The following is a 57,671-nucleotide window of genomic DNA, read 5'->3' as shown; positions in this document are numbered from 1 at the left end:
CTGCTTGCTCCACGGTGGGCAAATATAAGTGTCATTTACCGACGTTCCCTTCTTAACAGCAGTCAAATTTAACGAAGCTGAAACTGTAGGTTTTCCGTTGTTAAGAACTAATTATTTTTTGTGCTCGGCTTGTATAGCTCTTCCAGTTCGCGTGATCGATGAACGGCTGCGCTAATGCATTCGTGTATGGCTCTTTTTAAGTGATGGTCTTCGAGAGCTTGAATGCCGGCTTCCGTTGTCCCTTTCGGGCTTGTCACTTGCTGTCTAAGTTTTCGAGGCGATTCTTCCGTTCGGTTCATCATCTCTGCAGCACCTAGGAATGTTTGGATGATGAGGTGTCTAGCAGTCCCTTGAGGAAGGCCAAACTCAATTGCTTTTTCTTCCATGGCTTCTGCTAAATAATATAAATATGCAGGCCCGCTTCCAGAAATGCCGGTAACTGTGTGTAATTCATCTTCTTCGACTGTCGTTACCGTTCCAATAGCAGAAAATAGCTCTTTCGCCTTTATCAAATGTTCATCGGTTGTGTAGCTGCCTTTCGCAATAGCGGTGGCTGAATATCCAACAGCTGCTGAAGTATTTGGCATCGTACGAATAATGGGCATTTTGTCTGGCAGGTGTTCAGCGAAGAAATCAATGGATACACCTGCAATGATTGAAATGATGAGCTGATCGTTTGTGATATAACTTCTAATTGCGTCAATGCTTTCTCGCACGTCTTTCGGTTTAACGGCTAAAATGATCATTGTCGCATTTTCAAAAAGCTCGTTATAATCTCTTGTTGCCTCGATCGAATAGTCCGTTTTTAACTTGTTTAATTTTATGTCATCAGAGTGGTTTGTTGCCCAGATTTGTCCAGGTGGCAGAATTTCGTTTTTAAGTAAACCTTTAATAATGGATTCAGCCATGGACCCTGCACCAATGAAAACTATTTTTTCTTTTTCAAACAATGTCATTTCGCCTCTCAATTCTCTTAATTGATGAAAACATTATAGCAGTAAAGTATGAGGATATGTCAAACGATCAAGCATCAGAAGAACAAATAAAATGTGACTTTTCCGAAAAAAGAGCTTACAATTAGGGGGAGAAATTCGTGATAAAAAAATAAAATGAAGGAGAGGACATGCAAAATCGTCAATTGAGAGGCAAGGTGGTTCTAATCACTGGTGCTTCAACAGGAATAGGCGCTTCGATCGCCATTGAAATAGGCAAATACGGAGCCGTACCGATATTAATTGCAAGAAATCGGGAAAAGCTGAAACATGTACAATTGGAGTTTTTTCACCGGTACGGTGTGAAACCCCCGTTCTACTCGGTTGATGTTGGAAATCGGCTTGAGGTAGAGAAGGCATTTGAAAAAATCCAAGCTGAAAATAAAAACATTGATATCCTGATAAATAATGCGGGATTTGGGGTATTTGAAGCTTTTGCCGATACCGATTTGGGTGAAATTGAAGAAATGTTTGCGGTAAATGTGTTTGGCCTTATGCATTTTACAAAATTGATATTGCCTCAAATGCTTGAGCGCAACAGCGGCCACATTATTAATATTGCTTCACAGGCTGGGAAAATAGCCACTCCGAAGTCGAGTGGGTACTCGGCTTCGAAATGGGCTGTCATTGGTTTTTCCAACAGTTTAAGAATGGAACTTAAAAAATCAAATATACATGTTTCAACGGTCAACCCGGGTCCAATTAAAACCGAATTTTTTACGATTGCCGACCGTTCAGGAGATTATGTGAGAAACGTAAGGAAATTTATGCTTGATCCGGATGTGGTGGCGAAAAAAATCGTGAAACTTATTTTTCATCCGAAAAGGGAATTAAATATGCCCGGATGGATGAATATAAGCAGCAAACTTTATCTGCTGTTTCCTGCCTTTATTGAAAAAGTTGCAGGCAGGCTTTTTGACAAGAAATAAAAGGGTTCAGCTTTCTTTTTGATCTTCTTCGCTTGCCTCCAAATCAAATTTTTCCCCTCCAAGCGATACATAGGAGTAGACTTCAAGATCAGCTTTGTTTTTTGACATTCCGTTGACATAAGGTTTAATAAGGTCTTTGAAGTCTTCCTTAACGCCAACTTCCTGAAGATTACCGAAAATGTACATTTTTTTGTCGTCAAATTGGAGTGATAGGAAGCCTACGGCCTGTTGATTTTGATCAACAATATTCAATATTTGTTTGTCTTGATCGATTAATTCTGGCGAGATATAAATTTCCAAATGAAATCGCTCCTTTTTTTATTTTTACTCCGTATGAAGCTGTAAACGGGAAAATAATGAATCTTTTGCATCTTCTTTTTCGGATTGATCGCTGACTCTTATAAGCAGCATGGCAAGAAATGCAACAACTAATGTTAATCCAGCAGTTACCAAAAACATGCCAGTTCTTGACCAATCCATCATCCACCCATATAACGGTGGCCCAGCAGCTACCCCTAAGAAACGGACAGAACCGTACAATGATGTAACAAAACCTCGCCTTTCTTTTCCGACAGACCCAGTAATAAAGCTGTTAATACATGGCAATGCCAACCCTGTTCCAATGCTGCTTATAGTTAATATTGCTATAAATGGGACAAGTTTTTTAAAGAAAACGAGTGTTACAAAAGAAATTGTCATAAAAATGAGCCCTAGAACGATTAAATTTTTCATTAATTTCATTTTCTTTTTAATTTTGCTTCCGGTAATATAAGAAGTTGTTGTCATGAACAAAAGGGGGATCGCAAGGATTAATCCTTTCATGACTCCTTGAATATCATAAGTCTTTTCAAGAATATCCGATAAATAAAACAAAATGCCGAATAAGGTAAAAAGGCAAGTAGCTCCTGCCAAATAGGCAGTAAGGAGCCATCTTCCTTCACTTTTAAAAACAGATAGCAGCCCTTTCATATAGGATCCCAACGGAATAGGTTTTGCATTCTTCTTTTTTTCTTTAACAAAAAAAGCCGTTAATAATATTGAAATGACGCAAAAAATCGGGAACGCGAAAAAGACAGAGTACCATATTAATAATGCAAGCAGCGAACCGATAATTGGAGAAACAACTTTTCCAAGCCCATTCGATGCTTCTACAATTCCAAGTACTTTACTCTCTTTTCCTCCTTTGAAGAGGTCACCGGTTAAAGCCATTGCAATTGGGGCTGTTCCGGCTGCACCGATCCCTTGCATAATTCTCCCTGCCATAATCCATAAGTAAGCATTTGAAAACCATGCGGATGCAAATCCTGCAAGCAGCCCACCGCCTCCATATAAAATAAGCGCTGGAATGATAATTGCTTTTCTCGAGAATCGATCAGATAAATAACCAAGTACCGGAATCGATATCGCAGCTGCGATCGAAAATAAGGAAATTGTCAAGCTTACTTGAAATTGCGAGATGTCCAATTCCGATTTCATTTTTGGGAGGATAGGGATAAGCATTGAATTTCCCAACACTAAAATCATCGGAATGGAACCGATTGCAATAACGGTCATTATTGAATTGTTTTCTTTGGCCATTGGACGGCAACTCCTTTAAGGAAATAAAGACGATCTTATTTTGTCTCCTATAGGTGGAACTATTCATAAAAAAAATAGGAAAGTAACATCGCTTAGATAAACTGAATAAGATACGGATGTGAAAAGAAGGAGGCGTTTACCTAGATGGCTATGCTGAAACTTCCTAATCGAACAAAAGAAAAACGCACGTTTGGCATCACTTCAATTGCGGATTTTGGAATTTCTATTGGTGAATTAAAATCAATTTTAGATGATTATAGCGAGTTTATTGATTTTGCAAAAATGGGAATTGGAACGGCCTATGTCACCCCAAAAATTAAAGAAAAAATCCAGTTGTACAAGGAATATAATATTGAGCCTTATTGTGGGGGAACTTTATTTGAAAAAGCATTTTTTCAAGATAAAATAGATGATTATTTAGTTTATTTGAAACAATTAGGGATCGAATGGATTGAGATCTCAACTGGAGTGCTTGATATTCCTCTTGAAACACGGATTGGCTTAGTTGAGAAATGCAAACAAAATTTTCGGGTGATTGGAGAAGTTGGTTCAAAGGATGGAACAAAAGAAATGTCAGCCTCCGAGTGGCAAATAGAGATGATCGAACTTATTCATGCGGGCTGCGAATATGTTATTGCCGAAGGACGAGACTCAGGAACCGCCGGCATTTATGAGGCAAACGGAAAAATAAAAGAAAATCTCGTGTCAGACGTGACTGAAAAAGTGGACTTTAAAAAAATTATATTTGAGGCGCCGACAACAAAAAGCCAAATGTTCTTTATTAATCAGTTTGGCCCAAATGTGAACTTAGGAAATGTGAAGTTACAGGATGTTTTATTATTGGAAGCCCAGAGGTGCGGGCTAAGGGCAGAAACGTTTTTCTTGGAGGAAATAAAGTGGAAATTAATCTTATAAGGCATTTGCCTACAGAGTGGAACAATCACGGTTACTTACAAGGGAAAAGAGATATTTCGGTCTCTTTTCCCTTAAATAACGAAACACTAAAAGAAATACAAAAAAATAAAAATACATTAGATAAACTCGCACCATTTGATTGCGTATTTGCAAGCAGTTTAAAGCGAACAAAAGAAACAGCAAAAGTTTATGGTTTTGATTGTCTGACTATTGACCCTTTATTAGATGAATTGGACTTCGGTGATTTTGAAGGAAAGACAAAAGACGTTCTTTTAAAAGCTTACGGAAATAAATGGTTAAAAACACCGTTAGATTTAGTATTGGGCGAATCTCTCGTTGGATTTCAAAGAAGGATCATTACTTTTTTAACAAAGTACAGAAAGCTTGATTCCATCCTGATTTTTGGTCACGGATCATGGGCAAGAGCGCTGTTATCTTTCATAGAGAATGGAAATATTCAGCATATGAACCAATTGACAGTAGAAAACAATAAACTCATCCAACTCGAAATTCATCATTCGAAATTGTTTAGTTTGAGCGGAGAAGGTTGATGATCGAACGAATATCGAACCGATACACATAGTCAATGAAGAGTGTTGATAGCCATTGGCAAAAAATCGCGTAAAAAGCAATTTTCCATTCGATAACAGAAGCGGTAATCACAAAGATTGACATATTTAACCAGAACATCACTTTTCCGGGTCGGGTTTTTCGAATGGAAGCGATAATAAGTGCCGGGATGACCATGCCTCCACTTGAGGCCCCGCTTCTGATTAAAATCCCTACTCCAATTCCAAAAAAAAGACCGCCCAGCAGTAAATCAACCAAAATATGAATATGAGGCATGTACACATTCAAATCAAAAAAAGAAACAGTGTATGAGGTGACGGTTACCGAAAACATCGTCCGGATTGTCCATTTAAATCCGAACCAGTAAATCGCCATCGTTAAAAGCGAGAAGTTTGCCAGCCATAGTGAAACGGCTAATGAAAGCGGAAGCCAATGGTTTAGCAAGATTGCAATGCCGGCAGCGCCTCCTGAAGGAATGCCATGGGGGAAGAGAAAAAGGGCCATGGAAGCCCCCTGTATTATTGCGCCAAATGTTACGCACGAATATCTTATCATCTCTTTTTTCATATGCCTGTTCCCCCTCAAAACTCAATTCATTGTATGTCCAAACTTTCTCATTTATGTTGAAATCATATAAAAACTAGACGCTTTGTAAGTCCTTCCTTATAATAGATTGAAGATAGTTATTTATTTTAAAATTGAAGACAATAAAGATGGGGGAAGAGATCGATGAAAGAAGTATATCTTTTAGATGGAGCAAGGACAGCTTTTGGAAGTTTTGGACAAGCCTTTCGTGATGTTTCGGCAACTGAACTTGGAAAGGTAACTGCAATTGAAGCGTTAAAAAGAGCAAACGTTGAGCCAAGCCAAATTAATCAAGTTGTATACGGGAACGTCATTCACTCAAGTACAAGCGCTGCGTATGTACCAAGGCATATCGCACTTCAAGCAGGCGTTCCAATTGAAACACCTGTACTAGGTGTAAACCGCCTATGCGGGTCAGGATTGCAGGCGGTAGTCTCCGCAGCCCAAAGCATACTGCTTGGTGAAGCAGAGTTTGCACTGGCCGGCGGAACGGAAAACATGTCACAGGCACCTCATTCAGATTTTAAAAGCCGTTTTGGCGGAGTGAAGTTAGGCGATTTAAAATTAGTTGATATGCTCCAAAGCGCTTTAACGGATGAGTATGCGGGCTGCGGCATGGGCGTTACTGCAGAAAATCTTGCAAAAAAATATGAAATTTCGCGAGAAGAACAAGATGAATATGCAAAACTTAGCCATGAGCGGGCGGAAGCTGCAAGAGAAAAATTTGCTGAAGAAATCGTTCCTGTTGAAGTAAAAACAAGAAAAGGCTCAATTACAGTAGACAGAGATGAGCATATTAAACCGGATACAACAATGGAAACTCTTGCTAAGCTTAGGCCGGCTTTCCTTAAGGACGGCTCTGTAACCGCTGGAAACGCTTCAGGAATTAATGATGGGGCAGCTTCAGTAGTATTGGCAAGTGGAGAACAAATTGGCGACAGAAAGCCGCTTGCGAAAATTGTTTCTTGGGGCATCGCAGGTGTTGACCCTACAATTATGGGAATTGGCCCAGCTCCGGCTTCGCGTATGGCTCTTGAACGCGCAGGGCTTACCTTGAGCGATATTGACTTCGTTGAAGTGAATGAGGCATTTGCGGCACAATATATTGCTGTCGAAAAAGAACTGGGCCTTGATCGAAGCAAAACAAATGTCAACGGAGGAGCAATTGCGCTCGGACATCCGGTTGGCGCAAGTGGTGCGAGAGTCCTCCTAACAGTGGCTTATGAATTAAGAAGACAAGGAAAGCGCTATGGCCTTGCAAGCCTTTGCATCGGCGGAGGTCAAGGGATTGCAATGATTATTGAGAATGTGAATCTTTAATTCAATGGTAAAAAGCTAAGGGAAAGTCCCCTTAGCTTTTTTAAAAGATAAGAAAGTATAAATTTGCTCTTTCGCAAATTTATACCAATCCGGCTTCTGACCCCTGACTTCCTAAGAAAGACGCGTCAGCGTTTTTCTTATGGTTAGATCCGATGTTTTTCAAATTTCTCCTCTTTCGTCCATTCACGCAATAATTGCAATTCCTGTGGGGAAAGGGGGGTTGATGAGGCTGCTTCTATATTCGTTTTTAGCTGTGAAAGTTTGCTCGCTCCAGGGATAACTGTGGCTACAGTAGGACTTGCTAACGGAAAGCGGAGTGCGACTTCTGTGATTGAACGGTTTTCGAGTGTGCCTAGCTTTTTAATAAGATTCTGGGTTTCAGATCCATCGTTTAGAAAGCCGTCACTCGGGATTTTTTTTGCAGCATGTCCAGTTAACGCTCCTTTTGCGAGCGGGCCTCTTCCAATGACACTTACATTGTTTTCCTGTAAAAGAGGAAATAGTTCTTCGCATCTTCTATCTAACAAGCTATAAGGCATCATGACGCTTTCAATATTCGATAATGATATGTATTTTTTTATCACATTCGGCCGAATGGAGGAGATGCCGTAATATCTGATCAATCCTTCTTCTTTTAATTCCTCAAATGCTTCGATTGTTTCTTCAATCGGATCTTCGATTGTTCCGCCGTGCAGCTGATACAGGTCAATATAGTCAGTCTTTAATCGCATTAAACTTTTTTTCACCGCTTTTTTAATATAGTCCTTCGACGGATCCCACTTCCATCCATCTTTTCCTTCTTCCCAACGGTTGCCAACTTTTGTCGCTAAAATGACTTTATCCCGTTGCCCTTTAACCGCTTCACCGATCCATTCTTCATTTTTCCCGAATAAATACAAGTCAGCAGTATCAATAAAATTTACACCTTGTTCCATAGCATAATGAATCATCTCAATTGCATTATCTTTTGTTTGAAATGACATCGCGCCTAGCCCGATTTCGCTGACAAACAATTCGGATGAGCCCAATTGTCTTTTGTTAAACATGTAATGATTACCCCCTTCCTTCTTAACTATAACAAAAAGGTTACTTTGGCTTCGACTGGGACGTAATCCATTCTTCAACGGTTTGGAATTGTTTCATATATTTTTTTAATACATATTTTATTTGCCACGCTTTTCCGACTAACGTTACCCCATTTGTTTTGATATAAACTTTCACGCACATAACCTCCAAGATTTAATGTTAACGTTACGTTTTCCAGCTATGTTAAACTTTATGTAAAACGTATAGGAATAGTACAAGGAGTGGGAGTTTTGGATCATCTATATGAAAAAACGGTTAGCTCGGAAAAGATATACAAAGGTCGAATCATTGATGTTTCCGTAGAAAAAGTGGCGCTTCCTAATGGCGCGGAAGGGATGCGGGAAATTGTCCGGCATCCGGGAGCAGTTGCTGTCATTGCAAAAACTAAGGAAGGAAAGTATGTATTCGTAAGGCAATTTCGTAAAGCGTTAAACCGCACAATTGTTGAGATTCCTGCTGGAAAATTAGAAAAAAATGAAATTCCTGCAGACACCGCGAAACGGGAATTGTATGAAGAAACAGGCTATCAATGCGATGAACTGGAGCATCTCATCTCCTTTTACACTTCACCCGGCTTTGCCGATGAGCTTATCCACATTTATTTGGCTTCTGAACTGACGCTCGGCGACCAGCATACGGACGAAGACGAATTTCTCGACGTACTTGAGCTAACAATAGAAGAAGCACAGCAAATGGTTTTGACCCAAGAAATCTATGATGCGAAAACCGCATATGCTGTTTTATATTTACAAAAAATGAGTGATAAATAGATGAATCATTATTTTGCTGATTTGCACATCCATATCGGCCGGACTTCTACTGGAAGGCCGGTAAAAATTACAGGTGCCAAGTCATTGACACTCGAAAACATCATCCATGCATCCGCTAACATGAAAGGAATGGATATTGTAGGAATCATTGACTGCCATGTGCCTGAGGTGATTGACGAGCTTGAATGCCTGATTCAGAAAAATGTATGCGCTGAACATCCGGAAGGCGGCATCAATTTTGGTAAAGTCACCTTATTTTTAGGATCTGAAATTGAAATTTATGATGATAATTGCAAAGGGCCTATTCATGTTCTAGTCTTTTTACCCACTATCGAAAAAATGAAACGTTTTAGCACCTGGCTCACGACTCGAATGACAAATCTAAATTTAAGTTCACAGCGTTTATATGAAAAAGGGAAAAAGCTTCAAGAAGTTATTCGCCAGTTGGATGGCCTTTTTATACCTGCCCATGTGTTTACGCCTTTCAAAAGCCTTTATGGAAAAGGGATTGTAAAGACGCTTCGGGAAGTATTTGACCCCGGCAAAATCGATGCAGTTGAATTAGGTTTAAGTTCAAATACAGAGATGGCCGACCAAATCAAAGAACTTCACCGTTATCCATTTCTTACAAACTCCGATGCCCATTCTTTGCAAAAAATTGCGAGGGAATATCAAAAAATTTTTATGAAACAACCAACATTCGAAGAATTTAAACGTGCATTGCAAATGGAGGATGGAAGGGGAATTGAATGCAATTACGGTTTGGATCCTAAATTGGGGAAATATTATCGGACGACGTGCCAGAAGTGTTTTGCCAAAAAAGAAGAGGGTGCTCTTCAATGTCCAGTATGCGGACACAACAAATGGACGAAGGGGGTTTTTGAAAGGCTTCAGGAATTGAAGGATGCAACTAGATTTCATCCCGGGCGGCCTCCATATATCCAACAAGTTCCTTTAGAATATATCCCTGGCATTGGATCAAAAACATTGGTGAAATTAAGAAATGTTTTCCAAACAGAAATGAATATACTTCACGATGCAAGCCTTGACGATTTAAAGAAAATCGTCCCTGAAAAAACAGCGCAATTAATTTTAAAAGCGCGAAAAGGAGAGCTTTCAATACAAGCAGGCGGTGGAGGAAAATATGGGAAAGTGACACAAAGTCCCTCCTAAAATCGAATAGTCATAGGCTAGTCCTTTCCTTCATAAAATTAGTAGAGAAGATAGGAGGGGCTAGCATGGGACAGCAAATGAAAAGAGCAGTTCGCATTCATTTGAAAGAACACATTTCTTTTTATACATTTACAATGGTGTTGGTTTTTATTGGAATTTTTTTCGGGGCGATTATCGTCAATAGCCTGGGAATTGATCAAAAGAATGATTTATACCTTTACTTAAATCGTTTTTTTGGACAAGTGTCTGATGAACATTTATTCAATACGAAAGATTTATTCAACCAAAGTTTTACGCATTACATAAAATATTTAGGCTTGCTTTGGGTTTTAGGGCTTTCTGTCATCGGATTGCCGATTATTTTAATTCTCCTTTTTTTAAAGGGAGTTGTCATTGGTTTTACAGTCGGTTTCCTCGTTAGCCAAATGGGCTTCAAAGGGCTTTTGCTTTCTTTAGTTTCTGTCTTGCCGCAAAACTTGATACTCGTACCGACCTTCATCGTTGTAGGAGTGGCTTCCATTTCTTTTTCATTACGATTGATCCGAATGCACCTTAACAGAACGGAGCCATTTTTTCCTTTATTGGCAAGATATGCATTGCTTATGTTACTGATTGTTGCGCTGTTGGTCATCCCTTCGTCGATCGAAGCGTACATTTCTCCTTATTTAATGAAAACAGTAGCAGGTTGGCTACATTAATTATAATAATAGTTATTAAATAATAACTATGTTAAAATATAGGTTAGAACAATTATAAATTGACATAAATTTTCGGTATAGCTTATAATGTTGGTGGAATCGGTCGGAGGAGGGGCGAGAATGGAATCGAGAATCGATCGAATAAAAAAACAGCTGCATTCGCAAAGCTATAAATTAACTCCACAGCGTGAAGCGACCGTTCGTGTCTTGTTAGAGCATGAGGAAGATCATTTGAGTGCTGAAGATGTTTACCTCCTTGTGAAGGAAAAAGCGCCTGAAATCGGGCTTGCGACTGTCTATCGAACATTAGAATTGTTAACTGAACTTAAAGTAGTTGATAAGATAAATTTTGGCGATGGCGTCTCAAGATATGATTTACGAACAGAAGGCGCCGCTCATTTTCATCATCATTTAGTGTGCATTGAATGTGGAGCGGTTGATGAAATTCAAGAAGACTTGCTTGGAGATGTGGAACAGATCGTTGAAAGAGATTGGAATTTCAAAATTAAAGACCACAGGCTGACATTTCATGGAATTTGCCATCGATGTCACGATGAAGAAAAAAAGGAAAAATAAGCTGCCTTTCTGCAAAAAATCTTGCGGAAAGGTTTTTTGTTTCATCTTTTTCAAACGGCAAAAAAGGAAGTAATTATATATCAGACAATTCACAATCTTATTGACCTTTTCTGATGAATGCGCTAACATTTTTATAGAAAGTATAAAGGGGGAAAGGGATTGGAAGAAAAATGGATGGAATTTTGGCCCAAAGGAATGCCAAGAACAATTGATTATCCTGTCATTCCTGTCGGAGAGATAATAAAAGGCAGTGCACATCGATTTGGAAATAAAACGGCCATTATTTATAAGGAAAAGGAATTTTCTTATCAGAGTTTATACGAAGAAGCACTGAAATTTGCCAATGCACTTAAAGACAATGGTTTTAAAAAGGGCGACGTCATAGCGATTCATATGCCAAATTGCCCCCAGTATGCCATCGCTTATTACGGTATTTTGTTGAGCGGCGCAACCTTTTCTCCTGCAAATCCGTTGCTTCCGCCAAAAGATTTGGCTTATCAGTTAAATGACTGCGGTGCTAAGGCAGTGGTCACATGGGAACAGACTGCTCCGAATATAAAAAAGGTTTTGCTTGATACGAAGCTGGAACTTGCCATTGTAACTGGAGATACGGAATTAACAAATGAAGGAATAATGGATGTATCGGATGAAGATGGGAATTGGGTAAGTTTTAATAAATTTAAAGAACAAGGAGAAGCGAAGGAGTTAACGATTGACATCAATCCGAAAGAGGACTTGGCGCATATCGCTTACACAGGAGGGACGACCGGGCCCTCAAAGGGAGTGCTGATTTCCCATTACAATGTAGTCGTGAATGTCATCCAGTTTAACAGCTGGAGAAGCGGCCATTTGCCAAACGCAACCGAAAATGGGCTCATGATGGAAGTACCGGATTCTGTAAATATTGATGAGTACCCATCAAAGATGGGGAAAGATCGCTTAATTAACTTGACGCCATGGTTCCATGCGATGGGAACGGTTGGATATATGAACAACCCTTTTCTTTCCGGTTCTACACTTATTCTCCATCAAAGGTTTGATCCGGGCTTATATTTACAAGATGCCGAAAAGTATAAAGTGACGGGCATGGGCGGAGCTCCGCCAATCTATGTTGCTTTAGTGCGCCACCCTGACTTTCATAAACGGGATTTATCATCGATAACTACCATTAGTTCAGGCGCCGCACCGCTTCCTGTCGAATTGATTCATCTATTAAAAAATCGTTTTCCCGGTGTGATTGTCAATGAAGGATATGGTCTAACTGAAGTCACGATGGGGGCTTCATCAAATCCTTCTTTCAAATCAGGCGTAAGAAAAGACGGATCGGTCGGCATTCCTGTATTCGATACTGAAGTCAAAATTTGCCCTCTGGATGGCAGTTTTGAAGCTTTGCCTCCAAGGGAAGAAGGAGAAATTTGTGTTAAGGGCCCGCAAGTTATGCGGGGTTACTATAACAAGCCAGAAGAAACTGCTGCAGTGTTAAAAGATGGATGGCTCAGGACCGGCGATATTGGGTACATGGACGAAGATGGCTTTATTTTTATTGTCGATCGCAAAAAGGATATGCTTATTTATAAAGGCTACAATGTTTATCCACGCGAATTGGAAGAACTTCTTTTTAAACATCCATCCGTAGCAAATGCGGCTGTCGTAGGAAAGCCTGATATGGAAGTCGGCGAAATTCCAAAAGCATACGTCGTTGTAAAAAGCGGAGAACAAATAACGGAACAACAGTTGATGGATCACGTGAATGAACAAGTGATTCCATACAAAAAAATCCGAGAACTTGAATTTGTTGACGAAATCCCGGTCAGTGCCGCAGGAAAAGTATTAAAAAGAGTTTTGCGGGATCGTGAAAAAAGCCGAAGTAAAGCATGATGCTCATAGATAAAGCGAGACTTACCTAGCTTCTTACTGGTATCCCCCGTTTAGAAGGGGGATACCACCAGCAAATGAGGGTTAAAAAGGGAGGATTCATCATGGCAATCGAATATACAGAAGAACACGACATGTTTCGGCAATCATTAAGGAAATTTTATGAGAAAGAAGTGCTCCCATATTACGCGGAATGGGAAAAAGAAAGGCAGATTCCTCGTTCCATTTGGAAATCATATGGTTCCCAGGGCTTTCTTTGCCCATGGCTTCCTGAAAAATATGGGGGAGCCGATTTAGGATTTGAATATTCGGTCATTGCGATTGAAGAGATGTCCCGTGCAGATGTCGGCATCCCATTCAGTTTACATTCAAATATTATCGTTCCATACATTGAAGCCCTCGGAAATGAAGAACAAAAAGAGCGTTGGCTGCCGGGGTGCGCGTCGGGAGACATTTTAACAGCGATTGGGATGACAGAGCCTGATGCCGGATCAGACTTAGCCGGCATAAAAACAACTGCGGTAAAAGACGGCGATGATTATATTATCAACGGCCAAAAAGTGTTCATAACAAATGGATGGGACAGCGACCTTGTCATTGTTGCATGCAAGACGGGAAACAATGAAAAGCCCCATAGAAACATGAGCTTGATTGTTGTGGAAACGGGAACACCCGGCTATACAAAATCGGAGCCTCTGCGAAAAATGGGAAGACATACGGAAGGAACGGTTGAGTTATTTTTTGAAGACTGCCGCGTTCCCCAAAAAAACTTATTGGGTGAAGAAGGAAAAGGCTTCTATTACTTAATGGACAAACTTCAGCAGGAAAGAATCGTTTCTGCACTTGGCTCGTTATTAGCCGCAGAAAAAATGTTCAATGAAGGGCTTGCCTATTCGAAAGAAAGGGTTGCTTTCGGACAAAAGATTGGCTCCTTTCAGGCAAACAGCTTTAAACTGGCTGAAATGGCAACTGAAATCGAAATTGCCCGTACTTTTTTGGAAGATTTAATTAGTGATCATGTTGCAGGAAAAAAGATTCCCGCTGCAAGAGTGTCGATGGCGAAATGGTGGATTTCCGAAATGGCGAACAGGGTTGCCTACCATTCTCTGCAATTGTTTGGCGGGTATGGCTACATGGAAGAATATCCAATTTCAAAACATTATCAGAATGTTAGAGTCGAAACGATCTTTGCGGGATCCACAGAAATTATGAAAACGATTATCGCAAAAGACTTAGGTCTTTAATCTATTGCTTTTGGCCGATTGATGATTAATCGGCCTTTTTTAATTGAATCATTGCACATAATTCGATATTGTGGGTATAAATCATCTCTCTTTTGCCATATCTTTTAATAATAATGTGTGTTCAAAAAGGAGGACAACGAGAGGCAAGAAGGTCGAGGAAGCGTAGCTCTGAGCAACGCAGCGTATGTTTGTAGGATACGTGAGTAGCGGAAGAGCAAGCTGACGAAGAGATTCGAAGCCTATCGTTCCCCGGACTTTTTGAACATCTTCTAATAATTTTTGGGGTGAAAAGAGATGTCAATATTCCGTACCTTCCTTCATATACTTAAAGTTCTTTTTATTTTTGTCGTATGCACTCTTTTTTTCTACTTTGGGCTCGTTTGGATAAATCAAGAGTATGAAAACTATAATCGCTATAACCAGCCTGAAGGGAATGCAATTAAAGTGAGCTCAACCGAAAAAAACGCAAACCAACAAGTGAATATAGTAGAGAGAATAAAGCTTTTCTATCATCAGGCCGAATGAATAAGTAGGGGAAATGAATGAATGATCATATTCAAGACTTTTTGCACTTTTTAATTGTTGAAAAAAGATTATCGAAAAACACTGTGTTAGCTTATAAGCGTGACTTAGTAGCTTATCAAAATTATCTAAAAGAAAAAGAAAACATTACATCAGTCGAAGAAATAAACCGGGTTCATATTTTAAATCATTTGGCGGAGTTAAAAAAGCTGGGAAAAGCAATGACAACAGTTGTCAGGACGTTATCATCAATTCGAGCCTTCCATCAATTTCTACTGCGGGAAGAGATTGTTCAACAAGACGCGACCGTTCATATTGAAACGCCGAAAACCGAAAGAAAATTGCCGAGAGTGTTGTCCGAATCAGAAGTAGAACGGCTGCTTTCCATATCAAATGCGAATACACCGATTGGTTTAAGGAATAAGGCGATGCTTGAAGTGCTGTACGCAACCGGGGTTCGTGTTTCAGAATTGATCGGTTTAAATTTAAATGATGTTCATATGGCTATGGGTTTTATTCAAACAATTGGGAAGGGCAACAAGGAAAGAATGATTCCGATTGGAAAACTGGCAAACAAAGCGATTTCTGAATATCTCACTTATGGCAGGCCAAAGTTAATAAAAAACAAAAAAGAAAACGCGCTTTTTGTGAATGGGCGTGGCTCTAGATTGACCCGTCAAGGGTTTTGGAAAATGATTAAGAAATTAGCGGTTGAAGCGAATATTAAAAAAGAATTGACACCCCATACACTCAGGCACTCCTTTGCTACCCATCTCTTGGAAAATGGCGCTGATCTGCGCGCTGTACAAGAAATGCTCGGACATGCTGATATATCAACTACCCAAATTTATACGCATGTTACGAAACATCGGTTAAAGGATGTGTACAAAGAATTTCATCCGCGAGCTTGATAACTTTTCGTTTCCGGAGTGTAGCTTGGAGGTCATTTTGTTACAATGAATCAACGAATAAAACGGTGGGTGATACAGTGTCTCGGTTTAAACGTGTGTTTTTGATTGTGCTTGATTCAGTTGGCATTGGCGAGGCTCCAGATGCCCATCTTTTTGGTGATACAGGTTCTGATACATTGGGGCATATCGCCAAATCTGCCGGAGGGCTTACGATGCCAAACTTAGGAAAATTAGGTTTAAGCAACATTCGGGAAATTAAAGGAATACCAATGTCAGATAAACCAATTGCATATTTTGGAAAAATGCAAGAAGCCTCTGCGAGTAAAGATACGATGACAGGTCATTGGGAACTGATGGGCCTACATATTTCTAAACCATTTCGTACATTTCCAAACGGATTTGATGGTTCATTAATCGATGAATTGGAACAGATAACTGGGCGAAAAATCATCGGCAACAAGCCGGCGTCTGGAACGGAAATCATTGCAGAACTTGGCGAAATTCATATGTCTACCGGTGATTTAATCGTCTATACATCAGCAGATTCCGTTTTGCAGATTGCTGCACATGAAGAAATCGTTCCACTTGAGGAGCTATACGAGATTTGTGAAGCAGCTAGGGAAATTACGAAACAGGAAAAATATTTAATAGGACGGGTGATTGCAAGGCCGTTTATCGGTGAACCGGGAAATTTTCAGCGAACAGCGAATCGCCACGATTATGCGTTAAAGCCTTTTGGAAGAACCGTGCTGGATGAGCTGAAAGAGAATAATTACGATGTTATCGCCCTAGGGAAAATTTCGGATATTTTTGATGGGGAAGGGATCACGAAATCGATTCGAACCCTTTCTAATGAAGATGGGTATGATAAACTACTTTCTCAAATGGATGCCCATTTTCATGGTTTAGCCTTTATTAATTTAGTTGATTTTGATGCGCTTTACGGGCACAGGCGGGATCCGGCCGGCTATGCAAACGCCCTTGAAGCTTTTGATAGGCGACTACCTCTCATTCTAGACAAATTAACGGAAGAAGACTTGTTAATAATTACAGCTGACCATGGGAATGATCCTACCTTTCATGGCACCGATCATACGAGAGAATTTGTGCCGCTTCTTGTCTACCATAAAGGAGTACAAGAAGGAAAATCATTGGGAATACGGAAAACATTTGCGGATGTCGGCGCAACGATTGCACATAATTTTCATGTGCCCAACCCGAAATACGGAAAAAGCTTTCTCGATTCCGTTTAAAAAGGAGCAACACGATGAATGAACTCAAAGCCCGTGAAGCGGCTGAATATATCCAGCATTCCACAGCCACTATACCGAAAATAGGGCTGATTCTCGGCTCGGGATTAGGTGCGCTCGCAGATGAAATCGAACAGCCTGTTCGTCTACCTTATCAGTCCATCCCAGGGTTTCCTGTTTCAACTGTCACTGGACATGCTGGCCATCTTGTTATTGGTAGGCTTGAAGGGAAACCTGTCGCAGCCATGCAAGGCAGGTTCCATTTTTATGAAGGCTATTCGATCGAAAAAGTAACGTTTCCCGTTCACGTTATGCGTTTAATAGGGGTAGAAACATTAATCATTACAAATGCAGCTGGTGGGATTAACAAAACCTTTTCTCCAGGAGATTTAATGGTTATAACGGATCATATAAACAACATGGGTTTTAAGCCGTTTTTGCAAGCTAAATCCTATCGACCTTCGGAAATTTATACAAAGCAATTCATCACGTTAGCTGAAATTGTTGCTGAAAAGATCGGGTTAAAAATTAATAAAGGGGTTTATGTCGGGAATAGCGGCCCATCCTATGAAACCCCTGCGGAAATCCATATGTTAGAGAAACTAGGCGGAGATGCAGTCGGCATGTCAACAATTCCGGAAGCAATCACCGCCCATCAACATGGAATGAACGTACTTGGCATTTCATGTATCTCGAACATGGCGGCGGGAATATTAGATCAACCTTTAAACCATGAGGAAGTTATCGAAACGGCAAATAAAGTGAAAATTGATTTCATACGTTTTGTGAAAGAAATCTTAAGAGATTTGTAGAAAGGGTGGGAAGGATTGTCATCATTAATGGACAAAATTCGGGAAGCATCGAATTTTATTTTAAAGCAAATTGAAGCAAAGCCATCCATTGGAGTGATTCTCGGTTCAGGTTTAGGGGAATTAGCAGGAGAGATTGGGCAACCGGTCGTCATTGGCTATAGGGATATTCCATATTTTCCGGAGCCGACAGTTGAGGGCCACGCTGGCAAGTTTGTGGTTGGAACGTTACATAGTAAATCGGTGGTCGCCATGCAAGGAAGATTTCATTATTATGAAGGACATTCTATGCAAGACGTAACATTTCCTGTGCGTGTTATGAAATGGCTTGGTGTCGACCAACTGATCGTCACAAATGCATGCGGAGGGTTAAATCCGGCATTCAAACCAGGAGATCTCATGCTTATTCAAGACCATATTAATATGACTGGCGATAACCCTTTAATCGGGGAAAACGAGGAAGAGCTCGGCCCGAGATTCCCTGACATGAGCCGCGCGTACGCTCCCGACTTGCAAACGCTCGTCCAAGATACAGCGGAAAAATTAAACATCCCGATCCAAAAAGGTGTATACGCCGGCATTAGCGGCCCCTCCTACATGACGGCAGCTGAATTAAACATGCTGCGGATCATAGGTGCTGACACCGTCGGCATGTCAACGGTGCCGGAAGTTATTGTTGCAAATCATATGAGCATGTCTGTCATCGGGTTATCTTGTATTACCGACATGGCCATCGCAGAAGAACTTCAACCGCTCACGCACGAACAAGTCATCGCCGTTGCGAACAGAACAAAGCCTACCTTCAAGAAGCTTGTAAAAGAGATTATTAAAGCATTGTAAATCTCCTGTATACTTTGATGCAAAGCCTGTTAATCACAGTTGTGATGAACCCACGGTCGCACAATAGCAACTCTTTACAGGAGTGGCTGGCTCGAATGGTTAGATTTTGAATAGACCATCCCTACAAGTTGTGGAGGCTCAAGGGAGGTCTATTTCTTTTTCACGTAAATAATAAGCCAGAGGACGACCCCTGTTATTAACGATGCCCACCAAGAAAAGTTGAAAGAGGGGCCAATCTTAGGTGTAAATGTTGTTACCAGCAGTACGACAGCCATACCTGCTGCTCCAACTAATCCGGCTTTCAGCATATCCTTTTTGGTATTTCTTTTTTCATTGAACAAGGAATTGTTAACAAGTCTAAAAATAAACCAAAGCGTAAAAATAACAAAACATGCGATTGAAAATGAGGAAACAGCAGTCGCAAACAGGTTGATCTCTGTTTTAACTTCTGTAAATATTGATAAAACCAATAAAAGGATGCCCCGTATGATTAAAACCCAACTGACAATATTTCCAACGATCCCGGCAACAAAAGTTATGGCATCCCGCTTTTTCTCTTTAGGCAGCTGCTCGATGATTTCATCTGCAAAAGCCTTCGGGTCATTGCCGAATATGTCCCTTGCCGTCTTTCCTTCTTCTTGGCCATCGAGTAAATGATCAAGCATTTCCATCAGTATTTCTTCGGATTGTTGCTCAGAAAGCGTCAATTGCAGACGAATGTATATGAGCATATCACTGTAGTAAGCCTCATTTTCCGCCGTCAATAATTCTCTTTTTCGATTGTTTTCTTCAATCAGTTTTTTTGCGTCCATTTTTATTCACCTTCTTTTTAATAGCTCATTGACAGGATCAGAGATCCGATTCCATTCTTCAATGATCGTTGCCAAAGTTTCATGACCTGTATCTGTTAAAAAATAATATTTGCGATCCGGTCCGGAATCTGATGGTTTCAACTCTCCTCTGATCAATCCATTTTTCTGAAGCCGCAATAATACAGGGTAAATTGTGCCTTCACTCACATCCTTCAGACCGATATCTTGCAGTTTTTTGGACAGCTCATAGCCATAAACCGCTTCTTTTTCAATTACTGCCAATACACAGCCATCTAATATTCCTTTTAACAACTGGCTTCGAACAGACATATATGCACCTTCTTTTCTGCATTTATCCCGGTGCAACCGTCCGTAAGACTCCCACTTCAAGATTTAGAGATTTCGAAGAAGTCTAATTAGGGGATAACGGACGCTAACACCCCGATAAGTCTCGTTTATCGAGACTACGAACGAAGTGAGCTAGCGAGAATATACTCTGTGAGTGCTAACCATCAGTGGGGGATGAAGAAAACCCCCACTGATGAAAGTCTCGCTTTATCTTGTTATGCAAGATAGCTAGGCGTAAAAAATAACCGGTATATGGTTTAACAAGATAGCTGAAGAAACAGTGCTAACTTGCTATACAAAGTAGCGCTGTTTCAAATATAAATTCTTGCTCTGTTTTTGTCAATAAAAAACATTAGAGTACCCTAATAATTCATATCCCTTTCTCCTCACAATACGCATCAATCAAGCCTTCAATCTGATCCATTTTGGGGTAATTCCCCAAAAAGGAAAATTTTAATTCTTCGATGAATTCACCGTCGTGATAAACATGAATTGCGCCATTTTGTTCAATGACGCTGTATTCCGGTTCAAATACATATCCATTTCTTTCAATGGCACCCATTTTTTAAAACAACTCCTTTTTAAAAGTGAATTTGCTAGCTTTTGATCAAATGTTTGAAAATATAAATACAAAAGCAAAACAATTGATATAAGTATGTGTAAGGTGTTTTAATTTAATTAATAAAATGTAAAATAAAAAGAAGCCGCAAGTGCTGGCAACACCCCCGGCTTCGTACAATAGCCAACTTTTTACAAAAGTGGCTGGCTCTTAATCGTCTAACAAAATAGACTATCCCAGAAACTTTGTCAGGGCCTCAAGGGAGGCCTATTTCTTTTTGAACGAATTTAATTAGCTTACTCCTCAGACGCTGAATAGACTTAGCGCTAGTTGAATTCGATCTATTTTTATGGTAAATTAAAGCGACTAAAACTCGTATATGCAGTCATAGGAAGCGGGGAAAAACATGCAACTACACGGTACAAGCACGATTGATCATAATGGCCATCTTTCCATAGGTGGCGTGGACACCGTACAACTTGCCAAACGATATGGCACACCTTTATTTGTTTACGATGTAGCACTCATTCGCCAGAAGGCGAACGAATTTAAAAAGGCTTTCGACCAACATGGCATCGGTTATCAAATCGCTTATGCAAGTAAAGCATTTTCTTGCATTGCGATGATCCAGCTCGCCGAAGAAGAAGGCCTTAGTTTAGATGTCGTCTCGGGCGGTGAATTGCATACAGCACTTGTTGCCGGATTTCCGCCTGAACGCATTCATTTTCACGGAAACAATAAAAGTCTGGCCGAAATTGAAATGGGAATGAAAGCTGGTATAGGCTGCTTTGTTGTCGATAATTTTTATGAAATCAAACTACTCGAAGAAACGGCAAAAAAACACGGAAAAATAGTCCCTGTCCTTATTCGGACGACACCAGGCATTGAAGCCCACACCCATGATTATATATTGACAGGGCAAGAGGATTCAAAATTCGGATTTGATCTAAAAAGCGGACAAGCAGAAAAAGCGATAAATCAACTGCTTCATCACCCGAATTTTCGTTTGCTTGGCCTCCATTGCCACATCGGTTCGCAAATTTTTGAAACGACTGGTTTTATTATGGCAACGAAAAAATTGTTTGTTTTCATTGAAAGATTAAAAGCCCAGTTAGGTTATACACCTGATGTTTTGAATGTAGGCGGTGGGTTTGGCATTCGTTATACGGAAGAAGATAACCCCATCCCTTTGTCTCATTATGTAAATGACATTATTCATACAGTAAAAGAGGAAGTGCATCGAATAGGCTGTGAAATGCCTGAAATATGGATTGAACCGGGCCGCTCTCTAGTTGGGGATGCCGGAACAACGCTATATACGATTGGATCTGAAAAAACGATTCCGTCGATACGCCAATATTTAGCTGTTGACGGTGGAATGACGGATAATTTAAGGCCCGCATTGTATCAGGCAAAATATGAAGGAATCCTCGCAAACCGGGCGAACGAAAAAAACAGCAGCCTTTTCTCTATTGCGGGGAAAGCATGCGAATCGGGTGATATGCTCATTTGGGATCTTCCTTTGCCAGAACCAAACCATGGCGATTTATTGGCGGTTTTTAGTACAGGTGCATACGGGTATGCAATGAGCAACAATTATAATCGTATTCCGCGGCCGGCTGTTGTTTTCGTTGAAAATGGGGAATCCCAGCTCGTTATTAAAAGAGAAACTTACGAAGATTTGCTTTCTCACGACTTGCCTATTAAAAATGCACTCACAAATTCTTAAAGCGGTTGTTTTTCTCTATCTTGAAAGCAAATTTTAAAGAAATATAAGGGAAGGCTCAGCCTTCCCTTTACTTGTTTCCTAACTTCAAGAAAATGAAACTTGATCGGTACGGTCACAAACTTGATATGAGGGTACCTTTTTTGAAGAAGTTTGAATTTAAAACCGAAAAGAAGAGCGAAATTAAAAGACTATTGCTTAGATTGAAGCAGGGCCATATTTTGTATTGATAAAATCAAAACAATCGGTTAAGCTTAAAACAGTTGAGACGAGAACAGATTTGCCGAGTTTGAAAAGCTGAGACCAGTTGAGAGATGTATTTTTTGATTATTATTTTAATAAAATAATTATCTCCGCGGTTGCTCCTGTTCTCCTCTAAATATACAGGAGGTCAATTCACATGAGTATTTTGTCATCGTTTATTTCTTCTCCCCACCAACAAGTCTACATTACCAAAGGAAACATCAAGGTAACCCGCAATTTGGAACAAATTGATTTTTCAACGGCAAAGCAAGCTATTTTGGAAGAATTAGATTATAGAAAAGGTGCATTGTTTTCCAGCGGTTATGAATATCCCGGGCGTTATTCGCGTTGGGACATTGGTTTTAAGAACCCTATATTAGAACTGAAAGCGAATCGTAATCGTTTCTGTATTGTTTCCAATAATACCAGAGGAGACGTTTTATTAAAATCTATCTTCTCTAGTTTGAAGCAGACCGCCGACGTTGAAAATGTCAGGTATGATGAAAATGATGAAAACGGCATTTCTGGAAACATAAGCATCAATCTAGAGACTTTCAATGAAGATGAAAGAACGAAACAGTCTTCCATTTTTTCTGTCATCCGTGCAATTAAGGAGCTTTTTTATTCCCCTGACGATAGCTTTCTTGGTTTGTATGGCGCGTTCGGATATGATCTCGTATTTCAATTTGAACCTATGGAGCTAAAGCACAAAAGAGACAGCAGTGAATCGGATGCGATCCTTTATCTTCCCGACGAAATCATTATCGTTGATCATCATATGAATTCCGCTTATCAATTTTCTTATGAGTTTAGTTGCGATGGCGAGAAAACGAATGGATTGGAAAGAAGCGGAGAGTTTCGGCAGCCGAGGTTAAATGGGAAATTGCCTTCAGAATGTTATACCCAAGGCAGTTACGCAAATTTGGTACGTGAAGCAATTAAATCTTTCAAAGTAGGGGATTTATTTGAAGTTGTTCCATCTCATACGCTCTTTGAAACGTGCTCCAGTCTCCCATCAAAAGTATTTTCCCGGCTGCAGGACATCAATCCCAGTCCTTACGGGTTCATGATTAATTTAGGAGACGAATTTTTGATTGGCTCTTCCCCCGAAATGTACGTCAGAGTGGAGGGAAAAAGAGTAGAAACCTGTCCGATATCGGGTACGATAAAACGCGGGAAAAATGCGATTGAAGACTCAGATCGAATTAGAGATCTATTAAATTCAGCGAAAGATGAATCCGAGCTGACGATGTGTACCGATGTGGATCGCAACGATAAATCGCGTGTTTGCGAACCTGGTTCTGTTACTGTAATCGGACGGAGACAAATTGAATTATACTCCCACCTCATTCATACCGTCGATCACGTGGAGGGGGTTTTGCGCCCTGAATTTGACGCATTGGATGCGTTTATGTCTCACATGTGGGCAGTAACAGTCACAGGTGCACCTAAGCGCGCTGCTATTCAATGGATTGAACATCATGAAACTTCCCCTCGAAACTGGTACGGGGGAGCCGTGGGCTATTTCACCTTTAAAGGGGATTTGAATACTGGGTTGACGTTACGAACCATCAGAATTAAAGATGGTGTTGCACAAATCCGCGTTGGCGCTACACTGCTTTATGATTCTGTGCCGGATGAAGAAGAACAGGAGACTCTCACCAAAGCAGCGGCTCTTGTTCAAGCTGTGCGCGAATCCAATACGACGGAAAGGGTAAAACCCAAATCGATTGAATCCAATGTAGGACAGGGCAAAAATATTTTGCTTGTTGATCATGAAGATTCATTTGTCCATACGTTATCAAATTATATTAAGCAGACAGGGGCGAACGTCATTACCCTGCGCGCACCCTATGCACGAGAAGTTTTGAAAGAAAAAACGTTTGATATGGTTGTGCTGTCTCCGGGACCTGGACGACCATCGCAATTTGCATTAAATGAGACCATTGCGCTTTGTCTTGAGAAGCAAACACCTATTTTTGGCGTTTGTTTGGGACTGCAAGGAATTGTTGAGTATTTTGGGGGAACCTTGGGTATTTTAGATTACCCACAGCATGGCAAAATCTCTTTAGTAAAAACCAATGGGATAAGCCCAATTTGGGATGGATTGCCCCAAGAATTCCAAGTCGGGCGATACCATTCTTTATATGCGAAAGAACTGCCGAGTTGTTTGAATGTTATTGCAGCTTCAGAAGATGGGATTGCTGTGGGAATCGAGCATAAATCATTGCCAATTACCGCGGTACAATTTCATCCTGAATCCATTGCCACCATGCGCGAAGAAGTAGGTTTTAAATTAATAAAAAACACTATCTCTCAGCTCAACAGCATATGTTGCTGAGCTTATGGGACATAGTCCAATAGAGAGGGGAAGATAAAAACTAAAAACATTAACAAATCAATTAAGCCTCGGCATCCGTCCGCCAGAGGCTTTAACTTATTTTTTAGTTGGATACGAATTGTCGAAACAAGCTGTACAGCAGCCCCTGTTGACCCCCTGTGGCATGAAATTTATAGATTCGAGCATACCTGTTTTGCTTAGAAAATATAACGAGTCCGCATTTATCTTTCTGCACATTTCTTCAAGCGTAAGTGTCGCGGCAATCAGATCTTTTCGCTCCGGCGTGTCAATGCCGTAAAAGCACGGGTTTATAAAAGGCGGCGACGAAATGCGCACGTGCACCTCCGTAGCGCCTGCCTCGCGTAGAAGGTTAACGATCCGTAGCGACGTCGTACCACGTACGATGGAGTCGTCAATCAAGACGACTCGTTTGCCTTCCACAACTTTGCGGACCGCGCTAAGCTTCATTTTGACTCCTTGTTCTCGTAACTCTTGGCTAGGCTGGATAAAAGTCCGGCCGATATAACGGTTTTTAATCAGGCCAATCTCGTAAGGAATTCCGGTCTGTTCTGCAAACCCGATTGCCGCTGAGATCGACGAATCCGGCACGCCCGTAACGATATCGGCAGAAATAAACGATTCTTTTGCAAGTTTTTTGCCCATTCGCTTACGCGCCGAGTGAATGTTAATACCATTAATATCCGAATCTGGACGGGCAAAATACACATATTCCATCGCGCATATCGCATGGCGTGATGGCTTTGCGAAGCTGTCTTTGCACATAACGTTTTTGCGATCAAGCACAAGCAACTCGCCCGGCAGAACATCGCGTAAGTAGGTGGCGCCGACCACATCGAACGCACAAGTTTCCGATGCGAATAAGTACGCACTTCCTAGCTGTGCAATCGTAAACGGCCGAATGCCGTTCGGATCGCTTGCGGCGATCAGTTTGTCGTTTGTCAGTATGAGGAACGCAAATGCTCCGACGAGCTGGGACAGTGCGTCCTTGACAGCTTCAACAATATCATCGTGCTTAGAACGGGAAATCAGGTGGGCCAGCACCTCCGTGTCAGATGACGTTTGGAAGATGGAGCCAGATTTTTCAAGTCTTGATTTGATTTCCAAGGCGTTGACAATATTACCGTTTGTTGCAATCGCAAGGTCGCCTTCGCGGTATTTGAATATGAGCGGCTGCGCATTGGCCAGCTTGCTTTCGCCTGCCGTTGAATAACGCACATGCCCGATAGCACTATGACCAGTCAGATCGTGAAGGTTAGACTCGTTGAACACTTCCTTTACGAGACCCATACCGCGTGAATAATGAAATTCTCCTTGATTATTCGTGCAGATGCCAGCGCTTTCCTGTCCCCGGTGTTGAAGCGCATGCAACCCATAGTAGCAGAGCTGCGCAGCATCAGGATGGCCCCAGACACCGAACACGCCGCACTCCTCGCCAAGTTTATCGAAAATGGAGTTCTTCGCGTTCATGCCTTCGTTATAATAATCTCCTGACCAATTTACTTCATCTGACATGGAATTTCGTCCTTCCAAATAGCTTCTAGTGTCCGAACTTGTGACTCGATGACTCTCACACCGTTAACGGCGATGTTCAGCGTTTTGCCTTCTACTTTCCCGATCGTTTGTACCTTTAAATCACGTGACGCGATAAGCCTTAGTAGCTTATCGGCCTTATCCGGTGATGTGGAAAGTAGAATCCGCGACTGGCTCTCGCTAAACAATGCGAAGTCTGGGCGCAGGCCAATTTCCAAGTCGATCGATGCGCCGACTTCGCCGGACATGCACGATTCCGCTACTGCGACGGCCAGGCCGCCTTCCGACAAATCGTGCGCCGATTTGACAAGCCCTTCACGGATGGCGCTAAGGATAGCACTAAGCAACTTCTTCTCGAGTGCGAGATCTATCTGCGGCGGATGGCCTTCCGTCACGCCATGCACCGCGTATTGAAACTCGGACCCGCCAATCTCTGCCTTCGTTTCGCCAACAAGGACAATTACGTCACCCTCGTCTTTAAATCCTTGTGTTGTGATATAATCAATGTCTTGGATGAGGCCGACCATGCCGACGACCGGCGTCGGATAGATTGCGCCCTTCGGCGTTTCGTTATAGAGCGATACATTCCCACCGACAACAGGCGTTTCCAGAACTCGGCAAGCATCCGCCATGCCTTCAACTGCATGCTCCATTTGCCAAAAAATTTCCGGTTTTTCCGGGTTTCCGAAGTTCAGGTTATCCGTAATTGCCAACGGCTCAGCGCCGGAACAAACGATATTGCGCGCAGCTTCCGCAACGGCAATTCGTCCGCCAACTTCTGGATCGAGGTACACAAAACGTCCGTTGCAATCTGTCGTCATCGCCAGCGCTTTTTTCGTGCCGCGAATGGCCACGACAGCGGCGTCGGAGCCAGGAGGAACCGCGGTGGACGTATTAACCATATAGTCATATTGATTGTAAACCCACTCTTTATTTGCCACAGTCGGGGATGCCAGCACTTTGGCCAATGCGCCATTCAAATCCTTTACTTCCTCATAACGCAGTGTATCGACGGAAGCATTCGTTTCGTAATAGGCTGGTACTTTCGATGGCTTATTATAGATCGGACACTCGTCTACGAGCGCCGTAATCGGCATGTCGCCGACTATTTCACCATTATGGAAAAGTTTCAATCGACCGTCGTCCGTCACTTTTCCAACCTTTTTGCAAATCACACCCCAACGTTCGAATATTTCCATCGCCTGCGCTTCATCCTTTTGATTGATAACGAACAGCATCCGTTCCTGCGATTCAGAGAGCATCATTTCGTATGGCGTCATGCCCGTTTCGCGTTGCGGTACTTCGTCGAGGTATAACTCCATGCCATTGCCTGCTTTGGAAGCCATTTCGGCCGAGGAGCAAGTAAGACCGGCTGCGCCCATATCTTGAATGCCGAGCACAATGCCGGTGTCGATCAGCTCGAGGCACGCTTCCATAACGAGCTTCTCCATAAAAGGATCGCCAACCTGCACGGCCGGACGCTTCGCTTCGGACGACTCCGTCAATTCTTCAGACGCAAAAGTCGCGCCGTGAATCCCGTCTCTGCCCGTCGCCGGACCGACGTAGTAAACGGGGTTTCCGACGCCCTTGGCGACACCGCGCTGGATTTTATCATGTTCGATGACGCCGACGCACATTACGTTGACGAGAGGATTGCCTTCATAGCTTTCATCGAACATCACTTCTCCGCCGATTGTCGGGATGCCGATGCAGTTGCCGTAGTCGGCAATACCGGAAATGACGTGTTCAAATAAATATTTTGCGCGACTATTCGTTAATGTACCGAATCTAAGAGAGTTAAGCAGCGCCACCGGACGTGCGCCCATCGAGAAAATGTCCCGAACAATGCCTCCGACACCCGTTGCTGCGCCCTCGTATGGTTCAATGGCAGAAGGGTGGTTATGGGATTCGATTTTGAAGGCAGCTGCTAGTCCATCGCCAATATCAACGATGCCAGCGCCTTCACCCGGTCCCATAAGCACTTTCGCTCCGCTGGTTGGGAACCGTTTTAACAGGTTCTTGGAGTTTTTATAGGCACAATGCTCGGACCACATAACAGAGAAAATGCCGGTTTCTACGTAATTCGGCTTGCGCCCGAGAAAACAACAAATTTTCTCGTACTCGTCGTCCGAAACGCCCATCTGTTTATAAATTTTCTGTTCCGCAATTTGGTCTGCAGTCGGTTCTTTATCGGACAACTGTTGCTTCCCCATGTTTTTCCCTCCATGTGTTTAAAATCGAATAGAACATTCTTCTGCCGTCACTTGAGCCGAGCAATTCATGCACTGCTCTCTCTGGATGCGGCATCATACCTATGACGTTGCCTCGCTTGTTGCTCACACCCGCGATATCGTCGGTCGATCCGTTCGGATTAGCTCCTTTTTTGTAGCGAAAAATAATTTGATTATTTGCCTGCATCTCTTCGAGCGTTGCATCATCTACATAATAATTGCCTTCGCCGTGCGCGATCGGAATGGTGATTTCCTCGTTCTGAGAGTAAGCCGTTGTAAACGGGGTGTTGTTGTTTTCGACGATCAATGCCGTTTGGTGGCAGCGAAACTTTAACGTATTGTTGCGCAGCAGAGCCCCGGGCAGCAAACCGGCTTCGGTCAAAATTTGGAAGCCGTTGCAGACGCCGAGTACATAAGTGCCTCTCTCGACAGCTTCAACGAGCGCTTTCATGACTGGCGAAAAACGCGCAATTGCTCCACAGCGCAAGTAGTCGCCAAATGAGAATCCACCTGGCACCAATATGCAATCATATGCGGATAAATCCGTCGCCGTATGCCAGATGTAGTCAGCCGGTTGCTGGATGCTGTCTCTCACAGCATTGTACATGTCTTTATCGCAATTCGATCCTGGAAAGACAAGAACGGCAAATTTCATGGATCATACCTCCTTATAAATTGATTAAGCCAATTCGTATCTGTAGTCCTCGATAACAGTGTTAGCAAGCAATAATTCGCACATCTCTTTAATTCGAATTTCGGCTGCAGCACGGTCATTCGTGTCTAGATCCAGTTCCAAGTATTTGCCAATGCGTACCTTGCTGACTTCATCGAAACCCAGCGAATGAAGTGCACCTTGAACAGCGCTCCCTTTCGGGTCAAGCACGTTCTCTTTAATTGTGACATATACAGTAGCTTTCATATGAAAATTAACCTCCTAATTTTTTGGGATAGGCAGTATAGGCGAGGCCGTTAATCAGAATCTATTTATATAAAGCCAAAGCAGGCATATCCGGGTTATATCGCTCAAGGGTGACACTATCCTTTATTGTTCGATTTAAAGAACAATAAAAGTCCAGAAAAAGAGCCTAAACGGCCATTTTCCGAACTTGGTCAAGAAATGTGGATACCTCGGTTCTGCGTCATCCCGAATCTCCTATAATACGGTTTTCCGAATTTATGACGGCAGCACTTGAAAGCCGCGCAGCCTGGAATTTTGATGGTTTCCGGGTAGATTCTTTAGGCCATATCCTGATAGCATACGAGATTTTTTATTCATTTATTCTAACAATATCTGCAGTAAGTTTAACAGTTAGGAGTGAAAGCTGTCAATTAAAAAACGAACATTTTAAAGATAATGTATTACTAATGTTTGCCTTTAAAACACTTTGAGTAAATTTCATACTCTTACTTTAGGGTGGAATCGTTTTTTGTGGAAGTTTTCATATCTTGCTATTTAAGCTGGTATATGTTTTTTTTATCTGTAATCAATGTACAATTTAACTAGAGGTGATGGCATGATGATGACAAAACCAACAGAAGAACAAAAAAAGGCGATTATCGAAAATGATAAGCGTCATGATAATCAATTCTTTTATGCAGTAAAAACAACGAAAATATTTTGTAGGCCTTCTTGTAAATCAAGGGTACCAAATTTTGATAATGTCACTATTTTCAGGCACGCGGAAGATGCATTAGAAGCAGGATATAGACCATGTAAAAGGTGTAAATCAGGTGGTAGTCGTTTACCCGATGAGGAATGGATAGCACATGTTGAAATGTATATAAAAGAGAATTATCAAAAGCCTTTAACCTTAGATTATATAGCAGATCATTGTCATGGCAGTTCCTATCATCTGCATCGTGTTTTTAAAAGTATAAAAGGAATCACTCCGTTGGAATATTTACAACAGACTAGGATGAACAAGGCGAAAGAATATTTAGTTCAAACCGACCTGCCTATAAAAGAAATTGGTGGATTAGTTGGGATTCCTAATGCTACACGATTTTCAACTTTATTTAAAGAGAATAATAATCAGACTCCCAGTCATTACAGAAAAAATAATAAAAAGAAGGTGCTTAAAGATGAAAAATGAACAAAATCAATCCGTTTATTATGGAAAAATAAATCACAAAGGTTGGCCAATTTTTATTGCAGCAACTGATAAAGGTTTATGCTTTGTTGGTTCTTTAAATGATGGAATAGACGAGTTGAAAAATTGGGTAGATAAAAACAGATCTAACGCAATGCTTGTAGAAAATAAAGAGAACATTAGTCCATACGTTTACCAACTGGAGGAATATTTCGATGGGAAAAGAAAATCCTTTGATGTTCCTCTCGACTTGAAAGGTACACTTTTTCAAGAATCTGTATGGAAGGCATTGCAAAATATCCCCTATGGAGAAACCGTTTCTTACGCTGATGTTGCTGATAAAATTGGCAATCCGAAAGCTGTACGGGCGGTTGGTGCGGCTAATGGAGCTAATCCGGTAATGATTGTTGTTCCATGCCATCGAGTCGTTGCTAAAAGTGGCCAATTAACGGGATTTCGTGGTGGCTTAGAGATGAAAAAAGCGTTGCTTGCACTTGAAAAGTCGAATAAGATGGGGGATTAGAACAAGGTGAGAACTTGGAAAGAAGACAAGTCAGCAGATTTTGATTGAAGTACCAGAGGTTTTTGATTTTAAGATTAATCTGGATTATTTGCAAAGAGAACCAAATGAATGCATGTAATGAAATGAAAGACAAGGGCATTTATCTTTTCTGTTTGCTATATTGCTGTTTTCAGGGATTGTCCTACTCCCTGTTATAGATGGGAAAATAATTAGAACCTATGTATGTACAACTGATATAATGAATTAAATTGGAATATACAGAGGTGTTACATGAACAATATCCCTATTAAAAATAGACTAATAGAATTGCTTGTTGATTATTTAATAATAATTGCATACTTGGTTATGTTATTAATTGTTAACTTGGGGATCAATTTTTTAATTTTTAAGGGAATTCCAGAATATACAGAAATACAAGCTCAACTAATAGCAACACTAACATCCGTGATACCAATCATCCTTATTTTTTCATACTTAGACTATTTCAAAAAAGGGTCTATTGGAAAAAGAGTATCTGGATTGAAATTGACTTACACAAATCACAGATTTAGCTCAAGTTTATTAAGAAATATTATAAAGTTTATGCCGTGGCAATTAGGACATGTAGGTGTTATCCATGGAGTATATAGTGATTTTGATCTGACTGCAATCATTATCGCAAATAGTGGAACCTTCCTTGGATTAGTCCTGTTGTTCATGGGATTATTTAGAAAAGATAAACGTCATTTAGGTGATTTAATAGCAGGTACAAAAGTAAAATTACAATGACGGATTCCAATTTATCTTATTAAAATCAATTATTTCTAGGGCATTCGGATTATCGATAGAAAATACTATAGCTAATTGTAGTGTATGACAGGCCATTTAATTAAATAAGAAGAGTGGAAGACATTGAAGAACCAACTATGCAGGAAATTCGCTATTTGGATAAGCTGATCGATGAGTTAGCAAAGGGAAAAGCGATGGAGAAGATTTTGTGGAAATAATAATTAAAATTCCTATTATCCGTAATTAAAATAATAGGTGCGTAAGTTTAGTTTATAACGGGAGAACAAATACAGATACTTCCACATCATTTCCCGAATACCTATTTGCTATTAAGCAGCAGACGAAAAATCTGCTGTTTTTTATGTTTATTTTTCGGAAAAAGGATTTAATGGTTTATGAGCCAAAAAAACTTTGAAGGCAAAAAGCCATATGGCTTTCTAAATCCGTATTGACCTATCTGTTCCGATCAAAAGTAACGTATACAGGAAAACCTGTGAAAAAAAACAGACATTAAATGAAAGCTTACCGCCGTTTGGAGTGAGATCTATGTTTTTCCGATTAAATATCTAGAAAAAAATCTCGTCTTTAACCATGATGGGGAATGTCTTGCCTCTTATGAACTGCTTCCTTACAATTATTCTTTTCTATCTCCAGAAGAAAAAAACAGGTACGTGATCATTTTCTTCAATTGATCTCTCAAAATCAAGACGGGAAAATCCATTCCTTACAAATTAGTACAGATAGTGGTATTCGTTTGTTCATGAGCGCAGTAAGGAGTTAGTCACTGAAGATTACAGGACATTGCTTATGAGCGAATCGATGACCAAACCGAAGCCTTAGTATCCATGATTGGAGAACATCAAGTAGACTACCGTTTCACTTGCTTGAAATGTATCTTTTTATGTCTGTAAATTTGAGGCGTGTTTGTTTTCCGTTTACCGTCTGTTTACTTTGTAATTTTATAATCATCTTGAAAATACCGATAAGGTAATTTTAATGATGATAGGAAGGAAGCAGATATGAATAAAATGCCAGTTGTTCAACTGAAAAATGCAACAAAAAGAATTAGAGGGAAAAATATTGTTGATAATCTTACTTTTGATGTTCTTGCCGGAGAGGTATTCGGCTTTTTAGGCCCTAATGGTGCAGGAAAAACAACCACTATCCGTATGATGGTAGGACTGATAAAACTTAGTCAAGGCGATATTATGATTAAGGGCCACAGCATCAAAAAAGACTTTAATAAGGCAATCCAAAATGTAGGAGCTATTGTTGAGAATCCTGATCTGTACAAGTATTTGACAGGGTATCAGAATTTGAAGCATTATGCCCGAATGCTTCCCAGCGTTTCCAAATCCCGCATTGATGAAATTGTAGAGACTGTGGGACTAAAGGAAACGATTCACGATAAAGTCAAAACCTATTCCCTTGGAATGCGTCAACGGTTAGGCATTGCGCAAGCTCTTTTACATCGTCCTTCGCTTCTGATTTTGGATGAACCGACGAACGGTCTTGACCCTGCGGGGATTCGCGAATTGCGTGATTATCTGAAAAAGCTTTCTCACGAGGAGGGCGTTGCCGTTTTTGTTTCAAGTCATTTGCTTTCCGAAATGGAATTGATGTGTGATTGGGTGGGTGTTCTGCAAAATGGAAAGCTGGTCAGCATTCAAAGTATACAGGATTTTGTCCATAATAGCGGGGGTTCTCGCATATGTGTCACCGTGGAACCAGTTCAAATGGAACAGGCGAAAAGATTGATCGCTGCTTTGGGCAAAACAGCTTCACCGACAGGAGATCAGGGGAAATTGTTGATTCAAATGAATAAAGACCAAATCCCAACAGTTAACAAGCTCTTAATGGATGCGGGCATTCAGGTATATAGCATCCAAATGCAGGAACAGACTTTGGAAGATAAATTTTTGGAGATAACGGAGGACAAGAAGTGAGGGGATTAGTTGTCAACGAAAGTATGAAAATATATAACCGAAAACTTACATGGATTCTGCTATTGCTGTTGGTTGCCATCGTCATAGGTGCGTCTGTCCTTGGCAAAATTAACAATACGGATTCGCAGGATTGGCGAACTGAAACGACACAATTTGTTCAACAGTATGAAGAACGCTTAAAAATCTCGGAACTATCTCCTATGTTGCGAGCCGATGCTGAAAACAAGTTGAAGATAGCAGAATATCGATTGGAAAACAACATACCCGCTCCCTCCAATAATCCGTGGTCAGCTCTATTGACTTTCTCTGGCTTGGTGGAAATGGTCATGGTTTTTGCCATTGTCATTGCAGCGGACATGGTCGCCGGAGAATACACGGCCGGAACGATGAAGCTTTTACTGATTCGCCCCCACAGCCGCACGAAAATCCTGTTTTCAAAGTATATCGCTGTGTCTCTGTTCGCCGTGGTTATGTTGGCGCTATTGGTTGCATGTGGATATGCGACGAACGCTTTGCTTTATGGAGTGGGTGGTACTCATACTACTGATTTATTCTTGAATCAACAGGGGCAAATTGTTCAGCAGAATGTCATGATGCAGGTAATAAAGATGTACGGTTTGAGCATTTTCCCAGTTATAGGCTATGTAACCCTTGCTTTTGCTATATCGACAGTTTTGCGCAATAGCGCCCTTGCGGTTGGAATATCACTGTTTATTATGATAGCGGGCAATTCCATGATTGAAGCTACGGCTAAAATGGAATGGTTAAAATACCTTCCCTTCGCCAACAGTGACATCAGCTTGTATATTTTTCACCTTCCGGCCAGACCTGAAATGACGTTGGGCTTTTCAATTTCCGTATTGCTTGTATACATCTTCACACTGATACTCATAAGTTGGACGGTTTTCAAAAGGCGTGATGTGTCTATATAATGTTTATTCTGTAAGGTTTAGTAGAAATTATCATAATAAGAAAGGAGAAAGGGAGGATGCGCCTACAAAAAATACTTATTGTTGATGATGAACCTGGCATTGTAAAGATGTTGGAAACCATTCTTCGCAAAGAAGGGTATACTTCTATCGGTTCCGCTTTCACAGGTCAGGAAGCAATGGAAAAAATCATCCGAAATTCGTATGATTTAATCGTACTGGATGTCATGCTACCCGATACGGACGGATTTCAATTGTGCCAGGAAATTCGTAAGCATACTTCTGTTCCCATATTATTTCTTACTGCCCGTTCAGGAGATTTAGATAAGTTGACCGGTCTTGGAATTGGAGGAGATGATTATATTACAAAGCCCTTTAATCCCTTAGAGGTTGCCGCCCGTATCAATGTTCAATTTCGAAGACAGGAACAATATCAAAATGCTTTGCAGACAACGGAGGTTTATCATTTTGGCTCCGTTGTTATTGACAAAAAGGCTGGGCAATTGTGGGTAGACGGGAAAGAAGTACCTTGTCCGGCTAAAGAATTTGAACTTTTGCTTTTCTTAGCCGACCATCCAAATCAGGTATTTACCGCAGGCCAGTTATACGAGCATGTATGGGGATATGACAGCATCGGTGATGAAAAAACGGTCGCCATTCACATCATGCGTCTACGTAAAAAAATAGAGAAAGATGTAAAAAACCCTTCGCTCATTGTCAATCTAAGGGGAATCGGTTACAAGTTTGTTCCGCCTGGAGAGTCGATATGAAAATAAACATTACAAACGGTAAGTTGATTGTGCGTTTTACTTTAAATTTTATGCTACATCAAATATTACTGTTCTTAGCCGTTTCACTGCCAGCGGTTTTCTATATTGTTGTGCTCAAGCAGCCCGAAAAACTCTTTATCGTTAATCTTACAACCGGGGCAATTATTGCTGTTTACTTTCTGTATTGCCTGTTTTATGGATATTATGTTGCGTGGCCAATGGCTGATATTTTGGTGAAAATCAAAAAGTTATCAAGCGGTGAGTTTCTTACTCTTGCCAAGAAAAAGCGTTTTCCTTCTTTTTCCACCCGCCTTTACCGGGAAGTTTATGCGAATCTTGAATCACTTTCTGTGACTCTCCAAGAAAATGAGCGGAAACGGAGGGAGTTTGAGCAATTGGGGCAGGAATGGGCAGCAGGTGTCACCCATGACTTAAAGACTCCTTTATCTTATATCTCCGGGTATACGGACATGCTTTTGTCGGATGAACATAAATGGAGCGTAGACGAAAAGAGAGAATTTCTGCAACTTATCCGAGATAAGTCCGCTCATATGAAGGAACTTATCAATGACCTTGGAATTGCCTTTCGAATGGATCAGGCCATTGGCATCAAGTTCTCCTCTCAAAAAATAGAGTTGGTGGAGCTAATTCGCAGAGTGGTTGCAGAAGCAGCAAATATGCCTTCTGAAAAGGACAACCGCTTTGAAATACTTGGAGAGGAAGAACCTCTTCATGTAATGGGTGATATGGGGTTATTGAAAAGAGCCTTTTCAAACCTGTTGATAAATGCGGTTGTTCATAATCCAGCGGGTACATCAATTGTAGTGCGCATAAAAAGTAATTCTTATGCAGAAGTTCAGATAACGGACAATGGAAAAGGAATGGATGAGCAGAGCGTTTCTCATCTATTTGATCGATATTATAGAGGGACTTCGACAGATACTCCCACAGGCGGGACGGGACTTGGCATGGCGATTGTCAAGCAGATTGTTACCGCACATCAGGGGACGGTTGACGTAAAAAGCAAGTTAGGGCAAGGGACATCTATTATCGTTCGGTTACCACATTGGGGAAATTTGGAAATAAGTTGACCTTATGGCCAACCTATTTAAGGAGGCGCTTCAATATCTTAGGCAGCGTTTATCAACAATCTAAAAGCCGTTGTTTTAGTTGTCTATTCTGTGACAGATTAAGTAACGGCGGTTTGATATGGCCGCCGTTACTTTTCAAAAATCAGGATTTCGGAGAGTGTATTAAGTGCGCCCTTTTTTAGGACAAGGCGGTATGAAGGAGGATACTGTCGTGTTTATTTGCTTTTTTTCTGATTTGATACTATGCTACATATTAAAAAAGGTCTTGAAGTTCTTCTATGGGATGTTACAGCTATGAACCTACCTACACAAATTACATAATATGATATATAAAATCTTATGCCCGGCTAGCTTATGTTCAGTTGGGCTTTTTTGTCTAATAAGATTTTTTTCAAAAAAAACTGCTCCTATTTTCGGCATTTTAGAAAAATGCTTGTTGAGGGTTATGAAAGGGGAAATCAACACTCGCCTTAGCAGTTGCGAAGGGAGCTGAATGCATGGAACCTGCTCGTACCCAGTGGCAAGTGCGCTGCGTTTTTAATAGTTTCTTGCAAAGAAGCTATGAAAATCGTTGGACAGCATTATGGAAGCTACATGGCAAGCCTATCCATGCGCAAGCTCCGTGAAGAGCGTGGGAACACCTATTGGGGCATGGATGATGACACACGTGATCGCTTACGTTCAAAGCTTATGCCGTCTGTTTTGTCATATCAAAGTGTGCCATGAGCAATTAAAAAGCCCTAAAAACCTGTGTTACCAAGGCTTTTAGGGCGCCAGTTACTACTCCCAAACTCTTGTTAAAAACGTTAAATACTACTTCATCATGATATACTGTAGATAAGGCAGTTATAATGGAATAAGATTGAACTTCTATTAGCTAGTTACTGAAAGAAGAAAAGTGCGTTTCCGTTGTTTCAGAAACGTCCCCGTTAATTTAAGTACAACACGTCACAAAATAGGCCCAAATAATAAAAAAATATCATTTTATTTATTTTACTCAGGTTTCTCTCCGAATTTTTTGCCGAAATTCTCAATCATATCAAGTATTGGGATAAATTCACACCCTTTAGTTGTTAATGAATATTCAACACGTGGAGGTACCTCAGGAAAAACCTCTCGTTTAATTAATCCATCTGTTTCTAATTCTCTCAACTGTTTTGTAAGAGAACCTTGTGAAATGTCCCATAAAAAGGCTTTAATTTCGCTATAACGACGTTCTTTTGTTTTTAAAAACCAAAGAATAAGATACTTCCAGCGTCCTGAAAGCATATTTTGGGTATACGCAATACCATAAACGTCTCTTTGCTCCTTAATAAACTCTTTTTCAAATCCATCCTTACATATTCTAGCCATACTTACATCCCTTTTCTTCTATAAAGTACAAAAAAGTGTACTATGTCATTTTTTATTGCCTACTTTAAAAATAAAAGTAATGGGTTCATTATATTATATATAATCAAAACACTCAATTACCTTTTTGCTTTTAAAAAAAGAAGGTAGACAATTTCTTGTTGAGACTATTGGAAAATTTCATAGCTGATATTGAATCATAATTAAACAAAATTATATTTAGGAGGAACAATAATGAGATTTGGAGTTATAGGTGCAGGACCAATAGGGACAACTATTTCCAAAAAATTAGTTGAAAATGGACATGATGTTAAAATTGCGGATGCCCGAGAAATTGAGCGTTTAGAAGGAAAAGAGATTGCTGGAATACCTGTGAGTGTAGAGGATGTAATAACTAATATTAATGTTCTTATAATATCTATCCCTCTTCATGTAATACCAAGCATTCGCAACATTGTAGATAAAGCTGGAGAAGAAGTAATCGTTGTAGACACTTCAAATTATTATCCTTTTAGAGACAATAAAATTGAAGAAATTGAAAACGGAATGGTTGAAAGCGTTTGGGTTTCAAATCAATTAGGTAGACCTATTATTAAAGCCTTCAGCAATCTATTAGCTTATACTTTAGAAAATAAAGGAACCCCCGAAGGGACTAGTGGTCGCATTGCCATGGCAATTGCAGGTAATGACCTATCGCAAAAGCAAATAATCATAAACCTAGTAAATGAGCTGGGCTTCGATGCAGTGGATAGTGGCTCTTTAACTGATTCCTGGAGACAACAGCCAGGAACTCCTGCATACTGCACAGAACTGACAAAAGAAGAACTAACGGAAGCATTGAAAAAGGCAGATAAAGAAAAAGCCCCATTCCTACGGGATAAGGCAATGGAGCAGTTTTCAGATGGTATTTCACATAAAGATATTGTGAATATAAACAGAGAAACATATAATTCATAATTTAGGAAACCTATACTGAGGATAAAACGGTACCCCTTTTTTTTATAAACGGTACAACTTTATTTCAACTACACATTAAACAACTTTATTATGAATTAAACGACTTTTTTTACTCAACAATTAAAATATCCCCACAAAGTGAGGCCTTGGCTTCGATGCTTACTCAGACTTTGCGGGGAGCCCCGATAAACTTATACTTTCTAATATGTTAAACAAAATTCCCTACCAAATTTTATTTTTGGTAGGGTTTTTGGTAGGGAACCATATTATTTTTAATCAATTTGTACATTTAAGGCTAGGTTAAACACTGTCAGATAGGCGTTCTCTCTTCAAATCAAGTTAGCCTTTTATTCCCACTCAATCGTCGCCGGCGGTTTCGATGTAATATCGTATACGATACGGTTAACATTTTCCACTTCATTGACGATTCTCACAGATACTTTTTCCAACACTTCCCATGGCATACGGGCCCAATCAGCTGTCATGCCGTCGATGGACGTCACTGCGCGAATGGCGATAGTATGTGAGTATGTCCGTTCATCGCCCATAACGCCAACACTCTTTATGTTCGGCATTACGGTGAAATATTGCCAAATTTCACGTTCAAGTCCCGCGGATGCGATCTCTTCTCGCAATATCGCATCCGACTCCCTTATGATATGGAGCTTCTCTTCCGATACTTCGCCAAGAATGCGGATCGCTAGTCCCGGTCCCGGGAAAGGCTGCCTCCATACGATGGCAGGGGGCAAACCGCATTCTTCACCGACTTTGCGAACCTCATCCTTAAATAATGTCTTTAACGGCTCAACTAGCTCAAAGTTGATATCTTTTGGCAAGCCGCCGACATTATGATGTGACTTAATCGTCTGTGTTGTCGCTGTGCCACTCTCAACAATATCTGTATATAGTGTGCCTTGAGCCAAAAAATCGAATTGGCCGAGTTTTGCGGACTCTTCTTGGAAACAGTAGATAAATTCGTTTCCGATAATTTTCCGCTTCAACTCTGGGTCGGGCACGCCTTTCAGCTTGCTTAAAAAGCGGTCGCGGGCATCGATTTTGACAACCTTCATTCCAAGTTTGCCGACGAACGTTTCCATAACGTTTTCAGACTCGTCCTTGCGTAATAATCCGTGATCGATAAACATGCAAGTAAGTTGATCACCTATTGCTTTGTGAACAAGTGTCGCCACTACGGATGAATCGACGCCTCCACTGAGTGCGCAAAGAACTTTACGGCGGCCTATTTGCTCTCGAATTTTACGTACCGTATTTTCGATAAACGTCTCCATATTCCAATTTCCTGAACAGCCACACACGTTATAAATAAAGTTACCAATCATTTCATTTCCGTGAACCGTATGCCGAACCTCCGGATGAAATTGTACAGCGTAAAAGTTTTTCTCAGGATTGCTCATCGCTGCGACAGGCGTGTGCTCAGTGCTTGCATCAACAACGAACCCATCTGGTAACTCCGCAACATAATCGCCGTGGCTCATCCACACAACTTGCTTACGATCCAGGTCTTTCACAAGCTTTGCGCTACTTATGAATTCAATTTCTGACTTGCCATACTCGCGCTTGCTGGCTTTCTCGACTTTACCCTGCAATTGATGAGACATCAACTGCATACCATAGCAAATCCCCAAAATCGGCAGACCTAAATCATATATGTCTTGATCCAAATAAGGGGCATCTTCGCTGTATACAGATGCCGGGCCGCCTGAAAACACGATGCCGCGAGGTTTTAATTCGCGGATTCTTTCAACTGGTGTATTAAATGGCAGCAATTCACTGTACACGCCTAAATCGCGAATACGCCTCGCTATCAATTGGTTGTATTGTCCCCCAAAATCGAGAACGACGATTAGTTCATCCGGCTTTGACATTGTTAATCCCCTTTGTATATGATGTTTAAGCCTATCTATCAGGCCATTACTAGATTCATTTTGCACCTGCAAATTAAATCTTTTTTTCCCTAAAAGCACTTTTAGTGTTTTATATCATACAGTAAAAAACTGCTTTAATACAAGTTTTTTTACTGGCTTCATGTCTTAATGTGTGCATAAGCTAGTAGATAGGTCCTTTTGTAATTCTTGTGGGGATGAAGAAAAACCCCCACTCATGGAAGCCGCCTGATTCAAAGGTTGTATATTTTTAAAGCTTTCGGTAAAATAACTCATCAGAAACTCTGTTGCAAAAAAGCCGCTTTTCGGAACCTGTGCCGGACTTATCGTATTGGCAGAACGGATTAAAGGCCAAGAGACTGCACATTTGCAATTAATGGAATGTAAAGAATATAAGCTAAGACAAAGGTTTTTCGTCGGTTGTATCGGGTAATACTATCAGCTGCTTGGAGGTTGAAGTTCTGCCGTATCACTAACATACAAGAAAGGAGTACCGCCATGCTTCATCTTTCTCCTGACCTATATGAATTGAAACCGGGATTTGCTACGATTCATTGTGAACCGGGCTGGCAATGGCGAAAGCGTGATTTTCCTATGCCCGATTATGATTTATTTTATGTGTGGGGCGGGGAGGGAGTCTTGACACTAAACGGCAAACAATTTAATCTACAACCCCAAAGCTGCTTTCTATTTAGGCCAGGAGATGAAACAACCGCCACGCATAACCCACAGAAGCCACTGACGCTAACTTACATTCATTTTGACGTAAATGGATCCGTTAAATTAATTCCACAGCCACATCGAATCGTTAAGGATTTTATCAGCTTCGAATCGTTGCTCACCCGCTATGTTCGCCTGTTCCTTATTAATACATTTGGAGCAGAGATTGAAGCTAAACTTGTCCTGAAGCAATTGATGATCCATTTATTGCGGGAGGAACAAGAGAAAGAAGTAAAAACGGCTAATGTTAGCTTTAATCTGATTGAAACGATTGAAGAAATAGCTAATTTTGTTCAACAACACCCTGGACAGCAGCATACCGTAGAAAGTTTGGCTGCACGCGCCAACTTGTCTCCTAAATATTTTTCTCAAAAGTTTAAAGAAATTATTGGACAGACCGTTCGAACATATATTGTCCATTCAAGAATTAAACGAGCGGAGCATTTGCTTCATTTTGCTGGAATGACTGTGACGGAAGCCGCTGAAGCCCTTGGTTATAATGATTTACATTTCTTTAGCAGACAATTTAAACAATACACAGGAAAAAATCCTTCAGAAGTCCGCTAATTTGCATCCTTGCCATACTGGCAACTCAGTGCAAATCCCAAATGCAAGATTTCTGAACGTATCAAGAAAAAAGGATGGTACCCTGGTCGATTCTGACCTTTTGGGGCATCCTTTTTTCTTTTTTTGAAACCGAAAAAAGTGCAAACATTCATACAATCGGTCTAAATAAAAAAAGTCACTGGAGTGTTACTCTATTTAAACAGAATCTTTGTTTGAAATGGAGGGGAACTGATGCAACAAATGCGGACACCTAAAAAACAAGGGTTGTACGACCCTCAATTTGAGCATGACGCTTGTGGGATTGCCATGCTTGTTAACATAAAAGGCAAGAAGACTCATACCATCGTGGCTGACGCCTTAACTGCGCTTGAGCGTATGAATCACAGAGGTGGTCGGAGTGAGGATCAGAAAATAGGGGATGGTGCCGGTGTAATGACCGAACTGCCTCATGAATTGTTTAAGCAGGAGTGGAAACACCGTGGCAAACAACTTCCTCAGCCAGGACAATATGGTGTTGGAATGTTGTTTCTTCCCAATGAACCTCATGTTCGCCAGCTTTGTGAAGATATCATTGTTTCTGCCATCAATGAGGAGAAGTTACAATTGTTCGGCTGGCGTACGGTTCCAACAAATGACTCCGTGCTGAATACCCAATTTAAAGAAACTCGGCCCTGCATTCGCCAAGCATTTATCACTTCTGTCGTCACATCAGAAGAAGAGAATCAATTCGAGCGGACACTATACCAATTACGCAGACGGATAGAAAGGGAGATCAAGCAACATCTGTCTACAGAAACAGCTGAAACATTCTATGTTCCCAGCCTTTCCTCTAGAACGATTGTCTACAAAGGACTTCTTCTACCGGAACAGCTTAAAGCATTCTATTCTGACTTAAATCACGAAGGCTATAAATCTGCTATGGCCTTGGTCCACAATCGTTTCAGCACCAATACATTTCCGATTTGGAGAAGGGCGCAGCCGAATCGGTTCTCCCTGCATAACGGGGAAATCAATACGATAAATGGCAATGTTAACTGGATGCTGGCAAGAGAAGGATCCTTTCATTCGAAATTATTGCCTGAGTTGGATCAACTCTGTCCTGTGATTGATCCCGAAGGCAGCGATTCAGCGATGTTTGACAATGTATTAGAATTTCTAGTGATGTCCGGATGGTCGCTGCCCCATGCCATGATGATGATGATTCCTGAACCGTGGCACAATATTGACACGATGGACAAGAACAAGAGAGCGTTCTATCAATATCATAGCAGCTTGATGGAGCCTTGGGATGGACCAGCGGCAATGGTCTATACAGACGGACACCAAGTCGGAGCATGTCTTGACCGTAATGGCCTTCGCCCTGTTCGTTTCGTAGTGACAAACGATGATTTCATCTATTTGTCCTCTGAGGTGGGAGTTGTCGATGTGCCCGAAGAAACAATTGTACGAAAAGATTCACTGAGGCCGGGGCAGATGCTGCTCGTTGACATCCGTGAAGGGCTTTTACTGTTAGACAATGAAATCAAAAAGCAAATCATTAACGCAAAGCCTTATCAACAATGGGTTCAACAATATGTCACCAACTTGAGAGACCTTAAAACAGACGTTCCAGAGCAATGTGCGAATGTAGAAACAGAAGCTAGCCTGGAAAATCAAGAACCGTTGCGGCGTCTGCAACAGATTTTTGGCTTCACATATGAAGAATGGAATAAAGTCTTAAAACCGATGGCAGTTGAAGGCCATGAACCGATTAGATCGATGGGCTATGATGCTCCGTTGGCCGTCCTTTCCGACAGGCCACAACTACTATTTAATTATTTCAAACAAAAGTTCGCTCAAGTAACCAATCCTCCAATTGACGCTATTCGTGAGGAACTTGTCACCTCTGTTGAAGTGCTGCTTGGTCCGGAGGGGAATTTGCTTGAGCCCAGGCCGAAAGAATACAAAAAAATACGACTGCAGTCCCCTATTTTGTCAAAGTTCGAGATGAAGCGGTTAAGATTATTGAATTCAACGGATTGGAAAACGACGACTGTTCCAATTGTGTACCCACAACAGGGAATGGAAAGTGAAATGGAAAACGTGCTACATGCCTTGTTGCAAACGGTTGATCAAGAAGTTGAGCAAGGATGTAATATTCTCATTTTGAGTGATATGGGAGTTCATCAGCAGGTGGCTGCCATCCCATCGTTGCTGGCGGTTTCCGCTGTCCACCATCATCTGATTCGCACCGGGCGCAGGAGCAAAGTAAGCCTAATCGTTGAGTCCGGGGAGCCACGGGAGGTCCATCATTTTGCAGCATTACTTGGATATGGGGCAAATGCTGTCTATCCCTATCTCGTCTATGCTTCATTGCCTGCTTTAGTTAGGGAAGAAGGAACAGAGCTATCAATTGAGGAGCTTTACAGGAACTATGTGATTTCTGTGAATAAGGGAATTCTGAAAGTGATGTCCAAGATGGGGATATCAACGCTCCAAAGCTACATCGGCTCAAAAATATTTGAAGCGGTAGGGATTAGTGCAGAAGTAATCGAGCAATTTTTTCCGGGCACCTCTTCACAAATTGGCGGATTGAGCTTGGAAGACATTGCTCGGGAATCTCTATCCAGACACATGAAGGCTTATACAGCTAACTCTGAATCACTCGACAGTGGCTCAGACTTACAATGGCGCCATGACGGTGAAGCCCACCTTTATCGGCCAGAAACAATTCATACGCTACAGCAAGCTTGTCGTACTAACGACTATGGCTTGTATAAAAAATATAGTCAAATGCTGCAGGATGAAATGGATACACAAATTACCTTACGTGGTTTACTAAAATTGAATCCTTCAGATGCCCCGATTTCGATTGAGGAAGTTGAGTCTATACAATCAATCGTTCGTCGGTTTAAAACCGGAGCGATGTCATATGGCTCGATCAGCCAAGAAGCACATGAAGCGATTGCCATTGCCATGAATCGCATTGGCGCAAAGAGCAATTCCGGAGAAGGTGGTGAAGATCCAGAGCGGTTCACCCCGATGCCGAACGGTGATTCGAAATGCAGCGCAATTAAGCAAATAGCTTCGGGAAGATTTGGTGTCACAAGTCATTACCTGGTTAACTCTGACGAAATTCAGATTAAGATGGCACAGGGGGCTAAGCCAGGTGAAGGCGGGCAATTGGCAGGGCACAAAGTTACACCGTCTGTGGCTAGAACAAGAGGCTCGACCCCCGGAATTGAGCTGATCTCCCCTCCGCCTCATCATGATATTTATTCCATCGAAGATCTGGCTCAGCTGATCTATGATCTGAAAAACGCCAATCCACAAGCGAGGATTAATGTGAAGCTTGTTGCCGAAGCCGGGGTTGGAACGATCGCTGCTGGTGTGGCCAAGGCCAAAGCTGACGTGATTCTGATTAGCGGCTTTGATGGTGGAACCGGGGCGGCACCACGTACAAGCATTAAACATGCAGGCATGCCATGGGAGTTAGGGCTAGCAGAGGCGCATCAGGCCTTGATGCTGAACGGATTGAGAAATCGCGTAAGGCTTGAAACCGACGGGAAACTAATGAATGGCCGTGACGTAGTGATAGCCGCTTTATTAGGGGCAGAAGAATACGGATTCTCCACATTGCCGCTTGTCACACTCGGATGTGTCATGATGAGGGTTTGTCATCTGGATACGTGTCCGGTAGGCATCGCGACTCAAAATCCGGAGCTTCGCAAAAAAATGATGGGGAAGCCTGAACATATTGTCAATCTAATGTTTTTTATTGCAAGGGAAATTCGTGAATATATGGCACAGTTAGGATTTAGAACCATGGATGAAATGATCGGGCGCACTGACATGCTCACTGTCTCAGATAACGCCAACTGGAAAACACAGAAGCTGGATATGGCCGCGCTCCTCCATCAGGTGAAAGGTCCGCGAGTGTTTGGACAGGAACAAGACCACGAACTTGATCAAACCTTAGATTACCGTGAGCTGCTGCAAATCGGAAGAAAGGCGTGGGAAAACCAAGAACAGGTTTATGGTGATCTACCAATTTGCAATATGGATCGCGCGGTTGGAACACTGCTAGGGAGCGAGATTACTAGACACTGCGGTATAGAAGGGTTACCGCACCATTCCATCAATATCCGTTTCCAAGGTTCAGCCGGGCAAAGCTTCGGGGCATTTATTCCGAATGGCATGACGTTAATGCTCGAAGGAGATGCCAATGATGCGGTTGGCAAAGGGCTGTCAGGAGGAAAAATCGCGATCTATCCTGCTGCCCGGGCCAAATACGCTGCGGAAAGCAATACAATTATTGGCAATGCGGCTTTCTATGGGGCGACGTCAGGTGAAGCATTCATCCGCGGTAAAGCGGGGGAACGGTTCTGTGTCAGAAATAGCGGCGCAACAGTAGTTGTGGAAGGAATCGGTGATCACGGTTGCGAGTATATGACAGGAGGAACAGCTATTATCCTTGGTGAAGTCGGCAAAAATTTCGCTGCCGGGATGTCCGGAGGTATAGCTTATATTTTAGAAACGCCTAGTGGAAGCTTGCGGGATCGATGCAACCATGAGCTTGTTCTTATAGAAGCATTACAAGAACAAGATGAAGCTGAAAAGAATTATGTAAAAATGCTGATAGAACAACATCTGCAATATACAGGAAGCAAGGTTGCCGAGCGTTTGCTTGAACAATGGGAACAGGGCGCCATTGCACAATTCGTGCGTGTTATTCCTAAAGAATACAAAAGATTGTTGCAATCAACCAATCATTTCAAGCCTCTGCTTTTTAGCAGCTGATATTTGGGATCGGGGTGAAGAAAATGGGAAAAGTTACTGGGTTTATGGAATATAAAAGAAGCCCTCTCCGTTATCGTAATCCTGCGGAGCGGCTTAAAGACTGGCGGGAGGTAGCCTATCTGCCGAATGAAGAAATATTACGGGAGCAAGCATCACGCTGCATGGATTGTGCAGTCCCCTTCTGCCAAAATGGCAGTACACTCTCAGGCATGACAACAGGTTGTCCAGTGTACAATCTGATTCCAGAGTGGAACGATCTTATTTACAAGGGAAATTGGAAAGAAGCATACGAACGTTTAAAAATGACCAATCCATTTCCCGAATTTACGGGACGTGCTTGTCCAGCCCCTTGTGAGGGAGGCTGTGTGGCATCGCTATATGAGTCGCCGGTAACGATTAAAAACATTGAGAGGGCGATTATTGATAGAGCATTCGAAGAAGGTTGGGCTCACCCCTCACCACCTGCCTATCACACGGGCAAAAAAGTGGCCGTCATCGGTTCCGGGCCTGCGGGATTAGCCTGTGCTGCAGAGCTAAACCAAAAAGGACACGATGTGACTGTTTACGAAAGATCGGACCGAATCGGGGGATTACTGACCTATGGCATTCCAAAAATGAAGATTGAACAACATATCGTTGATCGACGTGTGAAGTTACTAGCTGAAGAAGGCGTACGCTTTATTACCGGAGTGGAAGTAGGCAAGCATGATGCCATTGAGCATTTGCGATCTGAATATGATGCCGTTGTGCTATGTATCGGCGCAACTCTTCCGCGTGACTTAACGATTCCAGGCCGTGGGCTACAGGGTATTCATTTCGCCATGGAATATCTTCATTTAAATACGAAGAGCCTGCTTGATTCCAACTTGGATGATGGAAAATACATTTCTGCCAAAGGGCTGGATGTCATCGTCATCGGTGGGGGAGATACTGCCACCGACTGCATTTCAACCGCGCTTCGGCAAGATTGCAAGAGTCTTGTACAATTTGATATTTATCCTCAACGTCCAGATCAACGAAGAAAGGGCAATCCGTGGCCGCAGTATCCGATTATTCATAAGTTGGATTTTGGTCAGGAGGAAGCCATGCAGCGGTTTGGCAGAGATCCGCGATCTTTCGCCACCTCAGCAGTAGAATTTTTAGGTGATGAGACAGGTAGGATTGTCGGTGTAAGAAGTCATTCACTTAACCATCATAAAGAAGTTATTCCTGATACAGAGCAAGTCTGGCCAGCACAGCTCGTTTTGCTGGCAATTGGATTTCAGGGTCCAGAGCCACAGCTTCCAGATAAATTGAACGTACAACTGAATCAACGTTTAACTATTTCAACCAATTCAAGATCATATCAAACCAATGTTGAGGGAGTATTTTCCGCTGGGGATGCCCGGCGGGGACAGAGCCTGATCGTCTGGGCGATCCAAGAAGGAAAAGAAGCAGCAGAAGAGTGTCATCAATATATAACAGGGGTGTCGCCATGAACAAGAATTATATACAGTCGCTTTTTGCAGAGCGCATCGGCGGAAAACAATTCGGTTTAACGAATGAGATCTACAAGTTTGAGAAAATTAAAAGAGTTAAAAAAGAGGCCATGCTCGCTAATCCACATATTGAACTCATTGATTTGGGGGTAGGTGAGCCAGATGCCATGGCAGATGATACGGTTATTCAAGTATTGGATCAGGAGGCCAGAAAACCGGAGAATCGGTTTTATTCAGACAACGGAATTGATGAGTTTAAACAAGCAGCCTCTTCCTATATGCAAAATGTATTCGGGGTCACCGGTCTTGATCCGGATACGGAAATCAACCACGCGATTGGCTCCAAATCCGCTTTGGCAATGCTGCCAACCGCCTTTATTAATCCTGGAGATATCACGCTTATGCCCTCACCTTGTTACCCAGTTTTAGGCACTCATACGAAATATTACGGCGGTGAAGTTGTACATGTTCCGTTGATCGAGGAAAATTCGTTTCTCCCTGACCTGAACTCGTTTGCTACAGAGGTATTAAAACGGGCGAAATTGCTCTATCTAAATTATCCGAATAACCCTACCGGTGCTGTAGCAAACAAGGAATTTTTTGAACAGGTTGTTCAGTTTGCCAAGCAGAACCAGCTTATCGTCGTTCATGATGCCGCTTATGCCGCGCTTGTTTACGATGGTACCAAACCTTTAAGCTTTTTATCGGTTCCCGGTGCAAAGGATGTCGGAGTGGAATTACATTCGTTGTCCAAATCGTTCAATATGACAGGGTGGCGGATTGGGTTTATCGCTGGGAATGCCAGAATTGTCAATGCCTTTGCAACTGTGAAGGACAATAATGATTCTGGCCAATTTATTCCAATTCAAAAAGCAGCAGCATATGCACTTGCTCACCCTGAAATTACGGAACAAACGGTTTTGAAATATTCTCGTAGACATGAAATGCTTAGGCATGTATTGAATTCATGCGGCTTCCGGACTGCCAAGGCGAAAGGTTCGTTTTTCTTGTATATTCAAATTCCGAAAGGCGTTGTCAACGGCCCGCAATTTGAAACGGCCGAACAATTCAGCCAATATTTGCTGAAAGAGCATCTCATCTCAAGTGTTCCGTGGGATGACGCTGGTTCCTACGTAAGATTCTCCGTAACCTACCAAGCGAGCAGCCTTCAAGAGGAAGAACGAATGGCAGATGAAATCAAAGCACGACTCGGGAGAGACGAGTTTATCTTCTAGGGAGGGGAAGTCTGTGTTGTTTACGAAAATGCATGGCCTAGGTAACAAGTATGTTTTTTTCAACCTACTGAACAATCCTTTGGATAATCACGACTTATCAGAACTGGCCAGGTCAGTCTCGGATGTAAATTATGGAATTGGATCAGACGGTATGATTTTGATCTGTCCTTCAGATAAAGCTGATTTCCGTATGAGAATTTTCAACGCGGACGGTTCGGAGGGGAAAAATTGCGGCAACGGCTTGCGATGCACAGCGAAGTATTTGTACGATAATGGTTATTCCGAATCCAGTCAATTTACGATTGAAACGTTGGGCGAAATCGTCGAAGTTGAAGTTGAACTGGAGACGAATCATAAGTCCACTGTTCGAAGTGTAAAGGTGGATATGGGAGAACCTAAGCTGCAAAAAGCAGATTTGCCGATGGAAGGCGATCCTTTCTCCTCGACAATCAATGAACCTGTCATCATTGAAAATCAAGAATTTCACATGACTTGCTTATCCATGGGCAATCCTCACGCCATTTTGTTTGTAGACGACGTTAAAAAATTTCCACTGGAACGATGGGGCCCGAAAATTGAACATGCCACATTATTTCCAGAAAGAGTAAATGTTGGTATTGTTCACGTGTTGAATGAACAAGAGATCGATTATCGTGTATGGGAAAGAGGATCAGGATTAACGATGGCTTGTGGTACAGGAGCTTGTGCTGCAGTAGTTGCCGCGGCATTGAACAATCGGCTGAAAAGAGAACTTCCTATTACCGTCCATTTGCCCGGCGGGGATTTGACTATACTATGGGATGCGAATAATCATGTGTGGAAGAGTGGGCCAGCTGAATATATTTGCCATGGGGAACTAGCAATAGAAACATGCCAAACGTTGTTTTCAAGATGATGCTGAAATGCTTTATTCACGAACATTTCATTAATAAATGTGAAAAATGTTCGTTAATAGGGCGGAAAGTGCAAATAATATGTCGTTTAATCTAAATAAATGTTCATGAATACGTGTTATGATTTTTAAGAATAAGAGAAAAATCATATGGGAGGAGCAAGGAAGCATGCAGAAACATTATTCGAAGGAACACATTCTAAACATTGCTCAAGAGGAAAATGTTCGCTACATTCGATTACAGTTCACAGACTTGTTTGGAACGATTAAAAACATCGAAATTCCGATAAGTCAGTTGCCGAAGGCATTAGATAACAAGATGATGTTTGACGGCTCGTCCATTGAAGGCTTCGTTCGGATTGAGGAATCCGATATGTACCTCTATCCGGATCTGGACACATGGATTATCTACCCGTGGGAAGCAGAGAAAGGAAAAATTGCAGCGCTCATTTGCGACGTATACACTCCCGATGGCAAACCGTTTGCAGGAGATCCACGCGGAATCCTTAAGAGGGCATTAAAAGAGATGGAATCTATGGGCTTTACAGTGATGAATGTAGGTCCGGAGCCAGAGTTTTTCCTCTTTAAAACTGACGAACACGGATATCCGATGTTAGAGCTGAATGATAGTGGAGGTTATTTCGATCTTGCGCCAACCGATCTCGGAGAAAATTGCCGTAGAGAAATTGTGTTGACGCTTGAAGAGATGGGTTTTGAAATCGAAGCTTCCCACCACGAAGTAGCTCCAGGCCAACATGAGATTGACTTTAAATATGCAAATGCAGTAACCGCAGCGGATCAAATCCAAATGTTCAAGCTGGTAGTTAAAAATATTGCTAGAAAGCATGGGCTTCATGCCACCTTCATGCCTAAGCCGCTGTTTGGAATGAACGGTTCTGGTATGCATTGCCATCAATCGCTTGCACGTGGCAGCGAGAATATGTTCGCCAGCGAACAGGATGAACTAGGTTTAAGCGAAACCGCTAAAAGCTACACGGCAGGTATTTTAAAGCATGCGCGGGCTTTCGCTGCCATTACGAATCCAACGGTTAATTCCTACAAGCGGTTGGTACCAGGATATGAAGCTCCTTGCTATATTGCCTGGTCCGCTAAGAACCGCAGCCCTCTCGTCAGAGTTCCTGCTAGTGGCGGAGCAAGTACAAGAATTGAATTAAGAAACCCCGATCCTTCAGCAAATCCGTATCTTGCCCTGGCAGTCATGCTCGCTTCCGGTTTGGACGGAATCAAGAACCAACTTCCTCTAGCGGATCCTGTGAATCAAAATATTTATACAATGGAGAAAGCTGATAAGGAAGACTTAGGTATCGTCAGCTTGCCTTCCAACTTGAAAGAAGCCATTGATGAGCTGGTCAACGATGAAGTATTGACGAAAGTATTGGGGGCTCATGCACTCGAACGGTTTGTAGAAGCCAAACAAATCGAATGGGATCATTTCCGAACACAGGTCCACCCGTGGGAGCGTGAGCAATACATGACCTTATATTAGGGAGTGATCGGTTGTGAAAAAAATAGAAGCCATTATTCGGCCTGAGAAATTTCAAGAATTGCGGGATCAACTGTACAGCATTGGTATCGGTGGCTTAACCGTTACTGAAGCTGCCGGCACAGGCAAACAGAAAGGAAAGCAAGGCCTGTTTCGAGGGACAACATTCGAAATCCAATTGCTACCTAAACTTAAATTGGACATTGTCATGGATGATCATCAGGTGAATGATGTTGTCAATTTAATTATCGAGACTTGCGGTACGGATACGATAGGCGATGGCAAAATATTTATTCTTCCAGTTGAGGAAACAATTCGTATCCGTACTGGAGAAAGAGGTACGAAAGCCATTCTATAAATCAAAGGAGAGAACCTGAGCTATGGTAACGTTAGAATCTTTGGAATCTTCAATTAACCTTGTTTGGGTCATGCTTGCAGCATTTCTAGTATTCTTCATGCATGCGGGCTTTACTATGGTAGAATCAGGGTTCACTAGAGCGAAAAACTCATTAAATATTATTATGAAAAACTTCTTAACGATTAGTTTAGGTTCCTTAGTTTATTTTATGATTGGATTTGGGATCATGTTTGGTGATTCGGCTGGTGGACTTTTTGGTATGAATGGATTCATGCTAAGTGGGCGTGAAGACATCGACTTCTTCGTATTCCAAGCTATGTTCGCTGCTACTTGCGCTACGATAATATCTGGCGCAGTAGCAGAAAGAATTAAATTTTCCAGCTATATTCAAATAACTATCGTGATGACGGCTGTTATTTATCCGGTGGTCGGACACTGGATTTGGAATGACGGCTGGTTGGCTGAGATGGGTTTCTCCGATTTTGCCGGTTCAACGGTGGTTCACTTAACCGGTGCAACTGCTGCATTAATTGCCGTTTTATTCCTTGGACCCAGGCTCGGGAAATATACAGGCAGCCAAGTCAACGCAATTCCTGCCCACAATATGCCTTTGGGAGCCATCGGAGTTTTCATTCTCTGGTTGGGCTGGTTCGGCTTTAATGGCGGAAGCACGCTCGCGGCAGATCCGAGTCTTGTACCTGCCGTCGTTGCGACAACACTGCTTTCCACCTCCGCATCTCTGGTTTCTGCTACGCTTTATACAAAAATTCGTTACGGCAAAATTGACCCTTCATTTTCACTGAATGGTGTGTTAGGCGGCTTGGTTGGCATTACTGCAGGAGCAGCCGAAATTTCACCTGGCGGATCCATTATCGTCGGGTTGGTTTCCGGGATCGTTCTTGTGGTCGGAGTTCGCTTTCTTGAGACTAGGCTAAAAGTCGATGATCCGGTCGGAGCGATTGCCGTACACGGCTTATGCGGAATCTGGGGTACACTGTCGGTCGGGTTGTTCTCTACCTCAACGGGGCTATTCTACGGAGGAGGCTTTCACCAACTTGGAATTCAAGCCCTCGGAATTCTGTCGGTTAGCGCTTGGACGATGATTGTAATGGGGATAGCGATCTTCGTACTGACCCGTTTCGCATCGATACGAGTTTCCGAGCAGGAAGAATTGTCTGGGTTGGATTTTACCGAGTACGGTTCCAATGCTTATGAATTAAAAGAAAGATTGCTCGACAATGGAAGCCAATCAAGCACGGTTAACGATGATTTTACGCGAGGTCATCTCGCCGATCGATTAAATAATTTAAACAATTCGTTAAGTAAAACTTCCCTTTAAAGATTAGGAGCGGTTCCCGCAACCAAACTAGATGCTGCGGGAACCGCTCTATAGTTTTTTCGTCAATGATTTGAAAGTTAGTTATGAAGTACGAACATGTATGGACTGTTCCACTAAATATTGCTTGATGTCGGAAATCGTCTGCTCCTGATAATGGAGCATCGAAGCAACGAGAGCAGCATCCGCTCCTCCATATTGAAAAACATCACTTATGTGCAACAATTGACCTGCCCCGCCGGAGGCGATTATTGGAATGTTTACTGCCTTCGAAAGTGTTTTTATTAAGGCAGTATCATAGCCGTTCTTCATACCGTCTCTGTCTATGCTTGTGCAAACAATTTCACCGGCGCCTAATTGCTCTGCTTGTTGAGCCCATTCTATCGCATCCATTCCAGTGCTTGTGTGGGCCGAATGCGTGTAAACTTCCCAGCGGATTGTCTCGCCATGCTGATTTTTTATTGCTTTTGCATCCAATGCCAATACAACACATTGTTTCCCAAATATATCCGCGGCTTCAGTTAATAACTCTGGCCTATGAACTGCTGCTGTATTGACCCCTACTTTATCAGCGCCGGCTCTCAATACATTTCTAATATCATCAATTGTGCGTATGCCACCAACAACAGAGAAAGGAATATAAAGTTTTTCGGCTACACGTCGAATCCAATCGTACTTTACATCATGTTTTTGAACGGAAGCCGTAGTATCTAAATAAAACAATTCGTCGGCTCCCTGCTCGGCGTACTTCTTTCCAAGCTCTGCTGGATCCCCAATAACCGTAGGGTTTCGAAACTGTACGTATTTAACGGCTTTGTTATTGGCGACATCAATTGCGGGAATTATCCGCTTCTTAAGCATTAATCCATTACCCCCTCAGCATTCCCTACAGAAGTTGTTTAAAATGGTTAGTCCGGCTTCGGAACTTTTTCCGGATGAAATTGTACCCCTATAACATTGTCCCTAGCGATCACTGAGCAAAAATCATGACTATAGTTTGTTAGACCAATCACGTCACTTTCATGTAGGGGTTGAACATAAAACGAATGAACAAAATAAAAATCACAACGATCTGGAATACCTTTATATATGGGATGCTTCATTATTTGTTGAACCTCATTCCAACCCATATGGGGAACCTTAACCCCTTGATGAAAAGGAATGACAGTTCCTTCAAAAATGGACAAACAATCGGTTTCATTTTCTTTGCTGAATTCCAGCAGCAGCTGCATTCCCAAGCAGATCCCAAGAAAAGGTACCCCTTCGGTTATACACTTCTTAATTTGTTTATCCATTCCGAGCTTTTTTATTATCTGCATTGTTTTTCCCGCATTACCTACACCAGGGAAAATGATTTTGTTAATTCCGTGAAATTCATCCGGCTTACTCATGATTTTTGTAGTAAATCCGAGCTTTTTTATTGCTTTTTCAATACTGTGTAAATTTCCAGCTCCGTAATCAATAATTCCAATCATGCATTAACCTCCACACCTAGAATGAACAAAATATATTATACTTCATCACTCTAATAAAGTAAAGCGTATTTCGTCAAAAAGACGAACTTTTTTATAGAAAATAAGAAAAATGTTCGGATTAACATTGACATCGTGCTAGGAAAATCGCTAAAATAAAGAAGAAAAAATGAAAAAGCTTGCACCTCCAAAGGGTGCTCCACAGGAGGCCGTGGCATGTCTATTGCAATTTCAAGCGCCGAGCCTTACGTAATGGCTCCGTTCGTGTATAAAGGTAAGGTTCGCGAATTGTATGACCTTGGGGAACATTATTTGATTGTGGTAACGGATCGTATTTCGGCCTTCGATTACGTGCTTAGACCATCGGTGTCCGACAAGGGGTGCTTGCTGAATCGGCTCAGCTGCTTTTGGTTCGAGGAAACCGCATCCCTTCAGCCGAATCATCTGGTTCATGCGGACGTTGATCGATTGGGGGATATTATTTCTAACCGTACGATTATGAAGGACCGAGTTATGGTGACTCGTAAAGCTCAGCCTATCAAAATCGAATGTATTGTTCGCGGCTATATTACCGGGGGCGGTTGGAGACAGTACCAGCAAACAGGTCAAATCAACGGTATTCCACTTCCATCAGGCATGCGAAAAAACGAACGGTTTGACCGTCCAATTTTCACACCTTCCGCAAAGAACGATGCTGGGCACGACGAGGATATATCTCTGGCCCGAATGAAGGAACTGGTCGGAGCCGAATTGGCTATACAATTAATGGAAAAAAGCATTCAGCTTTATGAATATGCACACGCGTACTGCGAACAGCGAGGCATTGTTTTAGCTGATACGAAATTTGAGTTTGGACTTATCAACGGACAAATTATTCTGATTGATGAACTGTTTACTCCGGATTCCTCGCGTTTTTGGGCTAAGGAGAATTATACGCTCGATGCTCAAATCGAGAGTATGGACAAAGAACCGGTACGCACTTACTTGTCAGGCTCGGGATGGGATAAAAATAGCGAACCCGACATATTGCCCGCTCACGTCGTGAAGGAAACCTCTCGTAGGTATAAGGAGATATATTATCGCCTAACGGGTCAGCAGTATATTCGTTAAACTAGGTAAACGGCTGCTTTGTAGCAACTTTTATCCGTGCGAGTTGCTCGTATTGGGTGCAGTTAGTTTGAGGGAGGATTGTTTCGCAGAGTAGACTGGCATACCTTATGAACTGGGCCAATAAAAAAGCCGCTATCCTGGACGTCACCTTTATTGCAACAAGCCAAGAGCTGAGTGAAAGGGGGAAAATCAAGCTTTCCTCTTTTCGAAAAGAGTGGCAACGATCCCAATGATGTGGAAAACATCTGGAAAGAGGGGTAGAAATGCAACAGCTTCAACAACAAATTATAAAACAATTGAATGTAAAACCGTTTATTGATTGTCAGTCGGAAATTAACGAACGAATAGATTTTTTAATGAAATATCTCCTAAAGACAGAAAAAAAGGGATTTATACTGGGTATTTCGGGAGGGCAAGACTCTTCGTTAGCAGGCAAACTGTTACAGAGTGCAGTCGAGAAATTGCGACGCGAAACGAAGAGGGAATATCAATTCATTGCAGTACGGTTACCTTACGGGATACAAATTGACGAAGATGACGCACAACAGGCACTGGAATTTATTAAGCCTGATCGTATTATTTCGGTCAATATTAAAGAAGCAGTAGACAGTTCCGTACGAGCGTTTCAGAAAGGAACCAATGAATCGATTACAGATTATCTTAAGGGCAATATAAAAGCCAGGGAGAGAATGAAAGTCCATTATGACCTTGCTGGTTACTATGACCTGTTAGTAGCAGGCACCGACCATGCAGCTGAGGCATTGACCGGGTTCTTCACAAAATATGGCGATGGAGGATGCGACGTAGTGCCGCTTGCAGGATTGAACAAACGGCAAGGTCAAAAATTGCTAGCATTTTTAGGTGCTCCAAAACGGTTATATTTAAAAACGCCTACAGCCGATTTGTTAGATAATCGACCTGGTCGTTCTGATGAAGAGGAATTAGGTTTGAAGTACGAAGAAATAGATGATTATTTAGAAGGTAAAAAACTGCCAGAAGAAATTGTGCGGAAAATAGAGAGAAGATACCTTCAAACAGAACATAAACGAAGATTGCCGGTTACGCCTACAGATACATGGTGGATAAGCAAATAAAAAGGGCGGGGCATCTATAACGAGTTTTGGAAGCACGTGCAAGTCGCCGCAGTCCATGTGATGTGTGCTTGCTTATTTTTTACATTTAAATCAACTCTTCAGTTGACTCCAGCTTTTGAAAGGGATCATACTTATAAAAATATTGTGCCTTTAAATACAGTCCAGAGAGACTGGCAAGGTGAACGATATAGCAAACGGAACGATTGCTCCTAAAGTGTGTCCGTACCGGCTGTTATATTTTGTGAGTGAAATTGACTCCTTGCCTAAGGGCAAGGAATTTTTGTGAAAAGAAAACCATACGCTAGGCGTATGGTTCCGGAAAGCTTTCAGCGATGTATCAAAAA

Annotated in this window: 54 protein-coding genes and 3 pseudogenes (1 of these 57 running past the window's edge); 39 read left to right on the top strand and 18 right to left on the bottom strand. The window is 41.8% G+C overall.

The genetic code is table 11. The features are described from left to right. Positions 1 to 35, bottom strand: the 5' portion of a protein-coding gene (locus DCC39_RS01660; protein ID WP_116553144.1) for a glycerophosphodiester phosphodiesterase. The gene continues 748 nt to the left of window position 1, outside the view; the window shows 35 of its 783 coding nt (coding positions 1-35); the start codon lies at positions 33 to 35; the stop codon falls past the left edge of the window. A 72-nt stretch (positions 36 to 107) separates the two neighbouring features. After that, positions 108 to 956 carry a pyrroline-5-carboxylate reductase gene (gene proC, locus DCC39_RS01655; protein ID WP_116553143.1) on the bottom strand — a complete coding sequence of 283 codons (849 nt, stop codon included), beginning with the start codon at positions 954 to 956 and terminating at the stop codon, positions 108 to 110. Positions 957 to 1,123: 167 nt separating this feature from the next. Here proC and DCC39_RS01650 point away from each other — a divergent pair, with 167 nt between their 5' ends. Next, the gene (locus DCC39_RS01650; protein ID WP_116553142.1) at positions 1,124 to 1,921 is read left to right on the top strand and encodes an SDR family NAD(P)-dependent oxidoreductase; all 798 of its coding nucleotides are present in this window, start codon (positions 1,124 to 1,126) and stop codon (positions 1,919 to 1,921) included. 6 nt (positions 1,922 to 1,927) lie between these two features. Here the strand turns inward: DCC39_RS01650 and DCC39_RS01645 are convergent, their stop codons facing one another. After that, on the bottom strand, positions 1,928 to 2,221 hold the full coding sequence (locus DCC39_RS01645; RefSeq protein ID WP_116553141.1) for a hypothetical protein: 294 nt from the start codon (positions 2,219 to 2,221) through the stop codon (positions 1,928 to 1,930). A 24-nt stretch (positions 2,222 to 2,245) separates the two neighbouring features. Next, positions 2,246 to 3,499: an MFS transporter gene (locus DCC39_RS01640; protein ID WP_116553140.1), complete on the bottom strand. Its 1,254-nt coding sequence runs from the start codon at positions 3,497 to 3,499 to the stop codon at positions 2,246 to 2,248. A 144-nt stretch (positions 3,500 to 3,643) separates the two neighbouring features. Between DCC39_RS01640 and DCC39_RS01635 the strand changes: the two genes are divergently transcribed. Beyond that, positions 3,644 to 4,414, top strand: a complete 771-nt coding sequence (locus tag DCC39_RS01635; RefSeq protein ID WP_116553139.1) for a phosphosulfolactate synthase — start codon at positions 3,644 to 3,646, stop codon at positions 4,412 to 4,414. Then, positions 4,396 to 4,965, top strand: coding sequence for a histidine phosphatase family protein (locus DCC39_RS01630; RefSeq protein ID WP_116553138.1), 570 nt, complete (start codon positions 4,396 to 4,398; stop codon positions 4,963 to 4,965). Before DCC39_RS01635 ends, DCC39_RS01630 begins: the two co-directional genes overlap by 19 nt. Here DCC39_RS01630 and DCC39_RS01625 read toward each other — a convergent pair. Next, positions 4,943 to 5,551 carry a YitT family protein gene (locus DCC39_RS01625; RefSeq protein ID WP_116553137.1) on the bottom strand — a complete coding sequence of 203 codons (609 nt, stop codon included), beginning with the start codon at positions 5,549 to 5,551 and terminating at the stop codon, positions 4,943 to 4,945. The two genes, DCC39_RS01630 and DCC39_RS01625, sit on opposite strands and share 23 nt — an antisense overlap. A 162-nt stretch (positions 5,552 to 5,713) precedes the next feature. Here DCC39_RS01625 and DCC39_RS01620 point away from each other — a divergent pair, with 162 nt between their 5' ends. After that, positions 5,714 to 6,889 carry an acetyl-CoA C-acetyltransferase gene (locus DCC39_RS01620; RefSeq protein ID WP_116553136.1) on the top strand — a complete coding sequence of 392 codons (1,176 nt, stop codon included), beginning with the start codon at positions 5,714 to 5,716 and terminating at the stop codon, positions 6,887 to 6,889. Between the two features lie 143 nt (positions 6,890 to 7,032). Here the strand turns inward: DCC39_RS01620 and DCC39_RS01615 are convergent, their stop codons facing one another. Both DCC39_RS01615 and mciZ read right to left on the bottom strand, forming a co-directional pair. Beyond that, positions 7,033 to 7,935, bottom strand: coding sequence for an aldo/keto reductase (locus DCC39_RS01615; protein WP_116553135.1), 903 nt, complete (start codon positions 7,933 to 7,935; stop codon positions 7,033 to 7,035). A gap of 40 nt (positions 7,936 to 7,975) precedes the next feature. Continuing rightward, positions 7,976 to 8,110, bottom strand: a complete 135-nt coding sequence (gene mciZ / locus DCC39_RS01610) for a Z-ring formation inhibitor MciZ (RefSeq protein ID WP_116553134.1) — start codon at positions 8,108 to 8,110, stop codon at positions 7,976 to 7,978. Positions 8,111 to 8,205: 95 nt separating this feature from the next. Between mciZ and DCC39_RS19240 the strand changes: the two genes are divergently transcribed. The 11 genes from DCC39_RS19240 to DCC39_RS01560 all read left to right on the top strand — a co-directional run bounded on the left by DCC39_RS19240 (position 8,206) and on the right by DCC39_RS01560 (position 18,643). Then, positions 8,206 to 8,745, top strand: a complete 540-nt coding sequence (locus DCC39_RS19240; protein WP_205948451.1) for an NUDIX domain-containing protein — start codon at positions 8,206 to 8,208, stop codon at positions 8,743 to 8,745. Next, entirely contained in the window at positions 8,746 to 9,918 is a 1,173-nt protein-coding gene (locus tag DCC39_RS01605) for an endonuclease Q family protein (RefSeq protein WP_205948450.1), read from the top strand. Between the two features lie 65 nt (positions 9,919 to 9,983). Further along, positions 9,984 to 10,616 carry a stage II sporulation protein M gene (gene spoIIM / locus DCC39_RS01600; RefSeq protein ID WP_116553133.1) on the top strand — a complete coding sequence of 211 codons (633 nt, stop codon included), beginning with the start codon at positions 9,984 to 9,986 and terminating at the stop codon, positions 10,614 to 10,616. Between the two features lie 120 nt (positions 10,617 to 10,736). Further along, complete coding sequence (fur, locus tag DCC39_RS01595) at positions 10,737 to 11,192, top strand: ferric iron uptake transcriptional regulator (protein ID WP_116553132.1); 456 nt, start codon at positions 10,737 to 10,739, stop codon at positions 11,190 to 11,192. A 159-nt stretch (positions 11,193 to 11,351) separates the two neighbouring features. Continuing rightward, entirely contained in the window at positions 11,352 to 13,070 is a 1,719-nt protein-coding gene (locus DCC39_RS01590) for a long-chain-fatty-acid--CoA ligase (RefSeq protein WP_205948449.1), read from the top strand. Positions 13,071 to 13,171: 101 nt separating this feature from the next. After that, positions 13,172 to 14,311: an acyl-CoA dehydrogenase family protein gene (locus DCC39_RS01585; RefSeq protein ID WP_116553131.1), complete on the top strand. Its 1,140-nt coding sequence runs from the start codon at positions 13,172 to 13,174 to the stop codon at positions 14,309 to 14,311. Positions 14,312 to 14,605: 294 nt separating this feature from the next. Beyond that, positions 14,606 to 14,836 carry a YqzK family protein gene (locus tag DCC39_RS01580; RefSeq protein ID WP_116553130.1) on the top strand — a complete coding sequence of 77 codons (231 nt, stop codon included), beginning with the start codon at positions 14,606 to 14,608 and terminating at the stop codon, positions 14,834 to 14,836. A gap of 17 nt (positions 14,837 to 14,853) precedes the next feature. Further along, a complete protein-coding gene (xerD, locus tag DCC39_RS01575) occupies positions 14,854 to 15,744 on the top strand; it encodes a site-specific tyrosine recombinase XerD (protein WP_116553129.1) in 891 nt (296 codons plus the stop codon). Between the two features lie 77 nt (positions 15,745 to 15,821). Beyond that, positions 15,822 to 16,997: a phosphopentomutase gene (deoB, locus tag DCC39_RS01570; RefSeq protein ID WP_116553263.1), complete on the top strand. Its 1,176-nt coding sequence runs from the start codon at positions 15,822 to 15,824 to the stop codon at positions 16,995 to 16,997. Positions 16,998 to 17,011: 14 nt separating this feature from the next. Further along, positions 17,012 to 17,806, top strand: coding sequence for a purine-nucleoside phosphorylase (locus DCC39_RS01565; RefSeq protein ID WP_116553128.1), 795 nt, complete (start codon positions 17,012 to 17,014; stop codon positions 17,804 to 17,806). 27 nt (positions 17,807 to 17,833) lie between these two features. Beyond that, complete coding sequence (locus DCC39_RS01560; protein ID WP_407071827.1) at positions 17,834 to 18,643, top strand: purine-nucleoside phosphorylase; 810 nt, start codon at positions 17,834 to 17,836, stop codon at positions 18,641 to 18,643. 149 nt (positions 18,644 to 18,792) lie between these two features. Here DCC39_RS01560 and DCC39_RS01555 read toward each other — a convergent pair whose 3' ends face one another. The 3 genes from DCC39_RS01555 to DCC39_RS01545 all read right to left on the bottom strand — a co-directional run bounded on the left by DCC39_RS01555 (position 18,793) and on the right by DCC39_RS01545 (position 20,365). Next, positions 18,793 to 19,455, bottom strand: a complete 663-nt coding sequence (locus DCC39_RS01555) for a DUF1129 family protein (protein ID WP_116553126.1) — start codon at positions 19,453 to 19,455, stop codon at positions 18,793 to 18,795. A gap of 6 nt (positions 19,456 to 19,461) precedes the next feature. Next, entirely contained in the window at positions 19,462 to 19,785 is a 324-nt protein-coding gene (locus tag DCC39_RS01550) for a PadR family transcriptional regulator (protein ID WP_116553125.1), read from the bottom strand. 388 nt (positions 19,786 to 20,173) lie between these two features. Further along, positions 20,174 to 20,365: a YbxH family protein gene (locus DCC39_RS01545; protein ID WP_116553124.1), complete on the bottom strand. Its 192-nt coding sequence runs from the start codon at positions 20,363 to 20,365 to the stop codon at positions 20,174 to 20,176. Between the two features lie 403 nt (positions 20,366 to 20,768). On the opposite strand from DCC39_RS01545, the gene lysA reads away from it, so the two are divergent. Both lysA and DCC39_RS01535 read left to right on the top strand, forming a co-directional pair. After that, positions 20,769 to 22,091 (top strand): diaminopimelate decarboxylase, encoded by a 1,323-nt coding sequence (lysA, locus tag DCC39_RS01540; protein ID WP_116553123.1) that lies wholly within the window; start codon positions 20,769 to 20,771, stop codon positions 22,089 to 22,091. Between the two features lie 397 nt (positions 22,092 to 22,488). Further along, positions 22,489 to 24,672 carry an anthranilate synthase component I gene (locus tag DCC39_RS01535; protein ID WP_116553122.1) on the top strand — a complete coding sequence of 728 codons (2,184 nt, stop codon included), beginning with the start codon at positions 22,489 to 22,491 and terminating at the stop codon, positions 24,670 to 24,672. A gap of 96 nt (positions 24,673 to 24,768) precedes the next feature. Here DCC39_RS01535 and purF read toward each other — a convergent pair whose 3' ends face one another. The 4 genes from purF to purS are packed head-to-tail and all read right to left on the bottom strand — an operon-like array spanning position 24,769 to position 29,373. After that, complete coding sequence (gene purF, locus DCC39_RS01530; RefSeq protein ID WP_116553121.1) at positions 24,769 to 26,205, bottom strand: amidophosphoribosyltransferase; 1,437 nt, start codon at positions 26,203 to 26,205, stop codon at positions 24,769 to 24,771. Then, positions 26,190 to 28,436 carry a phosphoribosylformylglycinamidine synthase subunit PurL gene (purL, locus tag DCC39_RS01525; protein ID WP_116553120.1) on the bottom strand — a complete coding sequence of 749 codons (2,247 nt, stop codon included), beginning with the start codon at positions 28,434 to 28,436 and terminating at the stop codon, positions 26,190 to 26,192. Before purL ends, purF begins: the two co-directional genes overlap by 16 nt. Further along, on the bottom strand, positions 28,411 to 29,109 hold the full coding sequence (gene purQ / locus DCC39_RS01520) for a phosphoribosylformylglycinamidine synthase subunit PurQ (RefSeq protein ID WP_116553119.1): 699 nt from the start codon (positions 29,107 to 29,109) through the stop codon (positions 28,411 to 28,413). Before purQ ends, purL begins: the two co-directional genes overlap by 26 nt. Before the next feature lie 24 nt (positions 29,110 to 29,133). Continuing rightward, a complete protein-coding gene (gene purS, locus DCC39_RS01515; RefSeq protein WP_116553118.1) occupies positions 29,134 to 29,373 on the bottom strand; it encodes a phosphoribosylformylglycinamidine synthase subunit PurS in 240 nt (79 codons plus the stop codon). A gap of 595 nt (positions 29,374 to 29,968) precedes the next feature. On the opposite strand from purS, the gene DCC39_RS01510 reads away from it, so the two are divergent. The 10 genes and pseudogenes from DCC39_RS01510 (at position 29,969) to DCC39_RS01460 (ending at position 37,297) form a co-directional block, all read left to right on the top strand. Next, positions 29,969 to 30,547 carry a bifunctional transcriptional activator/DNA repair enzyme AdaA gene (locus tag DCC39_RS01510; RefSeq protein ID WP_338066527.1) on the top strand — a complete coding sequence of 193 codons (579 nt, stop codon included), beginning with the start codon at positions 29,969 to 29,971 and terminating at the stop codon, positions 30,545 to 30,547. Further along, on the top strand, positions 30,537 to 31,067 hold the full coding sequence (locus DCC39_RS01505) for a methylated-DNA--[protein]-cysteine S-methyltransferase (RefSeq protein ID WP_116553116.1): 531 nt from the start codon (positions 30,537 to 30,539) through the stop codon (positions 31,065 to 31,067). The genes DCC39_RS01510 and DCC39_RS01505 overlap by 11 nt, the downstream gene beginning before the upstream one ends. A gap of 270 nt (positions 31,068 to 31,337) precedes the next feature. Continuing rightward, complete coding sequence (locus tag DCC39_RS01500; protein WP_116553115.1) at positions 31,338 to 31,835, top strand: RDD family protein; 498 nt, start codon at positions 31,338 to 31,340, stop codon at positions 31,833 to 31,835. Positions 31,836 to 31,945: 110 nt separating this feature from the next. Further along, positions 31,946 to 32,053, top strand: a pseudogene (locus DCC39_RS01495) (DUF2200 family protein); the annotation flags it as partial. Between the two features lie 324 nt (positions 32,054 to 32,377). After that, positions 32,378 to 32,713: pseudogene (locus tag DCC39_RS19330) on the top strand (ATP-binding protein); the annotation flags it as partial. A gap of 141 nt (positions 32,714 to 32,854) precedes the next feature. Then, positions 32,855 to 33,781, top strand: coding sequence for an ABC transporter ATP-binding protein (locus DCC39_RS01480; protein WP_116553114.1), 927 nt, complete (start codon positions 32,855 to 32,857; stop codon positions 33,779 to 33,781). After that, on the top strand, positions 33,778 to 34,713 hold the full coding sequence (locus tag DCC39_RS01475; RefSeq protein WP_116553113.1) for an ABC transporter permease: 936 nt from the start codon (positions 33,778 to 33,780) through the stop codon (positions 34,711 to 34,713). Before DCC39_RS01480 ends, DCC39_RS01475 begins: the two co-directional genes overlap by 4 nt. Before the next feature lie 56 nt (positions 34,714 to 34,769). Continuing rightward, positions 34,770 to 35,480 (top strand): response regulator transcription factor, encoded by a 711-nt coding sequence (locus DCC39_RS01470; protein ID WP_116553112.1) that lies wholly within the window; start codon positions 34,770 to 34,772, stop codon positions 35,478 to 35,480. Next, complete coding sequence (locus DCC39_RS01465) at positions 35,477 to 36,571, top strand: sensor histidine kinase (protein WP_116553111.1); 1,095 nt, start codon at positions 35,477 to 35,479, stop codon at positions 36,569 to 36,571. The genes DCC39_RS01470 and DCC39_RS01465 overlap by 4 nt, the downstream gene beginning before the upstream one ends. A gap of 561 nt (positions 36,572 to 37,132) precedes the next feature. After that, complete coding sequence (locus tag DCC39_RS01460) at positions 37,133 to 37,297, top strand: helix-turn-helix domain-containing protein (protein WP_116553262.1); 165 nt, start codon at positions 37,133 to 37,135, stop codon at positions 37,295 to 37,297. Between the two features lie 267 nt (positions 37,298 to 37,564). Here the strand turns inward: DCC39_RS01460 and DCC39_RS01455 are convergent, their stop codons facing one another. After that, on the bottom strand, positions 37,565 to 37,924 hold the full coding sequence (locus DCC39_RS01455) for a winged helix-turn-helix transcriptional regulator (protein WP_116553110.1): 360 nt from the start codon (positions 37,922 to 37,924) through the stop codon (positions 37,565 to 37,567). Between the two features lie 231 nt (positions 37,925 to 38,155). On the opposite strand from DCC39_RS01455, the gene DCC39_RS01450 reads away from it, so the two are divergent. Then, positions 38,156 to 38,878 carry an NADPH-dependent F420 reductase gene (locus DCC39_RS01450; protein WP_116553109.1) on the top strand — a complete coding sequence of 241 codons (723 nt, stop codon included), beginning with the start codon at positions 38,156 to 38,158 and terminating at the stop codon, positions 38,876 to 38,878. Between the two features lie 347 nt (positions 38,879 to 39,225). Here the strand turns inward: DCC39_RS01450 and guaA are convergent, their stop codons facing one another. After that, positions 39,226 to 40,764, bottom strand: a complete 1,539-nt coding sequence (gene guaA / locus DCC39_RS01445) for a glutamine-hydrolyzing GMP synthase (RefSeq protein WP_116553108.1) — start codon at positions 40,762 to 40,764, stop codon at positions 39,226 to 39,228. Between the two features lie 301 nt (positions 40,765 to 41,065). On the opposite strand from guaA, the pseudogene DCC39_RS01440 reads away from it, so the two are divergent. The 9 genes and pseudogenes from DCC39_RS01440 to DCC39_RS01400 form a co-directional block, all read left to right on the top strand. After that, a pseudogene (locus tag DCC39_RS01440) lies at positions 41,066 to 41,164 on the top strand (pyridoxal 5'-phosphate synthase glutaminase subunit PdxT); the annotation flags it as partial. A gap of 116 nt (positions 41,165 to 41,280) precedes the next feature. Next, positions 41,281 to 42,069, top strand: coding sequence for a helix-turn-helix domain-containing protein (locus DCC39_RS01435; RefSeq protein ID WP_116553107.1), 789 nt, complete (start codon positions 41,281 to 41,283; stop codon positions 42,067 to 42,069). 231 nt (positions 42,070 to 42,300) lie between these two features. Beyond that, positions 42,301 to 46,848: a glutamate synthase large subunit gene (gene gltB / locus DCC39_RS01430; RefSeq protein WP_116553106.1), complete on the top strand. Its 4,548-nt coding sequence runs from the start codon at positions 42,301 to 42,303 to the stop codon at positions 46,846 to 46,848. Positions 46,849 to 46,871: 23 nt separating this feature from the next. Next, positions 46,872 to 48,326, top strand: a complete 1,455-nt coding sequence (locus DCC39_RS01425) for a glutamate synthase subunit beta (protein ID WP_116553105.1) — start codon at positions 46,872 to 46,874, stop codon at positions 48,324 to 48,326. Next, positions 48,323 to 49,561, top strand: a complete 1,239-nt coding sequence (locus tag DCC39_RS01420) for an LL-diaminopimelate aminotransferase (RefSeq protein WP_116553104.1) — start codon at positions 48,323 to 48,325, stop codon at positions 49,559 to 49,561. The genes DCC39_RS01425 and DCC39_RS01420 overlap by 4 nt, the downstream gene beginning before the upstream one ends. After that, positions 49,518 to 50,456, top strand: a complete 939-nt coding sequence (gene dapF, locus DCC39_RS01415; protein WP_116553103.1) for a diaminopimelate epimerase — start codon at positions 49,518 to 49,520, stop codon at positions 50,454 to 50,456. The genes DCC39_RS01420 and dapF overlap by 44 nt, the downstream gene beginning before the upstream one ends. Positions 50,457 to 50,622: 166 nt before the next feature. Then, complete coding sequence (gene glnA, locus DCC39_RS01410) at positions 50,623 to 51,960, top strand: type I glutamate--ammonia ligase (RefSeq protein WP_116553102.1); 1,338 nt, start codon at positions 50,623 to 50,625, stop codon at positions 51,958 to 51,960. Between the two features lie 13 nt (positions 51,961 to 51,973). Next, entirely contained in the window at positions 51,974 to 52,315 is a 342-nt protein-coding gene (locus DCC39_RS01405; RefSeq protein WP_116553101.1) for a P-II family nitrogen regulator, read from the top strand. A gap of 22 nt (positions 52,316 to 52,337) precedes the next feature. Further along, on the top strand, positions 52,338 to 53,654 hold the full coding sequence (locus DCC39_RS01400) for an ammonium transporter (protein WP_116553100.1): 1,317 nt from the start codon (positions 52,338 to 52,340) through the stop codon (positions 53,652 to 53,654). A gap of 81 nt (positions 53,655 to 53,735) precedes the next feature. Here DCC39_RS01400 and hisF read toward each other — a convergent pair whose 3' ends face one another. Both hisF and hisH read right to left on the bottom strand, forming a co-directional pair. Then, on the bottom strand, positions 53,736 to 54,512 hold the full coding sequence (hisF, locus tag DCC39_RS01395) for an imidazole glycerol phosphate synthase subunit HisF (protein ID WP_116553099.1): 777 nt from the start codon (positions 54,510 to 54,512) through the stop codon (positions 53,736 to 53,738). 47 nt (positions 54,513 to 54,559) lie between these two features. Further along, positions 54,560 to 55,126 carry an imidazole glycerol phosphate synthase subunit HisH gene (gene hisH, locus DCC39_RS01390; RefSeq protein ID WP_116553098.1) on the bottom strand — a complete coding sequence of 189 codons (567 nt, stop codon included), beginning with the start codon at positions 55,124 to 55,126 and terminating at the stop codon, positions 54,560 to 54,562. Positions 55,127 to 55,345: 219 nt separating this feature from the next. Here hisH and DCC39_RS01385 point away from each other — a divergent pair, with 219 nt between their 5' ends. Together DCC39_RS01385 and nadE are read left to right on the top strand one after the other, a co-directional pair. Beyond that, positions 55,346 to 56,233 (top strand): phosphoribosylaminoimidazolesuccinocarboxamide synthase, encoded by an 888-nt coding sequence (locus tag DCC39_RS01385; protein WP_205948452.1) that lies wholly within the window; start codon positions 55,346 to 55,348, stop codon positions 56,231 to 56,233. 263 nt (positions 56,234 to 56,496) lie between these two features. Continuing rightward, positions 56,497 to 57,327 carry an ammonia-dependent NAD(+) synthetase gene (gene nadE, locus DCC39_RS01380; protein WP_116553096.1) on the top strand — a complete coding sequence of 277 codons (831 nt, stop codon included), beginning with the start codon at positions 56,497 to 56,499 and terminating at the stop codon, positions 57,325 to 57,327. Positions 57,328 to 57,671 lie beyond the last annotated feature (344 nt).

The organism is Pueribacillus theae, from assembly GCF_003097615.1.
In the GTDB taxonomy this organism is placed as follows: Bacteria; Bacillota; Bacilli; order Bacillales; family UBA6769; genus Pueribacillus; species Pueribacillus theae.
The sequence above is the reverse complement of the archived record's forward strand: the minus strand, read 5'-3'. Positions and strand labels throughout refer to the sequence as shown.

What these genes read in the sequence shown, in the direction of transcription:
- xerD (WP_116553129.1), top strand. Translation starts at nt 14,854, where the DNA reads ATGAATGATCATATTCAAGACTTTTTGCACTTTTTAATTGTTGAAAAA.
- DCC39_RS01480 (WP_116553114.1), top strand. Translation starts at nt 32,855, where the DNA reads ATGAATAAAATGCCAGTTGTTCAACTGAAAAATGCAACAAAAAGAATT.
- DCC39_RS01460 (WP_116553262.1), top strand. Translation starts at nt 37,133, where the DNA reads ATGAAAATCGTTGGACAGCATTATGGAAGCTACATGGCAAGCCTATCC.
- DCC39_RS01505 (WP_116553116.1), top strand. Translation starts at nt 30,537, where the DNA reads ATGAAAAATGAACAAAATCAATCCGTTTATTATGGAAAAATAAATCAC.
- DCC39_RS01425 (WP_116553105.1), top strand. Translation starts at nt 46,872, where the DNA reads ATGGGAAAAGTTACTGGGTTTATGGAATATAAAAGAAGCCCTCTCCGT.
- DCC39_RS01555 (WP_116553126.1), bottom strand. Translation starts at nt 19,455, where the DNA reads ATGGACGCAAAAAAACTGATTGAAGAAAACAATCGAAAAAGAGAATTA.
- proC (WP_116553143.1), bottom strand. Translation starts at nt 956, where the DNA reads ATGACATTGTTTGAAAAAGAAAAAATAGTTTTCATTGGTGCAGGGTCC.
- DCC39_RS01615 (WP_116553135.1), bottom strand. Translation starts at nt 7,935, where the DNA reads ATGTTTAACAAAAGACAATTGGGCTCATCCGAATTGTTTGTCAGCGAA.
- DCC39_RS01580 (WP_116553130.1), top strand. Translation starts at nt 14,606, where the DNA reads ATGTCAATATTCCGTACCTTCCTTCATATACTTAAAGTTCTTTTTATT.
- DCC39_RS01420 (WP_116553104.1), top strand. Translation starts at nt 48,323, where the DNA reads ATGAACAAGAATTATATACAGTCGCTTTTTGCAGAGCGCATCGGCGGA.
- DCC39_RS01605 (WP_205948450.1), top strand. Translation starts at nt 8,746, where the DNA reads ATGAATCATTATTTTGCTGATTTGCACATCCATATCGGCCGGACTTCT.
- DCC39_RS01635 (WP_116553139.1), top strand. Translation starts at nt 3,644, where the DNA reads ATGGCTATGCTGAAACTTCCTAATCGAACAAAAGAAAAACGCACGTTT.
- DCC39_RS01455 (WP_116553110.1), bottom strand. Translation starts at nt 37,924, where the DNA reads ATGGCTAGAATATGTAAGGATGGATTTGAAAAAGAGTTTATTAAGGAG.
- DCC39_RS01450 (WP_116553109.1), top strand. Translation starts at nt 38,156, where the DNA reads ATGAGATTTGGAGTTATAGGTGCAGGACCAATAGGGACAACTATTTCC.
- DCC39_RS01510 (WP_338066527.1), top strand. Translation starts at nt 29,969, where the DNA reads ATGATGATGACAAAACCAACAGAAGAACAAAAAAAGGCGATTATCGAA.
- DCC39_RS01435 (WP_116553107.1), top strand. Translation starts at nt 41,281, where the DNA reads ATGCTTCATCTTTCTCCTGACCTATATGAATTGAAACCGGGATTTGCT.
- DCC39_RS01545 (WP_116553124.1), bottom strand. Translation starts at nt 20,365, where the DNA reads ATGGGTGCCATTGAAAGAAATGGATATGTATTTGAACCGGAATACAGC.
- glnA (WP_116553102.1), top strand. Translation starts at nt 50,623, where the DNA reads ATGCAGAAACATTATTCGAAGGAACACATTCTAAACATTGCTCAAGAG.
- purF (WP_116553121.1), bottom strand. Translation starts at nt 26,205, where the DNA reads ATGTCAGATGAAGTAAATTGGTCAGGAGATTATTATAACGAAGGCATG.
- lysA (WP_116553123.1), top strand. Translation starts at nt 20,769, where the DNA reads ATGCAACTACACGGTACAAGCACGATTGATCATAATGGCCATCTTTCC.
- DCC39_RS01470 (WP_116553112.1), top strand. Translation starts at nt 34,770, where the DNA reads ATGCGCCTACAAAAAATACTTATTGTTGATGATGAACCTGGCATTGTA.
- DCC39_RS01535 (WP_116553122.1), top strand. Translation starts at nt 22,489, where the DNA reads ATGAGTATTTTGTCATCGTTTATTTCTTCTCCCCACCAACAAGTCTAC.
- dapF (WP_116553103.1), top strand. Translation starts at nt 49,518, where the DNA reads ATGAAATCAAAGCACGACTCGGGAGAGACGAGTTTATCTTCTAGGGAG.
- purQ (WP_116553119.1), bottom strand. Translation starts at nt 29,109, where the DNA reads ATGAAATTTGCCGTTCTTGTCTTTCCAGGATCGAATTGCGATAAAGAC.
- fur (WP_116553132.1), top strand. Translation starts at nt 10,737, where the DNA reads ATGGAATCGAGAATCGATCGAATAAAAAAACAGCTGCATTCGCAAAGC.
- nadE (WP_116553096.1), top strand. Translation starts at nt 56,497, where the DNA reads ATGCAACAGCTTCAACAACAAATTATAAAACAATTGAATGTAAAACCG.
- hisH (WP_116553098.1), bottom strand. Translation starts at nt 55,126, where the DNA reads ATGATTGGAATTATTGATTACGGAGCTGGAAATTTACACAGTATTGAA.
- DCC39_RS01560 (WP_407071827.1), top strand. Translation starts at nt 17,834, where the DNA reads ATGGACAAAATTCGGGAAGCATCGAATTTTATTTTAAAGCAAATTGAA.
- DCC39_RS01550 (WP_116553125.1), bottom strand. Translation starts at nt 19,785, where the DNA reads ATGTCTGTTCGAAGCCAGTTGTTAAAAGGAATATTAGATGGCTGTGTA.
- DCC39_RS01620 (WP_116553136.1), top strand. Translation starts at nt 5,714, where the DNA reads ATGAAAGAAGTATATCTTTTAGATGGAGCAAGGACAGCTTTTGGAAGT.
- DCC39_RS01400 (WP_116553100.1), top strand. Translation starts at nt 52,338, where the DNA reads ATGGTAACGTTAGAATCTTTGGAATCTTCAATTAACCTTGTTTGGGTC.
- DCC39_RS01465 (WP_116553111.1), top strand. Translation starts at nt 35,477, where the DNA reads ATGAAAATAAACATTACAAACGGTAAGTTGATTGTGCGTTTTACTTTA.
- purL (WP_116553120.1), bottom strand. Translation starts at nt 28,436, where the DNA reads ATGGGGAAGCAACAGTTGTCCGATAAAGAACCGACTGCAGACCAAATT.
- DCC39_RS01565 (WP_116553128.1), top strand. Translation starts at nt 17,012, where the DNA reads ATGAATGAACTCAAAGCCCGTGAAGCGGCTGAATATATCCAGCATTCC.
- DCC39_RS01640 (WP_116553140.1), bottom strand. Translation starts at nt 3,499, where the DNA reads ATGGCCAAAGAAAACAATTCAATAATGACCGTTATTGCAATCGGTTCC.
- guaA (WP_116553108.1), bottom strand. Translation starts at nt 40,764, where the DNA reads ATGTCAAAGCCGGATGAACTAATCGTCGTTCTCGATTTTGGGGGACAA.
- DCC39_RS01625 (WP_116553137.1), bottom strand. Translation starts at nt 5,551, where the DNA reads ATGAAAAAAGAGATGATAAGATATTCGTGCGTAACATTTGGCGCAATA.
- hisF (WP_116553099.1), bottom strand. Translation starts at nt 54,512, where the DNA reads ATGCTTAAGAAGCGGATAATTCCCGCAATTGATGTCGCCAATAACAAA.
- gltB (WP_116553106.1), top strand. Translation starts at nt 42,301, where the DNA reads ATGCAACAAATGCGGACACCTAAAAAACAAGGGTTGTACGACCCTCAA.
- purS (WP_116553118.1), bottom strand. Translation starts at nt 29,373, where the DNA reads ATGAAAGCTACTGTATATGTCACAATTAAAGAGAACGTGCTTGACCCG.
- spoIIM (WP_116553133.1), top strand. Translation starts at nt 9,984, where the DNA reads ATGGGACAGCAAATGAAAAGAGCAGTTCGCATTCATTTGAAAGAACAC.
- DCC39_RS01650 (WP_116553142.1), top strand. Translation starts at nt 1,124, where the DNA reads ATGCAAAATCGTCAATTGAGAGGCAAGGTGGTTCTAATCACTGGTGCT.
- DCC39_RS01500 (WP_116553115.1), top strand. Translation starts at nt 31,338, where the DNA reads ATGAACAATATCCCTATTAAAAATAGACTAATAGAATTGCTTGTTGAT.
- DCC39_RS01585 (WP_116553131.1), top strand. Translation starts at nt 13,172, where the DNA reads ATGGCAATCGAATATACAGAAGAACACGACATGTTTCGGCAATCATTA.